This window comes from Isoptericola sp. NPDC056578 (assembly GCF_042793275.1).
In the GTDB taxonomy this organism is placed as follows: Bacteria; Actinomycetota; Actinomycetes; order Actinomycetales; family Cellulomonadaceae; genus Isoptericola.
Genome location: NZ_JBHTVC010000034.1, coordinates 1 through 51,127 on the forward strand (window position 1 = coordinate 1; position 51,127 = coordinate 51,127).

At 73.4% G+C, this 51,127-nt stretch carries 41 protein-coding genes and 2 riboswitches; of the genes, 18 read left to right on the forward strand and 23 right to left on the reverse strand.

The features are described from left to right. Nucleotides 1–24: 24 nt before the first annotated feature. The 4 genes from ACFQ80_RS13975 to ACFQ80_RS13990 form a co-directional block, all read right to left on the reverse strand. Nucleotides 25–993, reverse strand: coding sequence for a universal stress protein (locus ACFQ80_RS13975; RefSeq protein ID WP_430548662.1), 969 nt, complete (start codon nt 991–993; stop codon nt 25–27). Between the two features lie 174 nt (nt 994–1,167). Further along, the gene (locus ACFQ80_RS13980) at nt 1,168–1,980 is read right to left on the reverse strand and encodes a C40 family peptidase (protein WP_430548661.1); all 813 of its coding nucleotides are present in this window, start codon (nt 1,978–1,980) and stop codon (nt 1,168–1,170) included. Beyond that, nucleotides 1,981–2,167: riboswitch (cyclic di-AMP (ydaO/yuaA leader) on the reverse strand. 190 nt (nt 2,168–2,357) lie between these two features. Further along, nucleotides 2,358–3,146, reverse strand: coding sequence for a C40 family peptidase (locus ACFQ80_RS13985; RefSeq protein WP_430548660.1), 789 nt, complete (start codon nt 3,144–3,146; stop codon nt 2,358–2,360). 3 nt (nt 3,147–3,149) lie between these two features. Beyond that, nucleotides 3,150–3,327, reverse strand: a riboswitch (cyclic di-AMP (ydaO/yuaA leader). A gap of 131 nt (nt 3,328–3,458) precedes the next feature. Beyond that, nucleotides 3,459–4,178 carry a metal-dependent transcriptional regulator gene (locus ACFQ80_RS13990; RefSeq protein ID WP_430564076.1) on the reverse strand — a complete coding sequence of 240 codons (720 nt, stop codon included), beginning with the start codon at nt 4,176–4,178 and terminating at the stop codon, nt 3,459–3,461. Between the two features lie 148 nt (nt 4,179–4,326). On the opposite strand from ACFQ80_RS13990, the gene serC reads away from it, so the two are divergent. Then, a complete protein-coding gene (gene serC / locus ACFQ80_RS13995) occupies nt 4,327–5,511 on the forward strand; it encodes a phosphoserine transaminase (protein WP_430564077.1) in 1,185 nt (394 codons plus the stop codon). 132 nt (nt 5,512–5,643) lie between these two features. Continuing rightward, a complete protein-coding gene (locus ACFQ80_RS14000; protein ID WP_430548657.1) occupies nt 5,644–6,477 on the forward strand; it encodes an MHYT domain-containing protein in 834 nt (277 codons plus the stop codon). A gap of 27 nt (nt 6,478–6,504) precedes the next feature. Here the strand turns inward: ACFQ80_RS14000 and ACFQ80_RS14005 are convergent, their stop codons facing one another. Beyond that, the gene (locus ACFQ80_RS14005) at nt 6,505–7,851 is read right to left on the reverse strand and encodes an MFS transporter (protein WP_430564078.1); all 1,347 of its coding nucleotides are present in this window, start codon (nt 7,849–7,851) and stop codon (nt 6,505–6,507) included. 159 nt (nt 7,852–8,010) lie between these two features. On the opposite strand from ACFQ80_RS14005, the gene ACFQ80_RS14010 reads away from it, so the two are divergent. Beyond that, nucleotides 8,011–8,478: a hypothetical protein gene (locus ACFQ80_RS14010; RefSeq protein ID WP_430564079.1), complete on the forward strand. Its 468-nt coding sequence runs from the start codon at nt 8,011–8,013 to the stop codon at nt 8,476–8,478. Between the two features lie 30 nt (nt 8,479–8,508). On the opposite strand, the gene ACFQ80_RS14015 is transcribed toward ACFQ80_RS14010, so the two are convergent. Continuing rightward, entirely contained in the window at nt 8,509–9,555 is a 1,047-nt protein-coding gene (locus ACFQ80_RS14015) for an LCP family protein (protein ID WP_430564080.1), read from the reverse strand. A 76-nt stretch (nt 9,556–9,631) separates the two neighbouring features. Between ACFQ80_RS14015 and ACFQ80_RS14020 the strand changes: the two genes are divergently transcribed. From ACFQ80_RS14020 to rfbA, 3 genes are read left to right on the forward strand one after another with little or no spacing between them, the layout of a single operon-like run. Next, nucleotides 9,632–11,002, forward strand: a complete 1,371-nt coding sequence (locus ACFQ80_RS14020) for a glycosyltransferase family 4 protein (protein ID WP_430564081.1) — start codon at nt 9,632–9,634, stop codon at nt 11,000–11,002. Next, complete coding sequence (locus ACFQ80_RS14025; protein WP_430564082.1) at nt 10,999–12,660, forward strand: glycosyltransferase; 1,662 nt, start codon at nt 10,999–11,001, stop codon at nt 12,658–12,660. Before ACFQ80_RS14020 ends, ACFQ80_RS14025 begins: the two co-directional genes overlap by 4 nt. A 29-nt stretch (nt 12,661–12,689) precedes the next feature. Next, the gene (rfbA, locus tag ACFQ80_RS14030; protein ID WP_430564083.1) at nt 12,690–13,553 is read left to right on the forward strand and encodes a glucose-1-phosphate thymidylyltransferase RfbA; all 864 of its coding nucleotides are present in this window, start codon (nt 12,690–12,692) and stop codon (nt 13,551–13,553) included. A 24-nt stretch (nt 13,554–13,577) separates the two neighbouring features. On the opposite strand, the gene rfbD is transcribed toward rfbA, so the two are convergent. Then, entirely contained in the window at nt 13,578–14,462 is an 885-nt protein-coding gene (gene rfbD / locus ACFQ80_RS14035; RefSeq protein ID WP_430564084.1) for a dTDP-4-dehydrorhamnose reductase, read from the reverse strand. A 62-nt stretch (nt 14,463–14,524) separates the two neighbouring features. Between rfbD and ACFQ80_RS14040 the strand changes: the two genes are divergently transcribed. After that, nucleotides 14,525–15,142: a dTDP-4-dehydrorhamnose 3,5-epimerase family protein gene (locus tag ACFQ80_RS14040; RefSeq protein WP_430564085.1), complete on the forward strand. Its 618-nt coding sequence runs from the start codon at nt 14,525–14,527 to the stop codon at nt 15,140–15,142. A 22-nt stretch (nt 15,143–15,164) separates the two neighbouring features. Here ACFQ80_RS14040 and rfbB read toward each other — a convergent pair whose 3' ends face one another. Beyond that, the gene (gene rfbB / locus ACFQ80_RS14045; RefSeq protein WP_430564086.1) at nt 15,165–16,160 is read right to left on the reverse strand and encodes a dTDP-glucose 4,6-dehydratase; all 996 of its coding nucleotides are present in this window, start codon (nt 16,158–16,160) and stop codon (nt 15,165–15,167) included. A gap of 36 nt (nt 16,161–16,196) precedes the next feature. After that, nucleotides 16,197–17,510, reverse strand: a complete 1,314-nt coding sequence (locus tag ACFQ80_RS14050; protein WP_430564087.1) for a UDP-glucose dehydrogenase family protein — start codon at nt 17,508–17,510, stop codon at nt 16,197–16,199. 80 nt (nt 17,511–17,590) lie between these two features. Between ACFQ80_RS14050 and ACFQ80_RS14055 the strand changes: the two genes are divergently transcribed. From ACFQ80_RS14055 to ACFQ80_RS14070, 4 genes are read left to right on the forward strand one after another with little or no spacing between them, the layout of a single operon-like run. Continuing rightward, nucleotides 17,591–18,520: an ABC transporter permease gene (locus ACFQ80_RS14055; protein WP_430564088.1), complete on the forward strand. Its 930-nt coding sequence runs from the start codon at nt 17,591–17,593 to the stop codon at nt 18,518–18,520. Continuing rightward, nucleotides 18,507–19,457 carry an ABC transporter ATP-binding protein gene (locus ACFQ80_RS14060; RefSeq protein ID WP_430564089.1) on the forward strand — a complete coding sequence of 317 codons (951 nt, stop codon included), beginning with the start codon at nt 18,507–18,509 and terminating at the stop codon, nt 19,455–19,457. The genes ACFQ80_RS14055 and ACFQ80_RS14060 overlap by 14 nt, the downstream gene beginning before the upstream one ends. A gap of 23 nt (nt 19,458–19,480) precedes the next feature. After that, complete coding sequence (gene wecB / locus ACFQ80_RS14065; RefSeq protein ID WP_430564090.1) at nt 19,481–20,623, forward strand: non-hydrolyzing UDP-N-acetylglucosamine 2-epimerase; 1,143 nt, start codon at nt 19,481–19,483, stop codon at nt 20,621–20,623. Continuing rightward, on the forward strand, nt 20,620–22,236 hold the full coding sequence (locus ACFQ80_RS14070; RefSeq protein ID WP_430564091.1) for a DUF6270 domain-containing protein: 1,617 nt from the start codon (nt 20,620–20,622) through the stop codon (nt 22,234–22,236). Before wecB (ACFQ80_RS14065) ends, ACFQ80_RS14070 begins: the two co-directional genes overlap by 4 nt. A gap of 88 nt (nt 22,237–22,324) precedes the next feature. Here the strand turns inward: ACFQ80_RS14070 and ACFQ80_RS14075 are convergent, their stop codons facing one another. The 9 genes from ACFQ80_RS14075 to ACFQ80_RS14115 all read right to left on the reverse strand — a co-directional run bounded on the left by ACFQ80_RS14075 (nt 22,325) and on the right by ACFQ80_RS14115 (nt 34,877). After that, complete coding sequence (locus ACFQ80_RS14075) at nt 22,325–23,644, reverse strand: DUF6395 domain-containing protein (RefSeq protein WP_430564092.1); 1,320 nt, start codon at nt 23,642–23,644, stop codon at nt 22,325–22,327. 64 nt (nt 23,645–23,708) lie between these two features. After that, complete coding sequence (gene wecB, locus ACFQ80_RS14080) at nt 23,709–24,806, reverse strand: non-hydrolyzing UDP-N-acetylglucosamine 2-epimerase (protein WP_430564093.1); 1,098 nt, start codon at nt 24,804–24,806, stop codon at nt 23,709–23,711. Nucleotides 24,807–24,810: 4 nt separating this feature from the next. Beyond that, the gene (locus ACFQ80_RS14085; protein WP_430564094.1) at nt 24,811–25,857 is read right to left on the reverse strand and encodes a hypothetical protein; all 1,047 of its coding nucleotides are present in this window, start codon (nt 25,855–25,857) and stop codon (nt 24,811–24,813) included. After that, nucleotides 25,854–27,884, reverse strand: coding sequence for a hypothetical protein (locus ACFQ80_RS14090; protein ID WP_430564095.1), 2,031 nt, complete (start codon nt 27,882–27,884; stop codon nt 25,854–25,856). Before ACFQ80_RS14090 ends, ACFQ80_RS14085 begins: the two co-directional genes overlap by 4 nt. Further along, nucleotides 27,881–28,396 (reverse strand): hypothetical protein, encoded by a 516-nt coding sequence (locus ACFQ80_RS14095; RefSeq protein WP_430564096.1) that lies wholly within the window; start codon nt 28,394–28,396, stop codon nt 27,881–27,883. The genes ACFQ80_RS14090 and ACFQ80_RS14095 overlap by 4 nt, the downstream gene beginning before the upstream one ends. Next, nucleotides 28,393–29,637: a UDP-N-acetyl-D-mannosamine dehydrogenase gene (gene wecC / locus ACFQ80_RS14100; protein WP_430564097.1), complete on the reverse strand. Its 1,245-nt coding sequence runs from the start codon at nt 29,635–29,637 to the stop codon at nt 28,393–28,395. The genes ACFQ80_RS14095 and wecC overlap by 4 nt, the downstream gene beginning before the upstream one ends. Nucleotides 29,638–29,649: 12 nt before the next feature. Further along, the gene (locus ACFQ80_RS14105; RefSeq protein ID WP_430564098.1) at nt 29,650–31,467 is read right to left on the reverse strand and encodes a glycosyltransferase; all 1,818 of its coding nucleotides are present in this window, start codon (nt 31,465–31,467) and stop codon (nt 29,650–29,652) included. 340 nt (nt 31,468–31,807) lie between these two features. Next, on the reverse strand, nt 31,808–33,271 hold the full coding sequence (locus tag ACFQ80_RS14110) for an NCS2 family permease (RefSeq protein ID WP_430548650.1): 1,464 nt from the start codon (nt 33,269–33,271) through the stop codon (nt 31,808–31,810). Nucleotides 33,272–33,368: 97 nt separating this feature from the next. Then, on the reverse strand, nt 33,369–34,877 hold the full coding sequence (locus ACFQ80_RS14115) for a sugar transferase (protein WP_430564099.1): 1,509 nt from the start codon (nt 34,875–34,877) through the stop codon (nt 33,369–33,371). A gap of 246 nt (nt 34,878–35,123) precedes the next feature. Here ACFQ80_RS14115 and ACFQ80_RS14120 point away from each other — a divergent pair, with 246 nt between their 5' ends. After that, a complete protein-coding gene (locus tag ACFQ80_RS14120) occupies nt 35,124–35,381 on the forward strand; it encodes a DUF2530 domain-containing protein (protein ID WP_430548648.1) in 258 nt (85 codons plus the stop codon). A 12-nt stretch (nt 35,382–35,393) separates the two neighbouring features. Here ACFQ80_RS14120 and ACFQ80_RS14125 read toward each other — a convergent pair whose 3' ends face one another. The 5 genes from ACFQ80_RS14125 to ACFQ80_RS14145 form a co-directional block, all read right to left on the reverse strand. Further along, nucleotides 35,394–36,002 (reverse strand): TIGR00730 family Rossman fold protein, encoded by a 609-nt coding sequence (locus ACFQ80_RS14125; protein ID WP_430564100.1) that lies wholly within the window; start codon nt 36,000–36,002, stop codon nt 35,394–35,396. Between the two features lie 33 nt (nt 36,003–36,035). After that, nucleotides 36,036–39,305, reverse strand: coding sequence for a sacsin N-terminal ATP-binding-like domain-containing protein (locus tag ACFQ80_RS14130; RefSeq protein WP_430564101.1), 3,270 nt, complete (start codon nt 39,303–39,305; stop codon nt 36,036–36,038). Then, nucleotides 39,302–40,207, reverse strand: coding sequence for a DUF3027 domain-containing protein (locus tag ACFQ80_RS14135; protein ID WP_430564102.1), 906 nt, complete (start codon nt 40,205–40,207; stop codon nt 39,302–39,304). The genes ACFQ80_RS14130 and ACFQ80_RS14135 overlap by 4 nt, the downstream gene beginning before the upstream one ends. A 73-nt stretch (nt 40,208–40,280) precedes the next feature. After that, the gene (locus tag ACFQ80_RS14140; RefSeq protein WP_430548644.1) at nt 40,281–40,664 is read right to left on the reverse strand and encodes a cold-shock protein; all 384 of its coding nucleotides are present in this window, start codon (nt 40,662–40,664) and stop codon (nt 40,281–40,283) included. A gap of 166 nt (nt 40,665–40,830) precedes the next feature. Then, entirely contained in the window at nt 40,831–41,544 is a 714-nt protein-coding gene (locus tag ACFQ80_RS14145) for a TetR/AcrR family transcriptional regulator (RefSeq protein WP_430564103.1), read from the reverse strand. Between the two features lie 122 nt (nt 41,545–41,666). Between ACFQ80_RS14145 and ACFQ80_RS14150 the strand changes: the two genes are divergently transcribed. From ACFQ80_RS14150 to ACFQ80_RS14175, 6 genes are all read left to right on the forward strand, one after another. Beyond that, entirely contained in the window at nt 41,667–42,590 is a 924-nt protein-coding gene (locus ACFQ80_RS14150) for an NAD-dependent epimerase/dehydratase family protein (RefSeq protein WP_430564104.1), read from the forward strand. A 106-nt stretch (nt 42,591–42,696) separates the two neighbouring features. Next, nucleotides 42,697–45,219: a helicase-associated domain-containing protein gene (locus ACFQ80_RS14155; protein WP_430564105.1), complete on the forward strand. Its 2,523-nt coding sequence runs from the start codon at nt 42,697–42,699 to the stop codon at nt 45,217–45,219. Nucleotides 45,220–45,313: 94 nt separating this feature from the next. Further along, nucleotides 45,314–47,002: a DNA repair helicase XPB gene (locus tag ACFQ80_RS14160; RefSeq protein ID WP_430548640.1), complete on the forward strand. Its 1,689-nt coding sequence runs from the start codon at nt 45,314–45,316 to the stop codon at nt 47,000–47,002. Between the two features lie 52 nt (nt 47,003–47,054). Then, nucleotides 47,055–48,077 (forward strand): TIGR03557 family F420-dependent LLM class oxidoreductase, encoded by a 1,023-nt coding sequence (locus tag ACFQ80_RS14165; RefSeq protein WP_430564106.1) that lies wholly within the window; start codon nt 47,055–47,057, stop codon nt 48,075–48,077. Nucleotides 48,078–48,150: 73 nt separating this feature from the next. Further along, complete coding sequence (locus tag ACFQ80_RS14170) at nt 48,151–50,217, forward strand: TPM domain-containing protein (RefSeq protein WP_430564107.1); 2,067 nt, start codon at nt 48,151–48,153, stop codon at nt 50,215–50,217. 101 nt (nt 50,218–50,318) lie between these two features. After that, a complete protein-coding gene (locus ACFQ80_RS14175; RefSeq protein ID WP_430548637.1) occupies nt 50,319–51,071 on the forward strand; it encodes a PspA/IM30 family protein in 753 nt (250 codons plus the stop codon). The last annotated feature ends 56 nt before the right edge of the window (nt 51,072–51,127 follow it).

Sequence of the window (51,127 nt, forward strand, 5' to 3'; positions counted from 1 at the left end):
GGGCCAGAACCATGCTCACGACACTCAGGCGGCGGAGGCGGAGTCGGCGCCGTCCTCGCTGAGCTCCTCGTCGCACTTGCGCGTCACGACCAGCACCGGGCAGGCGGAGTGGTGCAGCACCGCCTGGCTGGTGGACCCGAGCAGCAGGCCGCGGAACCCGCCGCGGCCGCGAGAGCCGACCACGACGAGGTCGGCCCCGGTGGAGAACTCGGTGAGGAGCTCGGCACCCGTCCCGTCGAGCACGTGCCGCTTGATCGTCATGCCCGGGTTCGCCGCCTGGGCCCGGTCCACGGTGACGTCGAGGCCGGCCTTGACGTCGGCCAGGACCGTCTCGTGGTCGATCTGCGACGGCAGCCACGCCAGGATCCCCGCCCCGCCGCCGAGCGGCACCCCGGCGACCGCGACAAGCTCCGCGTCCCACGCCTTCGCCTGCGAGACGGCGTGCTTCAGCGCGACCTCGGCCGACGGCGACCCGTCGACGCCCACCACGATGCGGCGTACCTCGTGCACCACGTCGCCGTCGCGGCGATCCGCGGCGTCGGTGCTGCCGCCCCCGTCGCCGCGGTACGGCACCACCACCGTGGGGCAGTGCGCGTGCGCCGGCAGGGCCGAGGAGACGGTGCCGAGCAGCCGCTCGGTGAACCCGCCCTTGCCCCGCGTGCCCACGACGGCGAGCGCGTGCTCCCGCGACATCTCGACGAGCACGCCTGCCGCGTCCCCCGTCGCGACGGTGCCGGTCACGGGGACCCCGCTCGCGGCGACCCGTTCCTCCGCCTCGGCGAGGACCGCCTTGGCGCCCTCCTGGATCGCGGTGTCGTCCAGGGCGGCGTACCCGCCGTCGAGCGAAGCGGCCGTGAACGACGGCAACGAGTAGGAACAGACGACGTGCAGCCCCCACCCCACACGCCGCGCGTACGCGGCAGCCCAGTCGAGGGCGTGCAGGCTGGCTGCAGACCCGTCGACACCTACCAGGACGACCTCAGGCCGTGTCATCTCGCGCCTCCTGTCCGCTGGCGAGGAGCTCGCCCTCGTCGTCGAGGGCGCCTGGTTCAAGCGTAGCGAAAGGATCGCGCAAGTCACAGCAAAGCGACGCCAGACACGTCGACCCCCCTGCCGGTGGGCACGGGGGTCGACGGCGTCCAGGTGCGGCCAGTCGGCCGGGCGGCGTCAGAACACGCGCAGCGCGACGGCCTCCGACTCGGACTGCCACATCTTGTGGTAGCCGGTCTCCCAGTTGATCGGGCGGGAGGCCTCGACGACCATCCCGTCGCCCGCGTAGATGCCGATGTGGCCGGGGCTCCAGATGAGGTCACCCGGCTGCAGCTCGGAGAACGGGATCTGCTTGCCCGCGTAGCGCTGGTCCGACGAGGTACGGGGCAGGTCGATGCCGAGCTGGCCGTAGACGTAGGACGTGAGGCCCGAGCAGTCGAAGCCGGACGGGCTGGCGCCGCCGACGACGTAGGGCGTGCCGATGTAGCGCATCGCGATCGACACGGCCTGCTGGCCGAGCGACGAGTTGGACGAGGTCTCGGCTGCCGCCGGCGCCTCCTCGCGCTCCGCGGAGCGCGAGGCGGTCTCGGTGGAGCGCTCGGTGCTCTGCTCCTCGACGACGGGCTCCGGCTCCGGCTCGGGCTCAGGCGCCGGGGTGATCTCGGCCTTGGCCGCGATCTTCTTGTTGATGGTCTCCATGTCGACCTTGGCCTTGGACTCGACCGTGACGACCGGAGCCGCCTCGAGCGCCTCGCGGGCCTGGTCGCTCAGGGCGCCCAGATCGACGGTGCTGAGCTTCTTCGCCGAGTCGGTGTCGACCGGGGCCGCCTGGGCGGCGCTCGCGCTGGCGAAGGTCGAGACGAGCAGTCCGCCGGCGGCTGCGGCGACGACGGCCCGACGGCCGGTCACCGAGGAGCCGACGCTCTGGACCAGCCCGCCGAGCGGACGGCGCGCGGCACGGTGCCGGGCGCGCGTGGTACGTGCGTTCACGTGTTCCCTCTCCTGTCGCCTACGAGGTCAGCTGTCGGGTTCGGGTGGGAGAAACACCCGGCCTCACGGACCAGGTCCGTGCGACTTCACCCCAAGGACGCCGTGGAACAGCGCCCGAAATTGGGTCCCCCGCCCCTGCGTGCGGTCAAGGTCCCCGACCGGCTGCAGGGCTCGGCGTTCCGGTCGAGACCCGGCGGATCACCCGCCGAGTGGTTGACACCGTAGCGGACGCGCGAGGCGATGTCACGTTTCGGTCACAGCGTCTGTGGACGACGCTCCCGGACGCGCGTCCGCCCAGGTCGAACCGGTTACCCGCGCACGACGAAGCCCCACCGCGCAAGGGCGCGGCGGGGCTCCGTGTGACGTGTCGGACAGACTCAGCCGACGCGGATGAACGTGGGGTTCGACTGCCAGATGGCGCGGTACTTCACGACGTCGCCCGGCTTCGGGGCGTCGATCTGCATGCCGTCACCGGCGTAGATCGCGACGTGACCCGGGGTCCAGACCAGGTCGCCCGGCTTCGCCTCGGAGGCGGAGACGACGGTGCCGGCGTTGCGCTGCGCGGACGAGGTGCGCGGGAGGTTGATGCCGACCTGCGCGTAGACGTACTGCGTCAGGCCGGAGCAGTCGAAGCCGGACGGGCTGGAGCCGCCGGAGACGTACGGGACGCCCACGTAGCGCATCGCGATGGAGACGATGGCCGAGCCGTTGGCGGACGCCGGGACGGCGGTCTCGACCTCGGCGCGCTCCTCGGAGCGGGAGACGGTGCTGGTGGAGCGGTCCGCGTCGACCGACGACTCCTCGACGACGGGCTCCGGCTCCGGCTCGGGCTCCGGGGCCGGGGTGATCTCGGCGCCGGCCGCGATCTTCGCGGTGACCTTCTCGACGTCGACCTTGGCCTTGGCGTCGACGGTGACGACCGGGGCCGCCTCGAGGGCCTCGCGGGCCTGGTCGGTCAGGGCACCGAGGTCGACGGTGCTGAGCTTCTTGGCGGCGTCGGTGTCGACCGGGGCGGCCTGCGCGGCGCCGGCGCTGGCGAAGGTCGAGACCAGGAGGCCACCGGCGGCGGCGGCCACGGCCACACGGCGGCCGGCGACGCCGGACGGGGCGAGGGCGATCGGACGACGGGCGGCGCGGTGCCGGCCGTGGTTCGTGCGTGCGCTCACGTGTCTACCTCTCCTGTCGCCTGCGAGGTCAGCTGTCGGGTTCGGGTGGGAGAAACACCCGGCCGTCCGTGCCCGTGACCGGGCCCGTCCGGCTTCACCCCAAGGACGTCGTCACCGACGCCCGAAGTGGGTCCCCCGCTCCTGCCGTGCGGATGTCCGTGGAGCTCGGCCGGTGGCAGGGTTCGGCGGTCCGGTCGAGCGCTCGCAGGATGAACTCCGACGAGCGCCCCGACCGTACCGGACAACCCCGGGCGATGTCACGCTGCGGTCACGATGTGGCGTGCCGCCCCGGCTCAGGAGCCGGACCGCAGGTCAGCGGCTCGCGACGAACAGGTGCTTCGCCAGCTCCTCGGGCAGGTCGAGCACGATGCCGGACCCCTCGACCTCGACCGCGATGTCGTCGCCGGCGGTGCGCGCGACGATCTGCGCGCCCGGCACGAGACCGGACTCGGCGAGACGCGCCAGCAGCTCGATGTCCACCTGGAGCGGCTCGGCGATCCGCTGGAGCACCAGCTCGACGCCGTCGCCGTCCGCCAGGCCCTTCGCCCTGCGCGCCTCGAGCACGCCGGGCAGGGACTGCACGCCCTCGAGGAACGGCACGTCCTTGTACTGCTCCCCCAGCTCGGACAGACCCGGGATCGGGTTGCCGTACGGGTCGGCGTGGGGGTGGTCGAGCAGGGTGACGAGCCGCTTCTCGACGAGGTCGCTCATCACGTGCTCCCAGCGGCACGCCTCGGTGTGCACGTGCTCCCAGTCGAGCTTGATGACGTCCGTGAGGAGCCGCTCGGCGAGCCGGTGCTTGCGCATCACGCGGGTCGCCTTGGTCTGCCCCGCCTCGGTGAGCTCCAGGTGGCGGTCCCCCGTCACGACGACGAGACCGTCGCGCTCCATGCGCGCCACCGTCTGCGACACCGTCGGCCCGGAGTGCCCCAGTCGCTCGGCGATGCGGGCGCGGAGCGGCGGGATGCCCTCCTCACCGAGCTCGTAGATCGTCTTGAGGTACATCTCGGTGGTGTCGATCAGGTCGGTCACGTCCACTCCCGTCATTCGGCGCGGCCTAGTCTATTCGCACGCGTGGGCGCAGGCCGGGTCGCGCGGCGCCGTCGTGCGCACTCCTGACGAGACATCCTGCCCTGCCCCACCGACGACCCGCTCCCACTCGCCCGGAACCGGAGACACCATGCCCGCTGCGTCGAGCCACCCGAGCCCTTCGAGCCACCCGAGCGTCGTCATCCCGGCGTCGCTCCTTCCGGCCGACGGCCGCTTCGGCTCCGGCCCGTCCAAGGTGCGCCCCGCCCAGGTCGCCGCGCTGGCCGCCTCGGGCGACCCGGCGGCCCCGGTGCTGGGGACGTCGCACCGGCAGCCGGCCGTGAAGGACCTCGTGCGGCGCGTCCGCACGGGCCTCGGCGAGCTGTTCGCCCTGCCCGACGGGTACGAGGTGGCCCTCGGCAACGGCGGCGCGTCGGCGTTCTGGGAGGTCGCCGCGGCCTGCCTCGTCGAGCGCCGTGCACAGCACGCGGTGTTCGGGGAGTTCGGCGGGAAGTTCGCCGCGGCGACGACGCGCGCACCCTTCCTCGCCGACCCGGACGTGGTGTCGGCCGAGCCGGGCACCGTGGCGCACCTCACGCCGGTCGACGGCGTGGACGTGTACGCGACGCCGCACAACGAGACCTCGACCGGCGCGATGGCGCCGGTGCGGCAGGTGCCCGGCGCCCGCGCCGACGGGGCCCTGCTCCTCGTGGACGCGACGTCGGGCGCGGGCGCGCTGCCGGTGGACGTCGCCGACACCGACGTCTACTACTTCGGCCCGCAGAAGGTCTTCGCGGCCGACGGCGGCCTGTGGCTCGCGGTCTGCTCGCCGGCCGCGGTCGAGCGCGCCGAGCGCGTGGAGGCGTCCGCCGGGACCGCTACCGGGCGGTGGGTGCCGGAGTTCCTGTCCCTGACGACCGCGCTCGCCAACTCGCGCCTCGACCAGACGCTGAACACGCCCGCGGTCGCGACGCTGGTGCTGCTCGCCGAGCAGGTCGAGTGGCTCCTGGGGACGGGCGGCCTCGCGTGGTCGAGCGCCCGTACCGCGGAGTCCGCGGGCGTGCTCTACGACTGGGCCGACGCGCGCGACTGGGCGACGCCGTTCGTCGCCGACCCGGCCGAGCGGTCCACGGTCGTCGCGACGATCGACCTGGACGACGCGATCGACGCCGCCGCCGTCGTCCGCGTCCTGCGCGAGAACGGCGTCATCGACGTGTTCCCGTACCGCAAGCTCGGCCGCAACCAGCTGCGCGTGGGGGTGTTCCCCGCCGTCGAGCCCGACGACGTCCGGGCCCTCACCGCCTGCGTCGACCACGTGGTGGCACACCTCGGCTGACGCCCTCGCCGGCGGGGCCTCCCGAGCACGCCTCACATCGTCCCAGTTCAGCGAGCATTTTTCACCCGTTAGGTCACGGGCTGATAACGTGCCGCCTCGTCACAGACGGGCGATGTTGCCGGGAGGCCCCGCATGCCGGAGATGCACCATTTCACCTACGGGCTGATCACCCCGCTGCTCGCGTACGCCGCGTCGTGCCTCGGGGCGGCCACCGGCCTGTCCGCGACGGCGCGAGCCCGCGCCGCGACGGACACGAAGACCCGCGCGGCCTGGCTGCTGGTGGCCTCCGTCGCCATCGGCGGCACGGGCGTCTGGGTCATGCACTTCATCGCCATGCTCGGCTTCACGGTCACCGACATGACGATCAACTACGACGTCCCGCAGACGGTCCTCAGCGCCCTCGTGGCCGTGGTCGTCGTCGCGCTGGGGCTGTTCCTGGTCGGCTTCGCGGGCGACCGCCCCCTGTGGCTGGTCTCCGGCGGCATCGTCGCCGGGCTCGGCGTCGCGGCGATGCACTACATGGGCATCGCGGCCATGCGCATGACGGGCCACATGGAGTTCTCCCTGCCCGTGGTGGGGCTCTCCGTGCTCATCGCGATCGTCGCGGCGACGGCGGCCCTCTGGCTCAGCGTGAACGTGCGCGGCCGCGCCGCGACGTTCGGTGCGGCCCTCATCATGGGCGTCGCCGTCAGCGGCATGCACTACACCGGCATGGCCGCCCTGACGATCACGGGGGCCTCGGGCGTGCCGACGACCGGCACGACCGCCATCGACCTGCTCGGCCCGCTCATCCTCGGGATCGCGGCGCTCACGGTCGCGCTCATCTTCGTCGTGCTGATGTGGCCGAACGAGGAGGAGATGCGGGACCAGCAGGAGTTCGAGGCACGGATGCAGCGGCGCGCGAACGGGATCACCCCGCCGGCGCGGCGCGCCTCGCGGCGGGAGCCAGCCACGCACCGGCACTGAGCGCGCCGCCGCGGCGGCCCGACGCCGTCAGGCCGTCGTCGGCACCCGCTCGGCGTCGGCGCGGCTCAGCTCGCGCCGCACGCCGCCGCGCGTGGTGACGCCCTCGAGCACCTCGCGGTCGAGGTAGACGACCTCGAGGTGCGGGCGCGACAGCACCCGGTAGCGCACCCGCAGGTGCCAGCGCCGTACCGCCCAGGCGGTCGCGCCCGCGGCGACGAGGAACGTGGCGATCGAGCCCACGAGGATCGACCAGCGCGGGCCCCACGCCTCGCCGATCCAGCCGACGATGGGCGAGCCGATCGGCGTCGCGCCCTGGAAGACCATCACGTACAGGGCGATGACCCGGCCCCGCATCGCCGGGTCCGTGGACACCTGGAGCGCACTGTTGGCCGCCGTCATCATCGTGAGCGACGACAGCCCCACCGGGATGCACGCGACGACGAACGCCGGGTAGGTCGGCATGAGGCCGAGCACCGCCGTCGAGAGCGCGAAGGCGAACGCCGAGCCGATGACCAGGCGCACCCGCGGGCGGTCCCGGCGCGCGGCGAGCAGGGCTCCCGCGAGGGAGCCGATCGCGAGGACCGAGCCGAGGATGCCGTACTCGCTGGCCCCGCGCCCGAACTCGACCCTCGCCATGAGTGCGGAGGTGAGCTGGAAGTTCAGCCCGAACGTCGAGACGACGAACATCACGACCATGATCACGACGATGTCGGACCGCCGGCGCACGTACTGCACGCCCTCGCGGATCTGGCCCTTGGCGCGCGGCGCGGCCGGCTGGGGCCGCAGCTCGCGCACGCGCATGAGTGCCAGGGCCGCGATCGTCGCCCCGAAGGTCACGCCGTTGATCATGAAGACCCAGCCGGCGCCGACGGCGGCGATGAGCAGCCCGGCCACGCCGGGGCCGATGAGGCGCGCGGCGTTGAACGACGCGCTGTTCAGGCCGACGGCGTTCGGCAGCTTGTCGGCCGGCACCATGTCGGCGACGAAGGTCTGGCGCGCGGGGTTGTCCAGCGCGGACACGACGCCGAGCAGGAGCGCGAAGACGTAGACGTGCCACAGCTCCGCCCGGCCGGACAGCACGAGGGCACCGAGAGCGAGGGCCAGCACGCCCATCCCGCCCTGGGTGGCCATGAGGAGACGACGGCGCGGCAGCCGGTCGGCGAGCACGCCCGCCCACGGGGAGAGCAGCAGGAACGGCACGAACTGGAGGGCCGTGGTGAGGCCGACGGCGATGCCCGAGTCGTCGCTGAGGTCGGTGAGGACGATCCAGTCCTGGGCGATGCGCTGCATCCACGTCCCGACGTTGGCGACGAGTGCTGCCGCGAACCAGATGCGGTAGTTCGTGTACTTCAGGGAGGAGAAGGTGGCGCTCATCGATCGAGCTCCCCGGCTGGTTCGTCGCTCGCGGGGGCCACGGATCTCCTTCTCCTCGGGGTGTCGTCGACCGTGGCAACAGACTATCGAATCGTTCTATTCCCCGCCTGGTGAGTGACCCGGCCCACGCGTCCCACCGAGTCCAGTACGGTATGCGCCGTGCGCACCGAGATGTCCCTCGCGGAGACCCTGAACGAGCTCGGCCTCCTGGGAGGCCGGACCCTGCCCCGCTTCGTCACGTCCGTCGGCGGGGCCGGCGACGAGCTCGAGGTCGTCGCCGACGCCCGGGCGGTGAAGAACCTGCCCGGCGCGCTCAAGCTCGCCACCCGTCTGGTGCCCGCCGTCCGGTCGCGGCTGCGCGTCGAGGGCTTCGACGGTGGTGTCGCCGTGCTGTCCGTCGACGCCAGCGCCGGCGGCCTGCCCGCGCACAAGCTGCTGGGGCTCGCCAAGAACCGCATCGAGTCCGTCCTGTCCGCGAAGGGCCTGCCCGCCGGGTCGGTCCAGATCCGCCCCGACGCCCGCATCGCGCTGGACGTGCAGCGGCTGCTCGCCGCCCGCTACCCGGGCACCGTCGTGCAGGGCATGACGTTCGCCGACGGCCGCGTCGCCGTCGACACCGCCGCCTGACCCTGCGCGTCGTGGGCGTGCGCCGCCCGCCTACTTCACCGTCGCCGGGAGCACCTCGAGGTCGTCGGTGTGCTCCTTGACGTAGCTGCCCGCCTCGTCCTTGGCGATCGCCTTCATCAGCGGGTCGAACCGCTCGCGGTCGAGGACGACGATCGACTGCCCGTCGTCGCTGCGCCCCGTGCCCGAGTACGGCGCGGTCATGAAGTCGACGTCGTTGGTGCTCAGCCCGCGCGCGCTCATGTAGAGGTTGCGCATCCGGTCGATGGTGAACCCGTCGTCGGCGGCGACCGACCTGCTCACCGTGGTGAAGAACTCGGTCATCATGCCGACGTCGTTCCGGTTGTTGTTGACCTTGGCGAGGATGGCGCGCATCCAGTTCTGCTGCCGCTGGACGCGGCCGAAGTCGCCGTTGGCCAGACCGTGGCGCTGGCGCGTGTACTTCAGCGCCTCCTCGCCGGACATCATGTGGACGCCCTTCGAGAAGAAGACCTGCTTGCCGTCGCCGATGTCCTCCGGCACGCGGATGCGCACGCCGTCGAGCGCGTCCGTCATCGACGTGAACGACTCGAAGTCGGTGACCACGAAGTGGTCGATCTTCACGCCGGTGAGCTCCTGGACAGTCTGGATCATCAGCGCCGGGCCGCCGTAGGAGAAGGCCGCGTTGATCTTGGCCTCGCCGTGCCCGGGGACGTCGACCCACGAGTCGCGCGGGATCGAGACCACCTGGGCGCTCTTCCGGTTCGCCGGGAGGTGGACCAGCATGATCGCGTCGGTGCGCTGCGCGCCGGCCTTCCACTGCGACGGGTCTCCGGCGGAGATCCGGCTGTCCGAGCCCAGGACGAGCAGGTTGACCGCCTCGGTCTCCGCCTCGACCTCGGGGCTGCTGCCGGCCGGGATCTCGGCGAACGGGTCGCCGATCCGCTCGATGTTGCCGTCCAGGCTGCGCTGGAACCACCAGGCCGCTCCGAGACCTCCGGCGGCGACCAGCAGCACGACCACCAGGACGACGGCAAGCGCACGACGGCTGCGGCGCGCCTCGGTACGGGCGTGGCGGTGCGGGGCGGTGGCTCGGCTCACAGGGCGGGATCCTACGGGCCTGGTCGCGACGACGGCGTGTTCCGCTCGTGAGGCTTCCCGCCGTACCATTCGCCGGGTGCGCCGCCGCAGGGCCCGCGGGCACGCGAGCGAGACGAGAGGCACGACCATGCACGGCACCCGGGCGACGCCGCCGTCGTCGTCGGAGCGCTCCCGCGTGCTGCTGGTCACGCACCACTACCCGCCCGAGCACGGCGCCCCGCAACGTCGGTGGGACTCGCTGACGCCGCGCCTCATGGACGCGGGCGTCGACGTCGCCGTCCTCACCCCACCCCCGCACTACCCGAGCGGACGGCTGCAGGGCGCGGCCGCCGACCACCGGCCAGGGTCGGTCTCCCGGGGCCGGCACGGCGAGCGCGTGGTCCGCACCAGGTTCCGTCCGCACGCCGCCGACCTGCTCTCGCGCACGATGGACCAGTCTGTGGCCGCGGCGAGCGCCGTCGTGCTGGGCGTCCGGCACTTCCGGCAGCGGGCCGAGCGGCCCGACGTCGTGGTCGGCACCGTGCCCGGCATCCCGTCGATGTTCGCCGCGTGGCTGCTGGCGCGGCTGCTGCGCGCCCGGCTCGTGATCGAGATGCGCGACGCCTGGCCGGACCTCATCGAGCCGAGCGGCGTGCTCGACGCGCGACGGTCCGCCACCTCCCGTGCCCTCGCGGGCGCGCGCGCCGTCGTGCACCGGGCGGTGACGCGGCTCCAGTCGCGCGCGGACGTCGTCGTCACGACGACCGAGACGTTCGCCCAGGTGCTGCTCGAGCGGGGCGTGCGACGCGTCGCCGTCGTGCGCAACGGCACGTCGTTCCAGCCGCTCACCCCGGACGACCAGGTCGGCGGCCGGCCCGACGACGCCCCGCCGGCCCGGGCGCTGCGCGTCGTGTACGCGGGCACGGTGGGGCGCGCCCAGGACCTGCAGTCGGTGGTGCGCGCCGCGGCCCAGGTGTCCCGTCGCGGGCTGCGGCTCGACGTCCGCATCGTGGGGGCGGGCGCGCGCGTGCCGTTCCTCGAGGGGCTGGTGGCCGAGCTCGACGCTCCGGTGACGTTCGTGGGGGCCGTGCCGCACGACGAGATCCGCCGCTACTACGCGTGGGCGGACACCGTGGTGGTGTCGCTGCGCGACTGGAAGCCCCTGGAGTGGACCGTGCCGTCGAAGCTGTACGAGGTGATGGCGTCGGGGGCGTACGCCACCGCGTGCGTGGCCGGCGAGGCCGCGGCGCTCGTGCAGCGCTCCGGCGCCGGGTCGGTGGTGCCGCCCGGCGACGTCGACGCGCTCACCGAGCTGTGGTCGAGCTGGGCCTCGTCCGGCGACGTGCCGGTCGCCGACCCGCGCGCCGCGGAGTGGGTGGCCCGCAACGCCGACGACGACACGCTCGCCGCGCGGTACGTCGACCTGCTGCGCGAGCTCACCGACCCGGCGGCCACGGAGGCGCGATGACGCGCGTGCGCGAGCTGGCCCGCGACGCGCGGTTCGCCGCGTCCTTCGTGGGCCGGGCCCTGCGTACCGACCCGGCGTGGCTGGTGCTCCAGGCGGCGCGACGCACCCCGGCCCGGGTGAGCGCCGTCGTCGTGCCGTGGGTGGAACGGGCGCTGGGCGACGGCACCTCCGGCGAGGCCGGGCGGCTGCGTGCCGCGTGGCAGGACGGAGACGTCGCGACCCTGCGCGCGGCCGCCCCGACGACCCGCGCCGGCCGCCGGGTCCGGGCGTCGCTGCTGGGTCAGGTGGCCGTGCTCGAGGCCGTCCCCGGCCCCGGACCGTCTCGGGATGCGGACGATCTCCCGGGGCGAGCGGGTGAAAAGAGGTCCCCCACCGGACCGGGTGAAGATCCGGCCCGCCCCGCCGACCCGGTGGCAGTCCACCACCACCTCACCAACTCGCTGCCGCACACGCAGAGCGGGTACACGCTGCGCACCCACGCCGTCCTCGCCGCGCAGCGCGCCGCAGGGCACGAGGTCACCGCGACCACGCGGGCCGGCTATCCCCTGATGATCGGGGCGCTCGGCGCCCGCGGCGCGGACATCGTCGACGGCGTGACCTACCGGCGCCTCGTGCCGCGGTCCCTGCCCGCGGACCACCGGCGCCGCGCCGCGGACGGCGTCGACCTGCTGGCCCGCGCGCTCGACGACGCGCGCCCCGCCGTCGTGCACGCCACCACCCCGTGGACCACCGGCGACGCCGCCCGCGCCGCCGCCGCCCGGGCGGGCCTGCCCTGGGTCTACGAGGTGCGCGGGCTGCCGGAGGAGACGTGGGCCGCATCGCACCCGACGCCCGAGGGGCGCGAGCGTGCCGCCGCCTCGGAGCGGTTCGCGCTGGTGCGCGCCCGCGAGACCGACCTCGCCCTGACGGCGGACCACGTCGTCACCCTCAGCGGGACGATGCGCGACGAGCTCGTCGGGCGCGGCGTGCCCGACGAGCGCATCACCGTGGTGCCGAACGCCGTCGATGCCGCCCTGCTGCGCCCCGCGCCGTCGGCCGTCGAGGCACGCGCCGCGCTGGGCCTGCGCACCGCGCCGTTCGTCGTCGGCACGGTGAGCAGCGTGGTCGGGTACGAGGGCCTGGACACCGTGCTGCGCACGGTCGCCCTGCTGCGGTCGCGCGGCGTCGACGTGTCCGCCCTGGTCGTGGGCGACGGCGTCGACCGGCCGCGCCTGCTGCGACTCGCCGACGAGCTCGGGCTGGGCCAGCACGCCCACCTGCCCGGGCGCGTGCCGCGGGACGTGGCGCGCACCTACCTCGCCGCGCTCGACGTGGTGCTCGTGCCGCGCCGCCCCGACCGCGTCACGCGCCTCGTCACGCCACTCAAGCCCGTCGAGGCGATGGCCCTCGGGCGGCCGGTCGTCGCCAGCGACCTGCCCGCGCTCGCCGAGGTGCTCTCGCCGCTCGATGCCGGACCAGGTGGCGGCGCGGCCGCCGGCGTCCTGGTGGAGCCCGACGACACCGCCGCGTGGGCCGACGCCGTCGCGCGCGTGCTCGACGACGACGCCCACCGCGCCGCGCTCGTCGATGCCGGCCGCCACGTCGCCGCCGAGCGCACGTGGGAGCGGCTCGTGGGCCGGTACGCCGACGTGTACGCGCGGGTCACGGCACACTCTTAAGGACTGAACCGGCGGAGGGACTGGCAACGATGCGCGGAATCATCCTGGCGGGCGGCAGCGGCACCCGGCTACACCCGATCACCCTCGGGGTGAGCAAGCAGCTGGTGCCGGTCTTCGACAAGCCGATGATCTACTACCCGCTGTCGACGCTGCTGCTCGCGGGCATCCGCGACGTGCTGGTGATCACGACACCACACGACGCGGAGCAGTTCCGGCGGTTGCTCGGGGACGGGTCGCAGTTCGGCATCTCGATCACCTACGCCGTGCAGCAGGTGCCGAACGGCCTGGCGCAGGCGTTCGTGCTCGGCGAGGACTTCCTCGGGGCCGACGCCGCGGCGCTGGTGCTCGGCGACAACATCTTCTACGGGCAGGGGCTGGGCGACCAGCTGCAGAAGTACACGTCCGTCGACGGCGGCGCCGTGTTCGCCTACCGGGTCGCGGACCCGAGGGCGTACGGCGTGGTCGAGTTCGACGCCGACGGGCGCGCCGTGTCGTTGGAGGAGAAGCCGGCCCGGCCGAAGTCGAGCTACGCCGTGCCGGGGCTGTACTTCTACGACAACGACGTGGTCGAGATCGCCAAGGACCTCCAGCCGTCGGCACGCGGCGAATACGAGATCACGGACGTCAACCGCACCTACCTCGACCGCGGGGACCTGCACGTGGAGGTGCTGCCCCGCGGCACGGCGTGGCTCGACACGGGCACGTTCGACTCGCTGCTGGAGGCGTCCGACTTCGTCCGCACGATCGAGCGCCGCCAGGGCCTCAAGGTGGGCGCCCCCGAGGAGGTCGCGTGGCGGCGCGGCTTCCTGTCCGACGACGAGCTGCGCGTCCGCGCCGAGGCCCTCGTGAAGTCCGGCTACGGCACCTACCTGCTCGGCCTGCTCGAGCAGTAGCCCGGCAGGCTCAGGCGAGCGGGCTCAGGCGAGCACCTCGGCCGCGGCGGCGTCCCAGCGCTCCGCCCAGTCGCCGATGGGCGCGACACCGGCGGCCCGCAGGGCGTCGTGGCCGAGCACGGAGAACGCCGGCCGCGGCGCGGGGCGCACGAACGCGTCGGACGTCGTGGGCTCCAGCGGGGTCGTCTGGCCCGCGGACGCAAGGATGCGGCGGGCGAACCCGAACCACGACGTCCGCCCCGAGGCCGTGCCGTGGTACGTGCCCGCCGGGACCCCCGCCTCGACGAGGCGGGCGATCAGGTCGGCCAGGTCGCGCGTCCAGGTGGGCTGGCCGACCTGGTCGTCCACGACCGCGAGACGGTCCCTCTCGGCGCCGAGTCGCGCCATCGTCCTCGGGAAGCAGCCGCCGTGCGCCCCGTACAGCCAGGCGGTCCGCACGATCAGGTGGTCCGGCGCCTCCGCGCGCACGGCCCACTCCCCCGCGGCCTTGGTGCGCCCGTACGCGGACACGGGCGCGAGCGGCGCGTCCTCGTCGTAGGGCGCGGTGGCGGCGCCGTCGAACACGTAGTCCGTGGACACCTGCACCAGGCGGGCGCCCGCCGCGTGCGCGGCCCGCGCGAGATTCGCGGCTCCGGTCGCATTGACGCGGAACGCCTCGGCCTCGTGGGCCTCGGCGTCGTCGACCGCCGTCCACGCGGCGGCGTTGACCACGACGTCGAACCCGCGGGCCGCGGCCAGGACGGCGTCGGCGTCCGTGACGTCGAGGTCCGCCCGACGCAGCCCGACGACGTCCGCCCCGGCGTCCCCGAGACGGGCCAGCAGGTCGGTCCCCAGCATTCCCGTGGCGCCGACGACCAGCCAGCGTCGCGACGCGGAGGTGGCGGGCGGTGCCGTCGTGGTCTCGGTCACCGTAGGATCCTACGGGCCCGACCCGTCGTCGAAACCTGGCCGACCCCGCGAAGGAGCGCCCCGTGCAGATCCGCGAGCTGGCCGTCCCCGGCGCCTACGAGATCACCCCGCAGCAGCACGGCGACCCGCGCGGTGTCTTCCTCGAGTGGTTCCGGTCCGGACCGTTCGCCGAGGCCGTCGGCCACCGGCTCGACCTGCAGCAGGCCAACGCCTCGGTGTCCGCCGCCGGCGTGCTGCGCGGCATCCACTTCGCCGACGTGCCGCCCGGCCAGGCCAAGTACGTCACCTGCGCGAAGGGTGCCGTCCTCGACGTCGTCGTCGACCTCCGCGTCGGCTCGCCCACCTTCGGGCGGTGGGACTCCGTCCTGCTCGACGACGTCGACCGGCGCGCCATCTACCTCGGCGAGGGCCTGGGCCACGCGTTCATGTCCCTGGAGGACGGCTCGACCGTGCTCTACCTGTGCTCCGCGGGCTACAACCCCGGCCACGAGCACGGCATCCACCCCCTGGACCCGGAGGTCGGCATCGAGTGGCCCACGACGGCCCGCGACGGCTCGCCGCTGGTCGCGCAGTTGTCCGACAAGGACACCGCCGCCCCCGGCCTGGCCGAGGCGAAGGCCCAGGGCCTGCTGCCCACCCACGACGCCGTGCAGGACTTCGTCGCGTCGTTGCGCGGCTGACGCCGCGCGGCTCCTCCCGGTCCTACTGGCCGGTGCTGGCGTACCTGGCCTCGACGGCGGCCTTGGCGGGGCGCCACCAGTCCTCGTGCGCGCGGTACCAGTCGACGGTCGCGGCGAGTCCGGTGCGGAAGTCGGTGAACTGCGGGGTCCAACCGAGCTCGGTGCGCAGCCTCGTGGCGTCGATCGCGTAGCGCAGGTCGTGCCCCGGGCGGTCGGCGACGTGGTCGAAGTCGTCCGCGTCGCGCCCGAACAGCTCGTTCAGGGTGCGCACCACCTCGAGGTTGTTCGTCTCGCCGTCGGCGCCGATGAGGTACGTCTCGCCGACGCGGCCGCGGTCGATGATCGCCCACACGGCGGTGTTGTGGTCGTGGACGTGGATCCAGTCGCGCACGTTCAGCCCTGCCCCGTACAGGCGGGGACGGGTCCCGTCGATGAGGTTGGTGACCTGCCGCGGGATGAACTTCTCCACGTGCTGGTACGGGCCGTAGTTGTTCGAGCAGTTCGAGATCGTGGCCTCGACGCCGAACGAGCGTACCCACGCGCGCACCAGCAGGTCGGAGCCGGCCTTCGTCGACGAGTACGGGCTCGAGGGGTTGTACGGCGTCGCCGGGGTGAACCTCTCGTCGCCCTCCAGCGGCAGGTCGCCGTAGACCTCGTCCGTCGAGATGTGGTGGTACCGCACCCCGTGGCGGCGCACCGCCTCGAGCAGGGTGAACGTGCCCACCACGTTGGTCTGCACGAACGGCGACGGGTCCGCCAGCGAGTTGTCGTTGTGCGACTCCGCGGCGAAGTGCACGACGAGGTCCGCGTCGCCCACGAGGCCGTCCACCGCCTCCGCGTCGGTGACGGACGCCTGGACGAAGTTCACCCGGTCCGCGACCGGGGCCAACGACGACCGGTCCCCGGCGTACGTCAACGCGTCCAGCACCGTCACCACGGCGTCCGGGCGCTCCGCGACCGTCTGCTGGACGAAGTTCGCCCCGATGAAACCGGCGCCACCGGTGACCAGAACCCGCATGAGGACCTGAACCCATCTGTGGAGGGAACGACCGGCTCAGCGCCGGCCGAGAGCACGATACTGCCAGCCGCCCCCGGTCCACGCGGCGCGGTCCAGGGCGTTGCGGCCGTCGAGGATCGTGCGCTGCGCGACCAGCGTGCCCACGTGCTCCGGGTCGAGGTCGCGGTACTGCTTCCACTCCGTGAGGAGGAGGACGGCGTCCGCGCCGGCGAGCGCGGCCTCCAGGTCCCGCTCGTAGTGGAGGTGCGGCTGCTTCGCGCGGGCGTTGTCGATGGCCTGCGGGTCGTGCACCGTCACGACGGCGCCCAGCTCCGCCAGGCGGGCCGCGACGTCGAGGGCCGGCGAGTCGCGGACGTCGTCGCTGTCGGGCTTGAACGCGGCGCCGAGCACCGTGACCTCGGCGCCCTCCACCATCCCGCCCAGCACCTCGGACGCGAGGTCCACCATGCGGGTACGACGGCGCGTGTTGATGGCGTCCACCTCGCCGAGGAAGGCGACGGCGTCGCCCGCCCCGAGCTCGTCGGCGCGGGCGCGGAAGGCGCGGATGTCCTTGGGGAGGCAGCCTCCCCCGAAGCCGAGGCCGGCGTTGAGGAAGCGGCGCCCGATGCGCGCGTCGTGGCCGATCGCGTCCGCGAGGCGGGCGACGTCGCCCCCCGCCACCTCGCACAGCTCGGCCATGGCGTTGATGAAGGAGATCTTGGTGGCGAGGAACGAGTTGGCGGCCACCTTCACCAGCTCGGCCGTCGGGTAGTCCGTGACGATCCGCGGCACGCCCTCGGCGAGCGGCCGGGCGTAGACGGCGTCGAGCGTCGCCGTGGCCCGCTCCCCCGCCGCGCCGTCCGGCACGCCGTAGACGAGGCGGTCGGGGTGCAGCGTGTCCTGCACGGCGAAGCCCTCGCGCAGGAACTCCGGGTTCCAGGCGAGCACCGCCCCGGGCCGCGCCGCCGCGACGACGCCCGCGAGTCGTCGCGCCGTGCCCACCGGGACGGTGGACTTGCCGACGACGATTTCACCCGCCGCGAGGAACTCGACCAGCTCGTCCACCGCGGCGTCGACGAAGGCGAGGTCGGCCGCGGGACCGTCCTTCCGCTGGGGCGTCCCGACGCACACGAAGTGCACCTGTGACCCGGCGACCGCAGCCATGTCGGTCGAGACGGTCAGCCGGCCTGTGCCCATGACCTGCGACAACAGCTCGTCCAGCCCTGGCTCGAAGAACGGCGCCTTGCCCGCGGCCAGCGCGTCCACCCGCTCCGCGTCGACATCGACCCCCACCACGTCGTGGCCGAGGTGGGCCAGGCTCGCGGCGTGCACCGCGCCCAGATAGCCCAGACCGATCACCGAGATGCGCATATGACTGCTGCCCTTCGCCAGGCGTCCACAGGGACTGGGGCGCGTCACACGGCGCCGGGCTCACTCTAGGATGCGGGGCGATGACGTACGAGGCCGGAGTTCACCAGGGCGCAGAGCCGCGCCCGGCTGACCTGTACTCCGACCTCTTCGGCACACAGGCCTCCACCCTCGAGGTCGTCTCCACCGGTCGGCTCACCCAGGTGGGCGCGCGGCCCCCGATCCGCACCTACCTCGCGCAGCTGTGGAAGCGGCGGCACTTCCTCTGGGCCGAGGCGCGGGCGAAAGTCACCAGCGGCACGCGCGAGACGCTGCTCGGGCAGACGTGGCTGGTCATCAACCCCATGCTCAACGGGCTGGCGTACTACCTGATCTTCGGGAAGGTGCTGAACTCCAGCAAGGGGATCGACAACTTTCTCGGTTACCTCATCATCGGCGTCTTCCTCTTCCAGTTCACGACCCAGTCCGTGACCGGCGGTGCGAAGTCCATCGCGAGCGGGCGCAACCTCATTCGGGCCTTCACGTTTCCGCGGGCGTCGCTGCCGATCTCCGTGGTGTTGCGCGGCATCCTCAATCTGGCTCCGACGCTCGGGGCGATGTTCGTGCTGCTCCTGGTGCTGCCGGAGCAGGAGCACTGGACTGCGGCCGCCGCCCTGTTCCCCGCGGTCCTCGTCCTGCAGGTGCTCTTCACGACCGGGCTGGCGCTGCTGCTCGCCCGGGCCGCGGCCGCGCTGCCCGACCTCAACCAGCTCATCAGCGTGCTCATGCGGTTCTGGCTGTACGGGTCGGCGGTGTTCTTCTCGATCGACCGGTTCAAGGACTACCCGTGGATCGTCGGGGTCATGGAGGCCAACCCGATGTACATGGTCCTCGACGCCGCTCGCGACACCCTGCTCTACGGGGCCGTGCCGAGCCTGTCGACCTGGCTCGGGCTGGGCGGCTGGGCGATCGGGACGCTCGTCGTCGGCTTCGTCGTCTTCTGGTGGGCGGAGGAGTCGTATGGCCGTGCCTGACGTCGCCGACCCCTTCGCCCAGGCGACCGTGGCGGTGCAGGACGTCAGCGTTCGCTACCGCGTGCCGTCCACCGACGCGGCCGAGCGCAAGCGCCGCGTCAACCCGGTGGTGCGCGCAGCGCGCACCGTGCTGGGCAACGACCCCAAGGTGCTGGTGCGCGCGCTGTCGGGCATCTCGTTCGTGGCGAAGTCGGGCGAGCAGATCGGCCTCGTGGGGCAGAACGGCTCCGGCAAGAGCACCCTGCTGCGCATCATCGCCGGGCTCGAGAACCCCGCCAAAGGACGCGTGCTGGCCGAGAGCACGCCCGTGCTCATCGGCGTCAACGCCGCCCTCGTGCCCGACCTGTCGGGCGAGGAGAACATCCGGCTCGGCTGCCTCGCGATGGGGCTCACGCCCGCGCAGGCCGAGGCCGCCGTCCCGGAGGTCAAGGAGCTCGCCGGCCTCGGCAAGTCGATCTACCTGCCGATGAAGACGTACTCGTCCGGCATGGGAGCTCGCCTGCGCTTCGCCATCGCCACCGCGTCCAACCCGCACATCCTGCTCATCGACGAGGCCCTCGCCACCGGCGACGCCGCCTTCAAGGAACGGAGCGAGGCCCGCATGCAGGGCCTGCGCCAGAGCGCCGGCACCGTGTTCCTCGTGTCCCACGCCGCGCAGACCATCGAGGAGAGCTGCACCCGGGCCATCTGGCTCAACCACGGCCGGCTCGTCCTCGACGGCCCCGCCGAGGACGTCGCGCTGCGCTACCGCAAGTGGGCCTGGGCCGTGGCGAAGGACAAGCCGGACGAGGCGAAGCGGATCATCGAGACCGCCTTCGCCGAGCGGGAGCAGACCACCGTCCGCGTGGACGAGGCCCGGCCGTCCCGTCTGTACACTTCCCGACACGTGCGGCCCCGGTCGACGTCACGGCCTCGCAACCGAGGAGACAGGGCATAGTGGCAAGCAGGCGCCCACGCATCATGACGGTGTACGGCACCCGACCCGAGGCCATCAAGGCGGCCCCGGTCATCAAGGCCCTCGAGGCCAGCGACACGCTCGACTCGGTGACCGTGGTCACCGGCCAGCACCGCGAGATGCTCGACCAGGTCAACAGGACCTTCGAGATCGACCCCGACCACGACCTCGACATCTTCGAGCACGGCGCGTCCCTGTCGCTGATCGTGGCGCGAGTGCTCGAGAGGCTCGACCCCGTGCTGGTCGCGGAACAGCCCGCCGCCGTCGTCGTGCAGGGCGACACCTCGACCTCGACCGCCGCGGCCCTGGCCGCGTTCCACCGCGGCATCCCGGTGGTCCACGTGGAGGCCGGCCTCCGTTCGGGGAACATCCTGTCGCCGTTCCCCGAGGAGGCGAACCGCAGGCTCACCTCGCAGATCGCCGCCCTGCACCTGGCGCCGACCATGACCAGCAGGGACAACCTCCTCCGTGAGGGTGTCGACCCCGAGACCATCTGCGTCACCGGCAACACCGTCATCGACGCTCTCCTGACGACGGTCGAGAAGAAGACCTCCTTCACCGACCCCGGTCTCGAGCATCTCGCGGACTCCGGGCGTCAGATCGTCCTCGTGACCACCCACCGTCGCGAGAACTGGGGCGGCGCCATGGAGGGCGTCGGGCGGGCCCTCGCGCGCCTGGCGAAGGCCTTCCCGCACGTCCAGGTGGTCCTGCCCGTGCACCGCAACCCCGCCGTCCGCGAGGCTGTGCTGCCGCACCTCCAGGGCCTGAGCAACGTCACCGTGACCGAGCCCCTCGCCTACGGCGAGTTCACCCGCCTGCTCTCGCTCGCAAGCGTGGTGCTGACGGACTCGGGAGGTGTCCAGGAAGAGGCGCCGAGTCTCGGCAAGCCCGTCCTCGTCCTGCGGGAGAACACCGAACGACCGGAGGCCGTCGACGCGGGGACGGTGAAGCTCGTCGGTACGGACGAGGAGCGCATCGTCAACGAGGTGACGACGCTCCTCACCCACCAGGCCACGTACGACGCGATGGCCCGAGCAACCAATCCTTACGGGGACGGCCGCAGTGCCGTCCGCTCCGTCTCGGCCGTCCTCCACCTGCTCAGCGGTGGTCCTCGGCCGGCTGACTGGCAGGCAGGGAGCCCACGATGACCAAGAACCGAGTCTTCATCTACGGCTCGTGCGTCTCGAGAGACGCGTTCGAGCACTTCGACCCCGACCGGTTCGAGCTGATGCAATACGTCGCACGCCAGTCAGCGCTCAGCGCCTACACCCGTCCGGTCACCCTCATCGACCCGCCGAAGCTCGAGTCCGCGTTCCAGCAGCGCATGCTCTCCGGGGACTTCGAGTCGAGCCTGCAGGCCATCGTGCCGCAGCTGTCGGGCCAGACCGACCTCGTCCTGGTCGACCTCGTCGACGAGCGGCTGGGTGCGTACGTCCTGCCCGACGGCTCCGTGATCACGCGGTCCGTCGAGCTCGTGTCCACGGGAGCGGAGAACGACCTCCCCGCGGGCTCCCAGCACCTGCCCTTCGGCAGCGACCTCCACTTCCAGTACTGGTCGCAAGGGATCGCCTCCGTCGGGAACCTCGTCCGTCAGCACATGCCGCAGGCCGCGGTCGTCCTCCTGGACATTCCGTGGGCGTCGCTCGACGACACCGGCACACCGGCCCCCGACAGCTTCGGGCTCTCCGCCGCCGACGCGAACTCGCTGTACCCCCACTACGTCAAGGCCGCACAGACGTCCCTCGACGCGCACGTCGTGTCGCTGGGCGAGCACGAGGTCCGCGCCGGGAGCTCGCACCGGTGGGGCCCCGCGCCGTTCCACTACTCCGACAACGTCTACGGATACATCAGCGAGACCGTCGAACGGCACATCGCCTCGCGGACACCCGCTGCGGAGCGCACACCCGCCGCTCGCCGCGACCCGGGCGCCGGGCGTCCCGCTCCCGCACGCGGCAATGACTCACCCCCGATGCCCAACCTCATCATCGCGGGCGCGCACCGCGCGGGAACACTGTGGCTCTACAAGCAGCTTGCACGCCATCAGGACATCGAGATGGCCCCGGGCAAGGCGTCGAACTTCTTCAGTCGCGCTGATGTGCTGAGCGACAAGGACGCCGTCGAAGGCTACAGCGCCCACTTCCGTGACATCCGGACGTCACCGTGGCGCGGGGAGCGGACACCCACGTACTTCTGGCAGACGACGGAGAGCGGATTTGGCGTCCCCCGGCCCAGCACGCCTCACGCCATCAAGCAGGGCCTCGGTCGCGACGTGCGCATCCTCCTCTCGCTACGCGACCCCGTGACTCGCGCGGTCTCCGCATTCTGGCACTACGTCGCGAACGGCCGCGCGAAGGTCGAGGAGGGAATCTTCAGGGCCAATCCCGCCCTCGGCATCGTCGACATCGGATTCTACGAGCGTCACTATCGGCACTGGCGCGACGCTCTCGGCGAAGAGGCTCTTTGCACGCTGCTCTTCGACGACCTGGAGGATTCGCCGCGCAAGTACCTGGGCTCGGCACTGGACGCCATCGGCGCCGACGACTACCCCGAGTTCTGGGAGTCGCCGATACTGGCACGGCGATACAACCATCACCCCGGTATCGACGCGATCCGCCGGGCGCGCCCCGTCTCCACGCAGGAAATCGTGGCTCTCGCCCACCTCTACGAGCGCGACATCCAGTTCGTCCAGGAACTGACGGGCCGGGACCTGACGGAATGGCACGACATCGACACCCTCATCGAGCGCAACCAGGCGAAATAGGACGTGGGTCCGGGCCTCCGGCGTGCCGCTCGCCGCACCGGAGGCCCTTCGCGTTGTGGACAGGGCGCCAGGCCGACGGCGACCGGCGTCACCGCACCGGCAGGGCCGCCCCCTTGGCTTCCAGGAGAAGGCCGTTCAGGTAGTCGGAGAACGCTGTCGTGGCGCGCTTGCGTCGATCGGTAGCCAGCACGGGCCGCATGTCCCAGGACCGGAAGTCCTCCATCTCGACCACCGACATCGGCTCGAGGTACTCGTTGATGCGGGCCGTCGAGAACTCCCGGAGGTCGGACGGGACGCTGTCCATCGACGGCACGTACCAATGGTTGAGCCACTCCACCGAGTAGCCCGACACACGATCGTCCAGCAGGCGCATGAACTCGCTGCCGCCATCCGCCGGATAGCGCCTCGCGAAGAACGCGACGACGCCCTCGTGCTTGAGGGGCTCCTTGAGGAAGAGCTTCGGCGTGTCCGCGCCCACCGCCATGGCATTGATCTCCTGCGCGTCCGGCCAGTCCCCCGAGAGCGCCGACTCGAGCAGGATCTTGCGGGCACACTTCCAGCAGCGACGGCAGGGCTCGCCGACGAACCCCCGCATGCACGACTGGGCGTACGCCCCATACTCCGACCTGCCCGCGATGATCGCGGTCCCCACTTCGCTCACACCGGCGACGGGGTTGTAGACCGGAAGACCGACCGCCTCGAAAAGGGGACCGATACCCACGAACCACGGGCTCTTGACATAGTCCCGGAATCGAAGGGAGCCCACGCGGTAGGTGGACTCGAGAATGGCCCCCCAGGCGATTGACCCCAGGGCGTCACGGTCTGCACTCAGCACGGCCGGCACCGCGTTGGAGAAATCGTGCGGAAAGCCGACCGGTGATCGGACGAACTCCAGATCCGTCTCGACCATGTTCACCGCACGCCCTGCCTTCGTCAGCTGTGCGCAGGCGTGATGCGCGGCTTCCTTGCGATAGAGACCCCGCCACTTCTCGTCCGGCCGGGAGATCCGATCAAGAAAATACGACACCGTGGACTCGGGCATGACCGTCAGCGCCGCCGTGCAGTCGGCTCCGCCGCTGTAGCACAGCCCGGGCACCGAGTCCGCGGGACGGGCCCGGGGTGCGAGGCCGGAGTCAACAGGCCCGACGTCGAACCCGGCCGCGTCTCGAGCCACGTCCGCGAAGTCCGCGCTGATCCCGAACTCGAACGTGAATCGTCGAGACCACGGGGCGAACACCAGGATCGCCGCGAGCGCCAGGAGGTCCGGGTGGACCTGGACCTCGGACGACAGCCGCACCCGCGCGTCGTGGGCGGCAAGCGAGCCCGGTGACACGACGGGCGTGTCCCCGTCCTCGATCTCGCACGAGAACCTGACCCACGACTCGTCCCGGACGACAGAGACCTTCATCGACGTTCTCCCAAGTTGTCAGTAGCTCGAATGGCAACGCTCAACATTTCTGAGGACAGCCGGGCTAGAGGGACCGAAAACGCCGGTTCAAGGAATCAGCGATCCTCTCCCCAGCCGCTCCGTCCCACAAGGGCGGTCGCGCGGTCGCGCGGCGCTCCTCGGTCAGCACCTTCTCTGCCGCGCGGACCACGTTCTCACGGCTGACGAGCTGATTGCTTCCATGAGTGATGGTCACCGGCCGTTCGGTGTTCGGCCGGAGGGTCAGGCACGGGACGCCGAAGACGGTCGTCTCCTCCTGGACGCCACCGGAGTCCGTGACGACGAGTCGGGATCCTCGTACCAGCCCCATGAACTCGAGATATCCCAGAGGTGGCACGACGTGCACCCGATCGTGCTTCTCCAGACCCTGACCCCGCAGCCGCTCGCCGCCCCGAGGATGCAGGGGGAGGACGACATCGACCAGGTCGGCGACGCCGTGGACCGCAGCGACGACCTCGCGGGCGTCCTCCTGCGTGTCGACGTTCCTGGGCCGGTGGACGGTGACGGTCGCGTACTCGTCGGGCAGGTGGAGGTCACGGCGCACGGTCCCCGCGTCGAACCTGTCCATCGAGCGGAGCAACGTGTCGATCATCGGGTTGCCGACGAGCTCGACGCCCTCGCCCGTGATGCCTTCGGCGGCAAGGTTCTCCACGGCGTCCGGGCTGGTCGCGAAGTGGACCGAGGCCAGGTGGTCGGTCACGATGCGGTTGATCTCTTCGGGCATCGACCGGTCGCGGCTCCGCAGACCTGCCTCGACATGAGCGACAGGGATCCCGAGCTTCACGGCAACCGTTGCCGCCGCGATCGTCGAGTTCACGTCTCCGTACACGATCACGCACACGGGGGCGACCGACCGTGCGACCGCCTCGAACTCCAGCATGATCCGTGCAATGACCTCGGAGTCCGACCCGCCGGAGACCCCGAGGTTCCGATCCGGGGTCGGGAGTCCCAGCTGCCGGAAGAACACGCCGGAGAGCGCGTCGTCGAAGTGCTGACCCGTGTGCACGACGAACTGACGGGCGCCGCGGCGGCGGAGCGCATCGTGCACCGGCGCGAGCTTCGGGAAATTCGGACGCGCACCCGCCACGTGGAGGAACGGGGCCGACCACGCCGGCTGTTCCATGGCGTCAGACCGCCGCGAAGGACAGGCGGCTGTTCTGGCTGCTGCGGCACCATCTGACGTAGTCGTCCACCGCGTCGACGAACGCCCCGGCCTCGATCGGTTGCCAGTCGCCCAGCCGGGCCTCATGGTCGGCATCCCGCTCGAGGCACGGAGCGACGAAGTACTGGTCCCCGTCGGCCCGGACGATGAAGTCGTTCAGCTCGACGAGGTAGTCGACGTCGACCACGCTCGACCCCACCACGGCGACGCGCACGTACCCCGGAGGGGTCAGGCTCAGGCACATCCTGGCCCCGAGCTCTGATGCGGCCTCGTCTTCCGTGGCCGAGAGGACCACCGTGGACCAGTCGCTGTGGCGAGCCGCCGCCAGCAACGACGAGTCGGCGTCGCCGTCGCAGGCACCCAAGAACACCACATGGGAGTGGGCGTCGCCACGGACCGCCTGGACCTCCGTGATCTGATCGTGGGTCTTGACCTGCGACGTCCCCCACCGCAGCGCGCCGCCGCCATCGCTCCACTCACGCCACGACGAGTACGGCTCCCCGGGGCCATCGGCTCCGTTCAGGTGCTCCTCGGAGACGGGCAGCCGCGCGAGCAATAGCTCTCCGGTGAGGTCGCCGTTCGCGTCAGGGACGAGGATTCCCTGAGCTCCGTACTCGCCGACCGCCCAGCGGAACGAGGCCACGGCGTACGACTCCCACTCCGCGGAAGTCCGGCGCCGTCCGATCCAGCTGGCCTCGTCCATGACGTGCTCGACGGCCCAGCCGTACGCACGCGCACGCCTGAACAGGTCGCCCGACGTGAACAGCACGACCCTGAAGCCGTCCGAGGCCACCTGCGCACCGTAGAGCTGTCGGAACAGTCGATCGAGCGAGCTCTCCCGGAGGTCGAACACGGGGACGACGTAGAGCGGGAGCGTCGTCGCCTCGTGCGCCCGCACGCCTTTGGTGCTCCCCACGTCGAGCCGCGGTCGTGACCTCAGCGGCAGCTCGGATCTGATGCCCCTGATCAGGTCGGCGACAAGAGCAGGTCGTGTGGCGCCGTGGCTCGTCATCCGGCATGCACTCCCAGCAGCTCGGCGATCGCGGCGGCAGCGCGCGTCGCTCCATTGATTCTCGGCAGGTCCTCGGCACGCCGACGGATCTTCCGCCGCACCTCCGCGGCACCCATCGTCCGGACCGCCTCGTCCACCGAGGCCGCGGTCGGTTCGGGCACGTTCAGCCCCAGGCTCTCCCGCTCGGCGAACTCGGCGCGCGCGTCCTGATCGTCGGTGATCGTGTTGCGGTTGGGGACCCAGATCGCCGGCAACCCTGCGACGAGCCACTCGTGGTACGAGTTGTACCCGGTCGCCGAGACAGCGAAGTCGAAGGCCATCGCGTAGCGGGCCAGCGGGAACGCTGACACCTCGATCGCCTCGTCGACCCCCGAGCTGTCGGCGATCGGGGGCGTGGTCACCACCGCACGCCACTCCGGGCCGAGCCCTTGGACGGCCCCCACGAACAGCCCTTGCGTGTCGACGATGTTGTTGATGTTGCCCGCGCCCAACGTCACCAGCGCGAGCTTGTTCGCGAGGGGCAGGTTCAGCGCCTGCCGAGCCGCGTCCCGCGGGAGGATCTCTTCGGAGGAGACGACCGTGATGGGTTCGACCTTCAGCGCGTCCGACACCGTCGTGGTCGCCCCACGGTCCATCGCCGCCGCGAAATCGCCGGGCTCGATGACGAGGTCGAACCGGCTCGCGGTCCGCAGCTGGTCCGGTGAGATGTGGGGCTTCCACATCCCTCGTCGGACCCAGACCGAGCGGACTCCCGTGGCCTTGACCGCCTGGACCAGCCCTCCGTAGGGCCAGACCCCGTCGAAGACCACGCAGGCGGCGTCATAGGTCTCGATCGCTCGCTTGAGACGCTCGCGGAAGTACCTGTTCCACTGGTCGGCGGGTGCGTGCAACGCACTCGTGAACGGCACGTACTCGTAGGGGAACCCGAAACTGCGAACCACCGGCACGCCCTGCGACAACGAGACGAACACGGGGTCCGCGAACGGCGCGAGCGCCCTCGCGATACCCAGCTCCCTGGTGAGGTGTCCCATGCCTGCGCCGTTGCTGGTCACGAAGAGGACGACAGGCTTCATGCGCGTTCCGTCGGGCGCGGTCTGGAGGCGTGGGCGTTCCGGTCGAGTCCCGTATCCGTAGAGAAGGTGGACCAGGTCCCGGGCGTAGACATCGTGCAGGGCACGGCCGACGACCGGCGACGGGACGTTCGCAGACGCCGCCACCTCGGCCACCGCCTCGGCGATGCCGCGGTACGAGTACGTGGGGCCGGTCCAGCCGATGTCGTCGACGGATTGCGCCGGAAGGATCACCCGGAACCCCGCGTGGGCCGCCCCGAGCGCCGCACGACGGGCCGAGTTCGGGTCCGCGGACCCGTCTCCGACCCACAGGCGTACGTCGCCGCCCGCGACCTGGACGGGGCCGTGCGCATCCATCGAGGCCCGCACCTGCTCGGCCAACGTCTGGGGACTGTGGACGATCAGCCCGTCCGCCTCGTACGCGAGGACCGCCTCGGGCTCCTCCCGCCACGGCAGCTGGATCCAGTCCGTGTCCGAGATCTCTCGACGGTCGATCCCCGACAGCAGCAGCTCGTCACGGACGACCTCGTCGATGGGCATCCACGTCGGGGGAATGCCCAGCCAGGCCTCCAACGCCTCGTGCACCTTCGAGGCGTCGTAGTCGATGCCGTCGGTCGCCCGGCTCTGGTTCGCGACCACGAGCGCTCGGTCGGTCCGGATGCGCCGGCTCTCGGGCAGCGCCTCCGCCAGGAGCGCGGGGTGTCTGAGAACGGTCAGGTCCGCGACGACGGTCGCCCCGGGCTCGACGACCGATACGGTCGGGCGTTTCAGCACCTCGAGGATCCGCCGGTGCCAGGGCGTCCCGCGCTTGAACCTCGAGGTGTTGAGGGGCAACAGGCCGACCCGTAGTCCAAGGTCGCTGAGGGCCTCGATCTCCTCCGCCAGGCGACGGCCGGAGCCGCCCGAGAACCGGAACTCGCCGATCTGCAGGACATCAAGCTCGGTCACCGGTGTCATCCCCTCGTCCTCCCGTGGGAGCGCTGGCTCTCGGCGAGCAGACGGGCCCTCGCCCCGTTGCGTGCCTGTGCCTCTCGCAGGCGCTCCAGCTCGTGGACCGCGCCCAGCTTGTCGACCAGCTCCGCGACGTGATCGACGTCCGCGGCCACGTGCGCGACGGCATCGACCTGCTTCGCGGCGGCATCGGCCTGCTCACGACGCATCTCGTCGATCGCCGCGACGATCCTCGCGTCGGCAGCGCGCGTCGTCTCCGTCAGGTGGCGGATCGCACTCGTGTTGTCCCGCATCAGGGTGCGCACGCGCGCGTCGCGCACCGCGGCGCGCTTCTCGTCCCGGGCCCCCAGGAACAGGATCGCGACGACCCCCGCGGCCGCCGACACCTGGAGCAGGCTGTTGCCGACTCCGGCGACGTCGAGGACGAGCGCGACGAGCACCCCCAGAGCGACGACCCCGGCGACGACGAGCCGGAGGCGCGACGCCCCGCCCGGTGGACGCGTGTCGGGCGCGGTCATGCGAGCACCCCGCGCGTGTCGATCACCGAGATGCGACCGGTCGCGTCCTCGGTGAGAGCCGTCCGGAAGTCGGAGTGGTCGACGAGGACCATCACCACGTCCGCTCCGAGGGCCTGATCGAGGTCCCCCAGGTCGACGTTCTCTCGGCGAGCAAGCTCGGCCGGGAGCTGCTGGACGTGCGGATCGACGGCCAGGACCTGTGCCCGGGGCAGCCGGTCCGCGAGCTCGGCGACGATACGTCGCGCCGGCGACTCGCGCAGGTCGTCGATGTCGGCCTTGAACGTGAGGCCTAGTGCGGCGATGGTAGGTGCCTCGATTCCCTCGACGGCGGCGACAGCCTTGTCGACGACCCACCGCGGCTTGCTGTCGTTCACCTCGCGTGCGGTACGGATGAGGCGCGCCTGCTCGGGCGCGGCATCCACGAGGAACCACGGGTCGACGGCGATGCAGTGCCCGCCGACGCCCGGGCCTGGCTGCAGGACGTTGACGCGCGGGTGATGGTTGGCCAGGCGGATGAGCTCCCACACGTCGACGCCGACCCGATCCGCAATGAGGGAGATCTCGTTCGCGAAGGCGATGTTGACGTCGCGGAACGAGTTCTCGACCAGCTTCGCCATCTCGGCGGTCACGGCATCGGTGAGCAGGATCTCGCCCTGGCAGAAGATGGCGTACAGATCCTTCGCCATCTGGGCTGCCTCGGGAGTGAGACCGCCGACGATGCGGTCGTTGGTGACCAGCTCGATCATGACGCGGCCTGGCAGCACGCGCTCCGGGCAGTGCGCTACATGGATCTGCGGGTGACCGTCCGCGCCGTCCAGGGAAAGGTCGGGCCGCGCCTCGAGCACCCACTCGGCCATCTTGCGGGTCGCGCCGGGAGGCGAGGTCGACTCGAGGATGAGGAGCTCCCCGCCGCGCAGCTGCGGGGCCAGGGTCTTCGCCGCCGACTCGACGTACGAGAGGTCCGGCTCGTGATCCCCCCGGAAAGGCGTAGGCACGGCGACGATGAACGCGTCGGCCGGCTCGGGGGTGGCGGTCGCGCGGAGGGTGCCCTGCTGTACCGCTCCGGCGACGTACATCGCGAGGTCGGGCTCGACGAAGGGGACATCACCTCGGTTGATCGCTTCGACGGTGGACAAGTTCACGTCCACGCCGACCACCGTGACGTCCTTCGACGCGAGGATGGCGGCGGTCGGGAGGCCGATGTATCCCAGCCCGATCACAGCGACGGTGTTGATCCCCATCACCTGTCCTTGTCAGACCAGGACGTGCCGGTCGGCACGTCCGTAAAAGGCGACCGAGCCGCTGGCGAGCAGCTCGGCATCGGTGACGGTCCAGGTGTGCCGGTCCTCACCGGAGCGCATCTGGACGAAGTTGAACCGGTCCGCGGAGTAGATCCGCGCACCGGCATCCACTGCCCCGCGCAGGAACGCCGTGTCTTCCCCTCGCGGCATGTCGCCGAAACGTACGCCCGTGGCAACCGACCGACGCGCGACGATCGTAGGGCCCATGACGAAGTCTGTGAACCGGTGCTCCCGCTCCGCGAAGCGCAGCACGGTGGCGTCGTGGCCCTCGAGGTACATGTAGTGCGCCTGCTTGCCGACCACCTCGGCGCCGCTGTAGTCCAGCGCGTACAGCTGGTCGGAGAGGTACTGCGCGCCGTACAGGTCGTCGTCGTCCAGCTTGGCGACGACGTCGCCGTCCGCGACGTCGACGAGCCGGTTGAGGCACGTCCCCAGGGGGACGTCGCTCCCCGCCTGCAGCAGCACGATGTCCTCGACGCCGACCTCTTTTGCGCGCTCGCGCAGGTCCGCCTCGTCCACCTCGAAGCCGTGCGTCAGCAGCGCGAGCTGCACCGGCACACCTGTCTGCGCACCGACGGTGCGCAGCACGTCGTCGAACCGGTGCGGACGGTTCGTGGACACCAGCGCGGTGACGCTCTGCCGCGGCACGTCCGCCGACGGCGCCAGGCCGGCGTCGTGCAGCACGCGCTGCACGCGCGACCCGTAGGTGTGCTCCCGCCAGATGCGCCGCTGCCCGAGGTGGACGGCGCGGTCGCGCAGCTCTGGCGAGCGCACCAGCGCGCGCACCGTGTCGGCGGCCTCGGCGCGCGACGTGACGGCGAAGACCTCGTCGGCCGGGAAGAACTCCCCCGTCGCGGCGCTGGGCGCGGTCACGACGGGGGTGCCGCAGGCGGTGATCTCGAAGATCCGTCGTGCGCACATGCTCGGCGAGTCGACCACCGAGTTCACGTTGAGGAACGCCTTGTAGTCGCGGTACGCCGTGAGCATCTGCGCGTAGTCGAGGGATCCCACGACGCGCGAAGCGAACGGCTCCGGGAACTCGTACCGGTCCCCCTGCCCGCGGAACCGCGAGAAGATCTCCAGCCCGGTGGCCATGCGCGGCGAGACGTCGAGGGCGCCGCCCAGCAGCATCTCGGCCTGCTCCCGACGCTCCGGGTACTTGTGCGCGAACCACGTGCCGGCGAACGCGACGTCCCGCCCCGGGCCGTCGCCGTGGGTGCGCACGGGGTTGTGGATCGCGGGCTGCGCTCCGAACTCGAGCACGCCCACGCGGTCGTGGGCCAGCCGCTCGCGGTAGGCGTCGAGGCGCCCGACGTCGGTCGTGTACACGCGGTCGAACAGGGCCGCCGTGTCGACGAAGTCCTCGAAGTGGACCGGGTCCTCCTTGTTCCAGAAGACCGTCGGGACACCCCGCTCGCGGGCCGCGTCGAGCATCTCCACCAGCGCGGGACGCGGGGCCGACGCGCCGGTGAGGTGGTACTGCCAAGCCCCGCCGTTGCCGCGCCACGCGGACTCCACGAAGACGAGGTCCAGCCCGTCCAGCTGCTCGCGCCACGACGACGGCTTGAGGAGCACCTGCTCCCACTCGTAGCCGAACGCGAGTCGCGAGAAGTCGTCCAGGATCACGCCGACCCGAAGGTCGCGGCCGGGGGCGCGGCGCGGCATGTCCCAGGGGTCGAAGGTGAGGCCCTCGCTCGTCATCCGGCCGGCGCCCGACCGCTGCTCCCCCGTCGCACGGCGCCGCCGCAGGAACGCCCTCAGCTGGGTCACACCGCCGTGACGCAGGTGCCACAGAGCCTTGCGGGCAGTGGTCGACGACCACCGGCGTTCGGCTCCTACGGGCATGCTTTCCAGTCCTTGGTCGGGGCGGGTGCGCTTCGTCGGACAAGGCTTCCCGGGTGCCGTCGAGACCCTGCCCGACGGCCGGGGCAATCGTAGCGGCGGCCTCCCCCTACACCACACCGTATGACCACGGATCGGTCACGCTCAGCCGCGGAGATCCGCCACAACCGGGCAGAAGCCGCGGAACATTTCACCCTGGCACGACGACGGCCCCGGCCGGTCGCGAGGACCGTCCGGGGCCGTCGGGGCGCGACGTCGTCGCGCGAGGTCAGAGACCCAGTGCCGCCTGGATGGGCTCGAGCGTGAAGTAGACGAGGAACATGGCCGCGGCCACCCACATGAGCGCGTGGATCTGGCGCACCTTGCCGAGCGCGAGCTTGATGATCACGAAGGCGATGAAGCCGGCGCCGATGCCGTCGGCGATGGAGTACGTGAACGGCATGATGATGATCGTGAGGAACGCCGGGATGGCGATCTCCACGTTGCGCCACGAGATGCCCGCGACCTGCGCCATCATCAGGTAGCCCACGAAGACGAGGGCGGGCGCGGCGGCCTCGTAGGGCACCAGCGCGACGACGGGCGACAGGAACGTCGCGAGCAGGAACAGGACGCCGGTGACGACGGCGGCGAAGCCGGTACGCGCGCCGGCACCGACGCCCGTCGTCGACTCCACGTACGCGGTGTTGGACGACGTGCTGCCGACGCCGCCCAGGACCGCGGCGAGCGAGTCGGCCACGAGGATGGCGCGCGTGCGAGGCGGGTTGCCGTCCTTGTCGAGGAGCTTCCCCTCGGAGCCGACGGCGACCATCGTGCCCATCGTGTCGAAGAAGTCCGCGATGAGCAGCGAGAAGACGATGAGGACCACGGACACCGCCGCGATGTTCTGGAACGAGCCGAGCAGGGAGAACTGGCCGATCAGGCCGAGGTCCGGCGTCGTGACCACGCCCGAGAAGGTGGGCGCGTTGAGGTTGAAGCCGTCAGGGTTCTCCGCGCTCTTGGCGCCGATGTGCAGCGTGTTCTCGAGCACGACGGCGAGCGCCGTCGCCGTGATGATCGCGACGAGCATGGCGCCGCGCACCTTGCGCACGAACAGGACGATGGTGAGGACGAGGCCGACGACGAACACGAGCATCGGCCACGTGCCGAGGTTGCCGAGCGCGACGACGGTGCCCTCGCCGGGCACGACGAAGCCGGCGTTGACGAGGCCGACCAGCGCGATGAACATGCCGATGCCGACGCTGATCGCCGTCTTGAGCTCCACGGGCACCGCGTTGAACACGGCCTCCCGGAACCCGGTGAGCACGAGGATCAGGATGATGACGCCCTCGATCACCACGAGCCCCATGGCGTCGGCCCAGGTGACGTTCGGCAGGCCGGCGATGGAGTACGCGACGACGGCGTTGAGCCCGAGGCCGGCGGCCAGGCCGAGGGGGTAGTTCGCGAAGACGCCCATGAGGAGCGTCGCGACGCCGGCGATCAGCGCGGTCGCGGCGGCGACCATGCCGAGCGTCTCCGGCGTGGCCTCGGTGCCGCCGCCGAGCACCTGGCCCGTGCCGTCGGGCACGGTGCCGATGATCAGCGGGTTGAGCACGATGATGTAGCTCATCGCGAAGAAGGTCACCAGACCGCCGCGGATCTCCGCGCCGATGGTGGAGCCTCGTTCGGTGATCTTGAAGAAGCGGTCGATCGCGCTCAGCTCGCCCTGCGGCGGCGCGGTGGTCTGGTTCGCCATGAGCAGAATCGTGCCAGATCCTGTGAAGGGTTCTTGCACGGAAACCGCGTGGTGACGCGGATTTCACATCGGCGACGCCGGGAGAGGCGACGACCTGTCAGTACGCCCCGCGCCCTGTGACCACGGCTTTCGCGGTGCGGGCGAGGATGAGGAGGTCGCCGAACACGGTCCAGTTCTCCGCGTAGAAGACGTCGAGACGCACGCCTTCCTCCCACGACAGGTCGGACCGGCCGCCCACCTGCCACAGCCCGGTGAGGCCGGGCTTGACGCGCAGCCGCCGCCGCACGCGCGCCTCGTACCTCGACACCTCGGCGGGCAGCGGCGGCCGCGGCCCGACGAGCGACATCTGGCCGGCGAGCACGTTGAACAGCTGCGGCAGCTCGTCGAGGGACAGCCGGCGCAGCACGCGCCCGACCGGGGTGATGCGCGGGTCGTCGTGCAGCTTGAACAGGACGCCGTCGCCGTCGCTGGGCCCGGTCAGCACGGTGTGCTCGCGGTCCGCACCCTGGCGCATGCTGCGGAACTTCAGCATCTCGAACGTGTGGCCGTCGCGCCCGACCCGGTCCTGGCGGAACAGCACGGGCCCGCGGCTGGTGACCCGCACGGCGAGGGCGACGACCGCCATCACGGGCAGCAGGAGCAGCGTGATGAGCGCGGCGCCCGTCCAGTCCACGACCGACTTGAGCACGTACCGCGGCCCCGTGAAGCGCGGGGCGTCGACGTGCAGCAGGGACACCGACTGCTCGGGGGTGACGGTGATGCGCGGCCCCGCGACGTCGGCCAGCTCGGCGGTGAGCATGAGGTCCACGCCGGCGGGCTCGAGCTCCCACCCGAGCTTGCGCACGACGTCCGCGGTGATCGCGTCGGACCCGCTGACCGCGACGCAGTCCGCACCCACCTGGGCCGCCATCGTGCCGGCGGTGCGCAGGTCCCCGAGCACGGGGACCCCGAGGATCTCCTCGCCCGGCCGCACGTCGTCGGACGTCGGCACGCACACCCCGACCACGCGGTACCCGGAGGTGCGGTCGTTGAGCTCGTGCACGAGCCGCTCCACCTGGTCGCGCAGCCCCACCGCGAGGACGAGCGTGACGCACGCGCCCTGCCGGCGCTGCCGGTGCAGCCAGCCGCGGCACAGCCACCGACCGAGCAGCAGCGCGACGATGCCGGTGGGCACCGCGACGAGCAGGAACGTCGAGATCCCGGGCCGCGCGACGAGCAGGGCGAGCAGCGCGAGCGGGGCCACGAGCCGCCACGACGCGTCGAACACCCGCTGGTACTCGGCCGGCCCGGACGCGAACACCCGCACGTCGTAGGCGCGGGCGACCCACAGGCTGCCGAGCCACGTCGTCACCAGGACGACGACGGACAGCAGCTGGTCCCCCAGCACCCAGGGCGTGACGTGGTCGTGCACGGCGACGCCCCGCACGACGGCGGCGGCCACCGCCGCTGCCACCACCACGACGACGTCCGTGCGCACCAGGCGGCGGCGGTAGGAGGTCTGCCACGACTCCGCGCGGAACGAGTCCCGCACCTCCTTGAGGCGCGCGGCCCGCAGCGCGGCGGTGCGCGACCGGAGGGGCTGGCCGATGTCCGAGACGGTGATCACGGCGGCCTCCTCTCCCGGGTCGGGCACCGTGCCCGTGCACGGTGGCGTCACCAAGGTAGGAGCGTCACGGGGCTTGCGGAGAGCCTTCCGGGGCCCTTTCACCCCGGCTTTCACCCGACCAGGTTTTCACCCGCTGACCTGCGGTTTCACCCGCATTTCAACCACACCCCCGCGTCATGGGCGACGTGCCTCGGACGACTGCCGCCGCGGGCCACGGTCCCGGGACCCGCGGCATAGGATGAGCGGGTGCCCTCGCTCGTCCGCCTGCTCACCCATCCCGAGGAGCGCCGCCCCGGTCCGCCGCCGCTGCGCGTCGACCTGCGGCGCGTGCTGCTCGGCGGCATCGGCCTGTGGGCGGTCGCGCTCGTCGCGACGCTCGTCGTGTACCTGATGGGCCGCGGGACCCAGGAGGCGGTCGTCACCTGCGTGGCGGGCGTCCTCCTCGGCGGTGCCGGCATGCTGTGGGAGCGCAAGCACCGCGACGAGTACCGCGGCGAGGACTGAGCCTCCCGGGCCTCAGCGCCCCCACTTGGCAGCGGGCGCGCGCCAGGCCTCCAGCGCGTCGAGGAGAGCCGCCGGCGTGTCGGCGACGACCAGCGCGTCGCGGTAGGCCGACGCGAGGAACCCCTCGGCGACCATGTGGTCGACCATCGCGAGCAGGGGCTGCCAGAACCCGCCGACGTCGTACAGCGCCACGGGCTTGGCGTGGATGCCGAGCTGCTGCCAGGTCCACACCTCGAACAGCTCCTCCAGGGTGCCCGCGCCGCCCGGCAGCGCGACGAACCCGTCGCCGAGCTCACCCATCCGCAGCTTGCGCTCGTGCATGTCGGCGACGACCTCCAGCCGCGTGAGGCCGGGGTGCGCGATCTCGCCGTCGACCAGCGCCTGCGGCATGACGCCGAGCACCTCGCCGCCGCCGGCGAGAGCGGCGTCCGCGACCTCGCCCATCAGCCCGACGCGGCCGCCGCCGTAGACGACGCCGACGCCGCGGCCGGCCAGCTCCGCTGCCAGGTCGCGCACGGCCGCGGCGTACCGCGGGTCGCGGCCCGGCGACGAGCCGGTGAAGAGGGTGAGGCGGCGCAGCGCGCCCGCGGTCGACGGCGTCAGGTTCTGCGGTTCGAGCACCCGGACATCGTACGGACGCCCGGCGGCGACCCGTCAGCCCCAGGCCGTCGTGACCCAGAGCTCGGCGGCGCGCTCCGGCGCGGCGAGCACCGTCGCCAGCAGCGCGCACCGGTCCGGCCTGCCCAGCACGTCGGCGAGCGCGGCGGCGAGCCCGGCCCGGTCGGTGGCGTGCGCGCGCCCGTCGGCGTCCACCCACCACGGCACGGGGCTGCCGGCCACGGACAGCCGGCCGTGCTCGAACCACACCTCGGGCAGCCGCGGGTCGAGGGCGGCCACGCGCTCGTCGAGCGCCCGCTCGCGGCCCGGCCCGTCGGGGGCGGGCAGACCGTCCTCCCCCACCACCGGCAGGTCGAGCAGGTCGGCCACCGCCGCGACCTCCGCCTCGGGCACGGGCAGCACCGCACCCAGCACGGCCCAGCGCGCCGTGCCGGCCACCTCGACGTCGTCGGCCCGGCGCACGACGACGTCGCTCGCGTCGAGCGCGGGCAGCCGGTCCGGCAGCGGGTCGAGCGCGGCGGCACGGGCGGCGGGCGCGAGCCGCACCGCGAGCCCCGCGAGGCCCCGCCACACGCCGAGCGCGACGGGCAGCGGCACGGAGGTGCCGACGTCGGGCAGCCGGTCGAGCGCCGCGGGCCAGTCCATCGGGTCGAGCCGGTCGAGGCCGTCGACCACGCCGAGCGCCCGGCGCGCCTCCGCGTCCAGAGCGGCGACGGCGGGCGGCGCGGGCGGCAGCAGCGGCACCCCGTCGTGCGCGGCGAACGGCGCGCCCAGGCGGTCGCGCAGCCACCACGCCGTGTACGACGGCGCCCCGGCCACGGGGGTGACGAGCGCGCGGCGCGCGTCCGGGTCCGCGACGAGCGCGGCGAGCACCGGCCCCCACGGGTCGGCGTCCGCCTCGTCGGTGCCGTCGGTGTCGTCGGCGTCGTCGGTGTCGTCGGCGTCGTCGGTGTCGTCGGTGTCGTCGGCGTCGTCGGTGTCGGTGTCGCCCACCGCGTCGAGGTCCGCGACCGCCTCCACGTCCCCGACGTCGACGCCGGGTCCGAGCCGGCCGGCGAGGAACTCCAGGTAGTCCTCCCACCCGGACAGCCAGCCCGCCGGGTCGTCCGGCCCGTGCTCGGCCTCGGGGTCCGCGGGGTCGGGCGTGAGCACGTCGCTGACGCGGTACGTGTCGACGTCCGCCCGCACGCCCAGCGCCACGAGCAGCGGCGCGGGGTAGTACGCGACGGCCGCGCGCGTGACGGGTGCGAGCCCCGGCATCGCCCCGGCCGCCCACGACCCGGGCAGCACGGCCTCGCGCGCGGGGCGCCAGCCGTCCTCGGTCGGCACCGGCAGCTCGCCGAGCCAGAACGGGAAGTCCTGCCCGCCGCCCGCGTGCGCCAGGCGCGCCAGCGCGAGCACGTTCTGCACCACCTCGCGCGGGCCCTCGTCCACCGGCCCCACCAGGGTGGGCGCCGCGACCGCGCCGGTCTCCGGCACCTCGGGCGCGCCGTCGAGCAGCGCCTCCGAGGCCGCCAGCGCGAGCGCGCGCACCCCCGCGTCGTCGAGCAGCGCGCGCGGGCTGGTGGACGACGCCCCCGCCCGCACCAGCAGCGGGTGCGCCGCGTCCGGGTGCACCACGCGCACGCCCAGCGTCCGGGCGACCGCGGCGAGCGCGGGATCGTCGTCGTCCTCCGGCAGCACGACCGTGCCCCGCACCCCGGACGCCGTGCGCCCGCCCGCGAGCGGCACGCGCGCGCCGGCCAGCGCCTCCAGCACCCCCGGGTCGACGGCGTACGGCTCGAGCGCGTCGCACAGCGCGTGCCAGCGCGACGGGGGCAGGCCGCCGGGCAGTTCGGCGACGACGTCGGCGAGCGTCGTGGGCGTCGCGCCCAGCCGGCGTGCCACGCCCTGCTGAACCGTCGTGAGCGCCACCAGCCCCGGCACGACGCCGGCCAGCACGCCGACGAGCCGCGGGTCGTCCCCCGCCGCGCCCACCAGCACCGTCGCGTCGGCGGGGGCGACCCTGGCCGCGACGGGCGCGTCGTCGCCCGCGGACGTGTCGGGCGGCGCGGGCAGCAGGGGCACCGAGCGCAGCGCGTCGAGGGCGGACTCGCGGACGGCGGCGTCGAGGTCCCCGGCGGGCATCCCGCCGGGCACGAGGTCGAGCACGTCCGCGCCCCGCTCGTGCGCCAGCCCGGCCAGCAGGTCGGCGTACGCGCGGCCGGCCTCGGCCGTGAGGCGGTCGGTCAGCGGCCCCGGCAGCACGCGCCGGCGGCCCGGGTCCACGGGGAACGACGCCACCAGCAGCGCCGGGAACGTCAGCGGCACGTCCGTCGGCGTGGGCGCGTGCAGCACGGCGCCGTGGTCGGCCGCCGCGCCGTCGCCCGGCGTGCCCGCGTGCCGGCGCACCGCCCACGCGAGGGTCCAGCGCGGGCGGCGCTGCTCGAGGGGAAGGTCCGCCGTCTCGTCGTCGGCCACCGCGCCCGACCGGCGCAGCACCGCCCACCGGTCGTCGACGTCGGAGAGCACCCGCGTCCGCCCGTCGTCGCCGTGCACGGTGACCGAGGCGAGGGCGGGCAGCGCGAGCAGCAGCGCGTCGTCGACGGCGTCGAGCTGCGCGCGCACGGACGCCGCCGCGTCGGCGTCGCGCAGCAGCAGCTCGACGACGGTGGCGAAGCCGTCCCCCACGTCGTCGGCCCCGTCGGCCCCGTCGGCCCCGTCGGCCGCCTCGCCCAGCGCGGGCGCCGGGAACGGCAGGCGCAGCACCGGCAGGTCGTCGCCGCGCCCGGCGACGGCGTCCCGCAGCGGCGAGCCCTCCGGGGCGACGTCGTCGAGCAGGTCGCGCGTCGCCGGGAGGGAGAACCGCACGCCGCCGGTGGTGGAGCGCACCGTGGCCTCGTCGGCGACCGCCCGCACCGCGGCGAAGCCGACGCCGAAGCGGCCCACCTCGGCGGAGGTCCCCGCGGGGGTCTCGGCGGACTCGGCCGCCGAGGAGCCCGTCTTCGCCGACGCGCGCAGGGACGCGAGGGACGCGACGCCCTCCGCGGTCAGCGGGGCGCCGGTGTTGGCGGCGACGAGGACCGCGACGCCGCGCGGGTCGTCGGTGAGCTCGGTGAGGCGCAGCAGCAGCCGCCCGCGGACACCGGCCCGCGCGGCCGCGTCGGCGGCGTTCTGCGCGAGCTCGGTCACCACGCGGTCGCGGTAGTAGCCGCGCGCATGGTCCTCCTCCGCGTTCGCGTCCTCCCGGAAGCGCGTGCCCGACCCGAGCCACGCCTCCGTGACCGCGTGCCGCAGCGCGGCGGTCCCGAAGACGTCGCCCGTCACTCGGCGACGGGGCGCTCGGGAGCGGCGTCCGCCTCCGCGACGTCGGTCGTGCCGTCGCGGGCCGCGTCGGCGGTGTCGGCAGGCGCGTCGCTCTGCGGCGCGCGCCGCTCGACCGTCACGGCCTCCACCCGGAGCTCGTCGATGAGCGGCGCGTCGGCCGGCCAGTCGCTCGGCGGGTGCGGGGCGTCGGTCTCGGAGTGCGCGCCGCAGCCGTGGTCCAGCGACACGACCTTGCCGTCGTCGGGCGACCACCCGTTGGCGCAGACGCCGAAGAGCTGGCCGAGCGGACCCTGGAGCGGCACGAGGAAGCCGCACGTCGTGCACTCCGCGGGCGAGGCGACCGCGCCCGGCGCCGTCGGGCCGCGCGAGCCGCGGTACCAGCGCTCGGCGGCCTCGTCACGGCCCTGCGGGGACAGCACGCGCTCGCGCGCGAGGGCGAGCTCGTCGATCGCGACGGAGTCGAGCTCCTCGTCGCCCGTGGCCTTCCAGCCGGGCTCGAGGCGCGGGTCGTCGGCCTTGAACGGCAGCGTGTCGCCGGGACCGACGTCGCCCGGGCGCAGGCGCTCCGACCACGGCAGCCAGGCCGGCGCGAGCAGGGCGTCGTCGCCGGGCAGCAGCTCGACCTCGCACACCGTCGCGACCTTCCCGCGCGGCACGCGCGCCAGCGTCACGGTCCAGTGCCAGCCGCGGTAGCCCGGCATCGTCGCGGCGAACCGGTGGGACATGAGGCGCTCGCCCTCGGCGACCGCGCCCAGGTGCTCGCCGACGTCCGACGGCGACGACGCGCCCTCCTGCGCGGCCTCGCGTGCCAGGTCGACCGCGCCGAGCAGCACGGCGTCCTTGCGCGCGCGGGAGCTGACCCGCGTCGTGCGTGCGGGGGCGTCAGCGGCAGCGGTCACCATGTCCTCGTCCTCTTCGTGCTCGTCATGTCCTCGTCTCGGGCCCTCGTCTCGGGCGTGGTCGTCGGCCGGAGCGTCAGGAGTCGAGGTCGTCGGCGACGGCGCGCAGCAGCGTGGCCACGCGCTTGCCCCCCGCGGCGTCCGGGTACTTGCCCCGCTTCAGCTGGTCGCCCACGCGGTCGAGCACCTTGATGAGGTCCTCGACGATGCCGGCCATCTCGGACGGCGCCTTGCGCTTGGCCTTGGCCACCGACGGCGCCGGGTCCAGGAGCTTCACGGACAGCGCGGACGGGCCGCGACGGCCGTCGGCCACACCGAACTCGACCCGGGCACCGGGCTTGACGCCCTCGACGTCCGAGGGCAGCGCGGACGCGTGCAGGAAGATCTCCCCACCGTCCTCGCTGGCGATGAAGCCGAACCCGCGCTCCGCGTCGTACCACTTGACCTTGCCGGTGGGCACCTGAACCTCTTCGTGCTCGTCGTCGACTACGGCCCCGCGCCGGTGCGCGGAGCCGGATCCGGCCGGTGCACGGGCGCGCGCCCGGCACACGGCCAGAGGCTCAGGCTACCGGCCGGTGCGGCAGGGTGCCGCATCGGTCCGGGTCCGCACCCCGGGCCCGGCGTCGTCAGCGGATGCCGAGGTCGGCGGCCAGGCGGAGGGCGACGGCGTCGAACCACGCCTCCGGGTCGGCGACGGAGCCGACGAGGTGCCCGAAGATCTCGAACGACACGGTGCCGAACAGGGTAGTCCAGGCCATGAGCGTGCGGGCGACCAGCTCCGTGGGCGCGTCCTGCACGATCCCTCGCTCGGCGACGAACCGCCGTGCCGGGTCGACGACGGCGGTGGCGTCGGGGGCACCGTCCGGCGCGGGCCGCGGGGTCGCGCCGGCCGCGTGGGCGCGCGCCACGACGGTCACCAGCACGCGGACGACGCGGGTGGCCGGGTCGACGGTGTCGCGCGGCGCGGCGTACCCGGGCACCGGCGTGCCGTACAGCAGGCCGAGCTCCGCGGGGTGCGTGACGGCCCATGCCCGCAGCGCGCGGCAGGCGGCGAGCCAGCGGACGGCGACGTCGTCGCGGTCGGCCACCGCGGCGTCCGCGTCCTCGACGGCGGTGCCGAGCTCGTCGTAGCACTCGACGATCAGCGCGGTGAGCAGCGCGTCGCGGCTGGGGAAGTAGCGGTAGACGGCGGAGGAGACCATCCCGACGTCGCGCGCGACGGCGCGCAGCGACAGGGCGACCGGGCCGTCGGTCGCGAGGCGGGCGCGGGCTGCGGCGCGGATCTCGCGGGTGAGCGTCTCGCGGGCGAGGGCGCGGGCGGTGCGGGGAGCGTCGACCATGGGCCTCAGCCTGTCACGCGAGAGCAGTCGTCACCAACGAGAGCATCGCTCTTGTCAGGCGGTCGGCGGCGTGCCACGATCGACCAGACAGAGAGCACCGCTCTCGGATTGGAGCACCAGTCATGACCGACCGTCACCTGATCGTCGGCGCCGGGCCCGTGGGCCGGCACGTCGCCGCCCTGCTCGCCGAGCGCGGCTCCGACGTCACCGTCGTCACCCGCAGCGGGCGCGACACCGGGATCGCCGGGGTCGGGCACGCCGCGCTCGACGCCTCCGACGCCGACGCCCTGAGCCGCGCGGCCGACGGTGCCGACATCCTGTACAACTGCGCCAACCCCGGCGACTACACGCAGTGGGAGCGCGCCTGGCCGCCGCTCGCGGCCGCGTTCCTCGCCGCCGCCGAGCGCACGGGCGCCGTCTACGCGATCACCGGCAACCTCTACCCGTACGGCCCGGTCGACGGGCCGATGACCGAGGACCTGCCCGACGCGGCCACCGACCACAAGGGCCGCCTGCGCGCCCGGCTGTGGTCCGACGCCCGGCACGCGTTCGAGGCGGGCCGGCTGCGCGGCGCCGTCGAGGTCCGCGCGTCCGACTACATGGGCCCCGGCGTCGGCGGCAACGGGCACGTGTCGCGCGTGCTGCCCGCCGCCCTGGAGGGCCGGGCCGTGACGATGATGGGCCGCACCGACCTGCCGCACACGTTCACCGACGTCGGCGACGTCGCGCGCACCCTGGTCGCCGCGGCGGAGGACGCGGGTGCGCACGGCCGCACCTGGCACGTCCCGAGCAACGCCCCGCGCACCCAGGCGCAGGCGCTGACCGACGTGCTCGCCACCGCCGGGCACCCGCCCGTCCGCGTCCGCTCGCTGCGGGGCCCTGCGCTCGCCGCCGTCTCCGCCTTCTCCCCGCTCCTGCGCGAGCTGCGCCAGCTCGGCTACCAGTGGGAGCGGCCGTACGTCCTCGACGACTCCGCCGCACGCGACCGGTGGGGCGTCGAGCCCACCCCGTGGGACGAGGTCTGCCGCCGCACGGCCCGGGGCTGACGACCGTCGGGCTGTCGCCGAACAGGCAGTTGCGCACGTTCTGAGTCCGTATTCGGTGCACAACGACCTGTTCGGCGACGAGGGGGCGGCGCGTAGCATCGATCAGATGGCCAGCACGTCGCCCAAGCGCACGGCGGAGGCCGACGTCGCGGACGGCGCCGGCGCCACGGGCGCGCCCCGGACCTTCACCGAGGCGATCCGCGGCCGCGACGACGCCGAGCTGCTCGCCCTGCTGCGCGCCCGGCCCGACCTGGCCACCCCGTCACCGTCGACGCTGCGGTCGCTGGCCGCCCGCGCGTCGAGCCGCACGGCCCTCGAGCGGGCGCTGGCGCACGCGGACGCCCGCACCCTGCAGGCGCTGGAGGCCGTCGTCGCGCTCGCCGGGGACGGCCCGGTGTCCCCTGACGACGTGCGGCACGCGGTCGGCGCGGACGGCACCGACGACACCGACGACACCGACGACACCGGCGACACGGACGACGGCGGGAGCACGCTCGACGGCGGGTCCGCCGTCGAGCGATCGCTCGCCGACGCGCTGACCGCGGCGCTGCTGTGGGACGCGGGCGAGCCCGGCCGCCCGGACCTGCGCCCCGCGCCCGGGCTGGACGACGTCCTCGGCCCGCACCCGGCGGGCCTCGGACCCGTCCGCCCCGACTCCCGTCCCTCCCTGTCGCCGACCGGGCCCGGAAGCGCCGCAGGCAGCGCCACGAGCGGCCCGCACCTGCCCGACCTGCCGCGCGGCGGGCAGGAGGTGCTGGACGCGCTGACGTGGGGCCCGCCGATCGGCCTGGTCCCGGCGCCGGGGACACCGGCGCGCGCGGCCGTCGACGCCCTGGTCGACGCGCGGCTGCTGCTGCGCACGGACGCCCGGCACGTGACGCTGCCGCGCGACGTCGGGCTCGCGCTGCGCGGCGGTCGCACGCACCGCTCCCCCGAGCTCGCGCCGCCCCGGCCGGACGGCCGCGCGGTGCCGCAGGTGGTCGTCGACGCGGAGGCCGCGAGCGCCGCGCTCGAGCTCGTGCGCCGCGTCGACCTCCTGGTCGCCGCCTGGGACGACACGGCGCCGGCGGTGCTGCGCAGCGGGGGCCTCGGCGTGCGCGACCTGCGCCGCACGGCCCAGGCGCTCGGTGCCGACGAGGCGGACACGGCGTTCGTCGTCGAGCTGGCGGCCGCCGCGGGCGTGGTGGCCGACGACGGCGAGGCGCCGCCGTCGTACCGGCCCACGACCGTCGCCGACCGCTGGGAGGTGATGGACGACGCCGAGCGCTGGGCGCTGCTCGCGGCGGCGTGGTCGGGCTCGCGACGCACGCCGTGGCTGGTGGGCTCGCGCGACGAGAAGGGGAACCTGCGGGCGCCGCTGTCCGGCGACCTGCACCGCGGCTGGGTGCCGCGGCTGCGTCGTCAGGTGCTGCAGGTCCTGGCGGCGCAGCCGGGCACGGCGCTCGACGTCGACGCCGTCATGACCGTGCTGCGCTGGCACGCTCCGCGCACGGTGCCCCCGGAGCAGGCGGTCGCCGGCCTGCTGACGGAGGCCGCGCTGCTCGGCGCGACGGGCGCGGGGGCGCTGTCCGGCCCCGGCACCGCCGTCCTCGCCCACCTGACCCCGCAGGGGTCGGACACCCCGCACGACCTGGAGGCGGCGCTGCGCGCGGCGCTGCCGCCGGAGGTGGACGAGGTGCTGCTGCAGGGCGACCTCACCGGCATCGTGCCGGGCCGGCCGTCGCAGGCCCTCGCCCTCCTGCTGGAGCGGTCGGCCGACGTGGAGTCGCGCGGGGCGGCGACGACGGTGCGCTTCTCGCCGTCGTCGGTGACGCGCGCGCTGGACCACGGCACGACGGCGGACGAGCTGCTGGACGCGTTCGCCCGCCGCTCCCGCGTGCCCGTGCCGCAGCCGCTGGAGTACCTGGTGCGCGACACGGCGCGCCGGCACGAGTCGCTGCGGGTGGGGTCGGCCGGCTCGTACGTGCGCGCGGCGGACCCGGCGGTGCTCGCCGGGCTGGTGGCGGACCCTCGGCTCGCCCACCTGGGCCTGGTGCGGCTGGCGCCCACGGTGCTCGCCGCGACGGTCCCCGCCGTCGAGCTGCACGACGCGCTGCGTGCCCGCGGCCTGCTGTCCGCCGTCGAGGGCCCCGACGGCCGCGTGCTCAGCGCGCGCCTGCGCCGGCCGCCGCGTCCGGACCGCTCCCCGCGCGACCCGCGCCGCGGCCCGGTCGCCGAGCCGGAGGCGACGTCGGACGACGCCCGCGCCCACCTGGTGGCCCGCCTGCGCGCCGCGGACGCCGGCGACGAGACGGCCGTGGACCGGCTGGCCGGCGCGCACCGCGCCGCACCGTCGGGCGCCGTCGGGACGACCCCGCGGGGGCCCGCGAACGGCGGCCGGGCCACCGCGACGGGCGGCCGCCCTCGCACCGCCGAGCCCGGCGACGCGCTGGCCACCCTGCACGACGCGCTGCGCGACGGCCGCGTCGTGTGGATCGAGATGGTCGGCGCGTCGGGCACGCTGGAGCGGCGCGCGCTCAAGCCGCTGCGCCTCGACGGCGGCCGGCTGCGCGCGCTGGACCCGGCGCGCGAGGCGGAGCTCACCGTCGCCGTGCACCGCATCGCCGGCGTGGAGCCGGTGGACGGCTGACCTCGCCGGACGCCGCCACGGAACAAGCGCGCCCGCCCACGACGTTGACGCCTCGGGTCCAGACCCTGGATCGCCACCCCTCGGAAGGAGCCGCATGACCGACGGCCCGCTCATCGTGCAGAGCGACAAGTCCATCCTGCTGGAGGTGGACCACCCTCGCGCGGACGACGCGCGCCGCGCCATCGCGCCGTTCGCGGAGCTGGAGCGCGCGCCGGAGCACGTGCACACCTACCGGCTCACCAGCCTGGGGCTGTGGAACGCCCGCGCCGCGGGCCACGACGCGGAGCAGGTCGTCAACACGCTCATCGAGTACTCCCGGTACCCGGTGCCGCACGCGCTGCTCATCGACGTCGCGGAGACGATGGGGAGGTACGGACGGCTGACGCTCGCGACGCATCCCACGCACGGTCTCGTGCTCGAGTCGACGGACCGGGCCGTGCTCGCCGAGGTGCTCAAGTCGAAGCGCACCGCCGGCCTGGTGGGCGACCACGTCGACGAGCAGACCGTCGTCGTGCACCCGTCCGAGCGCGGCCATCTGAAGCAGGTCCTGGTGAAGCTCGGCTGGCCCGCCGAGGACCTCGCCGGGTACGTCGACGGCGAGAAGCACGAGATCGCGCTGGCCTCCCCCACGCACCCCCGCACCCCGCACGAGCAGCCGAAGACGTGGGAGATGCGCCCCTACCAGGCGCAGGCCGTGGACGGCTTCTGGCACGGCGGCTCCGGCGTCGTCGTGCTGCCCTGCGGCGCCGGCAAGACGATCGTCGGCGCGGGCGCGATGGCGAAGTCCGGCACCACCACGCTCATCCTCGTGACCAACACCGTCAGCGCCCGCCAGTGGCGCGACGAGCTGGTGCGCCGCACCACGCTGACCGAGGACGAGATCGGCGAGTACTCGGGCTCCCGCAAGGAGATCAAGCCCGTCACGATCGCCACGTACCAGGTGCTCACCACCAAGCGGAAGGGCGTGTACAGCCACCTCGAGCTGCTCGACGCCCGCGACTGGGGCCTCATCCTCTACGACGAGGTGCACCTGCTGCCCGCGCCGATCTTCCGCATGACGGCGGACCTGCAGGCGCGCCGGCGCCTCGGCCTCACCGCCACGCTGGTGCGCGAGGACGGGCGCGAGGACGAGGTGTTCAGCCTCATCGGCCCCAAGCGCTACGACGCCCCGTGGAAGGACATCGAGGCGCAGGGCTACATCGCGCCCGCCGACTGCGTCGAGGTGCGCCTCACGCTGCCCGAGCACGAGCGGATGGTGTACGCGACGGCCGAGCCGGAGGACAAGTACCGCCTGGCCGCGTGCGCGCCGGGCAAGAACCGCGTCGTCGAGCGGATCGTCGCGCAGCACCCGGACGACCAGGTGCTCGTCATCGGCCAGTACCTCGACCAGCTGGAGGAGCTCAGCCAGCACCTCGACGCGCCGCTCATCACGGGCGCGACGACGGTCCGCGAGCGCCAGAAGCTGTTCGCCGCCTTCCGGGAGGGCGAGATCAGCCGCCTCGTGGTGTCGAAGGTCGCGAACTTCTCCATCGACCTGCCCGAGGCGTCCGTGGCGATCCAGGTGTCCGGGTCGTTCGGGTCACGGCAGGAGGAGGCGCAGCGGCTGGGGCGCGTCATGCGGCCCAAGGCCGACGGCCGGACGGCGCACTTCTACGCCGTCGTGGCCCGCGACACCGTGGACCAGGACTTCGCCGCCCACCGGCAGCGGTTCCTCGCCGAGCAGGGCTACGCGTACCGCATCGTCGACGCAGAGGACCTCGAGGCCCCCGACGCCGCGCGGTAGTCCGGGACGACGACGGCGTGCGGGCATCCACCCGCCGTCGCACGGTGGCCGCATGACCCGTTTCGGCTACACCCTGATGACCGAGCAGGCCGGCCCGAAGCGCCTCGTCGAGTACGCGGTGCGCGGCGAGCGGGCCGGCTTCGACTTCGAGGTCATGAGCGACCACTACTTCCCGTGGTTGGACGCGCAGGGCCACTCCCCGTACGCGTGGAGCGTGCTCGGGGCCGTGGCGCACGCGACCGAGCGCGTGGGGCTCATGACGTACGTGACCTGCCCGACGCTGCGCTACCACCCGGCCGTCGTGGCGCAGAAGGCGGCGACGGTCGGGCTGCTCTCCGACGGCCGGTTCACCCTCGGCCTCGGCGCCGGCGAGAACCTCAACGAGCACGTCGTCGGCGCCGGCTGGCCCGCCGTCGACGAGCGGCACGAGCTGCTGGCGGAGGCCGTCGAGATCATCTCCGTGCTCTTCAGCGGCGACCTCGTCAGCTACCGCGGTGACCACTTCCAGGTGGACTCGGCGCGACTGTGGGACCTGCCGGACGAGCCGGTCGACATCGGCGTGGCCGTCTCGGGCCGGCAGTCGGTCGAGCACTTCGCGCCGCTCGCCGACCACCTCGTGGCGACCGAGCCGAAGGCTGGCCTGGTCGAGCGGTGGGACGCCGTCCGCGAGGACGCGGCGCTGCCGCCGTCGCGGAAGATCGGCCAGATGCCGATCTCGTGGGACCCGGACCGGGACGCGGCGATCGCCCGCGCGCACGAGCAGTTCCGCTGGTTCGGCCTCGGCTGGCCGGTGAACGCCAACCTGCCCACCACCGAGGCCTTCGACCGCGCCGCCGCGTTCGTCCGCCCCGAGGACGTCGCGGGCTCGATCCCGTGCGGCCCGGACCTGGACGCGGTCGTCGAGGCCGCCTCCGCCTACTGGGAGGCGGGGTTCACGGACCTGGCGCTCGTGCAGATCGGGGACGAGCGCCAGGGCCAGTTCCTCGACGAGGCGGCCGGCCCGCTCCTGGAGCGGTTGCGGTCCGCCGCCCCGGGCGACGTCGAGGGTGGCGTCGAGGGTGGCGTCGAGCCCTGATGCCCGGCCCGGACGGCGGGCCGGCGTCGGTGCCGCAATTGCGTCGGATGCCCGCGCGCGACACGATCGGGTCGTGAATCCCCGTGTCGCCCCCGCTGCGCCGCGCCGCGCCGCAGCGGCCGTCGGTGCGTGCGTGCTGGCCCTGGTGCTGGCGCTCGCCGGCGCCGCCGTCCTCGCGCTCAGCGCCTCCGCCGTCCCTCCCCTGACCCAGCTCGACAGCGAGATCACCGACCAGTCGGGGGTGCTCGACGACGGCGACGTGGCGCAGGTGCAGGCCTCGCTCGACCAGCTCGCGGACGACACGCCGTACCAGCTGTTCGTCGTCTACGTGGACTCGTTCGACGGCACCGACGGACGCGACTGGGCGAACCGCACCGCGACGGACGCGGGCCTCGGGGTGAACGACCTGCTGCTGGCCGTCGCCACCCAGGACCGCGCGTACGGGCTGTCGGTGGACACGAACAACGGCCTCTCGGACGCGCAGCTCGACCAGGTGGAGCAGGTCGCCGAGGACCACCTGCGCGACGACGACTGGGCCGGCGCGGCGATCGCCGCCGCGGACACGATCCGCACCGGCGGCACGACGTCGTCCGGCGGCGGCTGGGGCGTGGCGGCCGCGGTGGGCGGCGTCGCCGTGGCGGGCGGGGTCGGTGGCTGGCTCTGGGTCCGGTCGCGCCGCAGGAAGCAGGGCACCGCCGCCCCGGCCGGTCCGGGCGACCTGTCCGCCGTGCCGACCGAGGAGCTCGAGCGCCGCGTGGGCACCGCGCTCGTCGAGATCGACGACGCCCTGCGCACGTCGGAGCAGGAGCTGGGCTTCGCCCAGGCGGAGTTCGGGCTGGAGGCCACCCAGGACTTCTCCGCGGCTCTGGAGGTCGCGAAGGCCGACGTCGGGCAAGCCTTCCATCTGCGCCAGGAGCTCGACGACGACGTTCCGGACAGCGAGCCGCGCCGCCGCCAGCTGCTCGCCGGCATCCTCGAGCTGACCGAGCACGCCGGGGCGTCGCTCGATGCGCAGACCGACGCGTTCGACGAGCTGCGCGCCCTCCAGCAGCGGGCCCCCGAGCTGCTGGACGAGACGGAGCAGCGCGCCGGCGAGATCGAGGCCCGCGTCCCGGTGGCGCGCGAGACGCTCGACGGGCTCGCGGCGTCGTACCCGGCCTCCGCGCTCGCCTCCGTCCGCGGCAACCCCGACCAGGCGACCGCCCTCGTGGCGCACGCCCGCGAGGCCGTCGCCTCGGGCCGCACCGCCCTCACCGGCCGCACCCGCGCCGCCTCGGTCGCCCACCTCCGGGCGGCGCAGAACGCGCTCGGGCAGGCCGCGACGCTGCTCGACGCCGTCGACCAGGCGGGCGCGCAGCTCGCCACCGCCGGCGCCGACCTGGACAAGGGCCTCGCGTCGATCGGCCAGGACGTGGCCGACGCCGCCCGCCTCGTGCCCGCCGGCGGTGCGGGCGACGGTCAGGCGGACCGGGCGGCCGTGGCCGCCGCGCTCGCCGAGGCCGAGTCCGCGATGACCCAGGCGCGCGACGCCCGGTCCGGGGGCGACCCGCTCGCCGCGCTGCACCGGCTCACCGCGGCCGAGGCCGCCCTGGACACCGCGCTCGCCCCGGCGCGCGAGAAGGCGGAGGCGGACGCCCGCGCCCGCGCCCTGCTGCGCGACACGCTCGGCCGCGTGGACTCGCAGGTGCGCGCCACGCAGGACTACGTCGCGACGCGGCGCGGTGCCGTCGGCCCCGAGGCCCGGACCCGCCTGGCCGAGGCGGCGCGGCTCGTCGCCGAGGCCCAGGCGCTCCAGTCGCAGGACCCGACGGCGGCCCTCGAGCGCGCCCAGCAGGCCGAGCGGTACGCCCAGCAGGCGACGCAGCTCGCGGAGCAGGACACCTCGTCGTGGGGCGCGAACCAGGGCGGGCAGGGCGGGCCGAACGTCGGCGGCATGGTGCTGGGCGGGATCCTGCTCGACTCCGTGCTGCGCGGGTCCGGCGGCGGCATCAGCGGCGGGTTCGGCGGCGGCTACGGGGGCGGCCGACGCCGGGGCGGCTATAGCGGTGGTTTCGGCGGTGGCCGCGGTGGCGGCGGGTTCGGCGGCGGCCGGAGCAGCGGCGGCGGCCGCGGCGGGAGGTCGCGCGGCGGCCGCTTCTGACCCCGTCGTACGGGCCGGAACCGGTCCGGGGCGGCGCACGTTCTGGCAGGCACACGACGACGGCACACCATCTCAGCAGGGCGACGGAAGGAAGCACGACCATGACGCAGAAGCAGAGCATCCTCGGGCGCATCAGCCAGCTCGCGAAGGCGAACATCAACGCGCTGCTCGACCGCGCCGAGGACCCGCAGAAGATGCTGGACCAGCTGGTCCGCGACTACACGAACAACATCGCGGAGGCCGAGCAGGCCATCGCCCAGACCATCGGCAACCTGCGCCTCGCCGAGCAGGACTACAACGAGGACGTCCAGGCGGCGAGCGAGTGGGGCACCAAGGCCCTCGCCGCGTCGCGCAAGGCCGACGAGTACCGGTCCGCCGGCAACACGGCCGACGCCGACAAGTTCGACAGCCTCGCCAAGGTGGCGCTGCGCAAGCAGCTCGACGCCGAGTCCGAGGTCAAGACGGCGCAGCCGATGATCGAGCAGCAGCGCGTCACGGTCGAGAAGCTCAAGACCGGCCTGGCCGCGATGAAGGACAAGCTGGGCGAGCTCAAGTCCCGGCGCGACCAGCTCGTCGCCCGCCAGAAGGCGGCGCAGGCGCAGCAGACCGTGCAGGGCGCGATCAGCTCCATCAACGTGCTCGACCCGACCAGCGAGCTGGCCCGCTACGAGGAGACCGTGCGCCGCGAGGAGGCCATGGCGATGGGCCAGGCCGAGGTCGCGGCGGCGTCCCTCGACTCCCAGTTCGCCGAGCTGGAGGCGTCCGACAAGGACATCGAGCTCGAGGCCCGGCTCGCCGCCCTCAAGGCGGGCAACGCGCCGGCGCCGCAGATCTCCCCGTCCGACCCGGCCTGACCCGCGAGGTAGCACGAGCCCCCGCGAGGTAGTGCGCGGCCCGGCGAGGTAGTTCC

Excerpts from the sequence above, each read along its gene's own strand:
- serC (WP_430564077.1), top strand. The coding sequence starts at position 4,327 with ATGCCCGCTGCGTCGAGCCACCCGAGCCCTTCGAGCCACCCGAGCGTC.
- ACFQ80_RS14150 (WP_430564104.1), top strand. The coding sequence starts at position 41,667 with ATGACCGACCGTCACCTGATCGTCGGCGCCGGGCCCGTGGGCCGGCAC.
- ACFQ80_RS14085 (WP_430564094.1), bottom strand. The coding sequence starts at position 25,857 with ATGACGAGCCACGGCGCCACACGACCTGCTCTTGTCGCCGACCTGATC.
- ACFQ80_RS14000 (WP_430548657.1), top strand. The coding sequence starts at position 5,644 with ATGCCGGAGATGCACCATTTCACCTACGGGCTGATCACCCCGCTGCTC.
- ACFQ80_RS14060 (WP_430564089.1), top strand. The coding sequence starts at position 18,507 with ATGGCCGTGCCTGACGTCGCCGACCCCTTCGCCCAGGCGACCGTGGCG.
- ACFQ80_RS14160 (WP_430548640.1), top strand. The coding sequence starts at position 45,314 with ATGACCGACGGCCCGCTCATCGTGCAGAGCGACAAGTCCATCCTGCTG.
- rfbA (WP_430564083.1), top strand. The coding sequence starts at position 12,690 with ATGCGCGGAATCATCCTGGCGGGCGGCAGCGGCACCCGGCTACACCCG.
- rfbB (WP_430564086.1), bottom strand. The coding sequence starts at position 16,160 with ATGCGGGTTCTGGTCACCGGTGGCGCCGGTTTCATCGGGGCGAACTTC.
- ACFQ80_RS14165 (WP_430564106.1), top strand. The coding sequence starts at position 47,055 with ATGACCCGTTTCGGCTACACCCTGATGACCGAGCAGGCCGGCCCGAAG.
- ACFQ80_RS14145 (WP_430564103.1), bottom strand. The coding sequence starts at position 41,544 with ATGGTCGACGCTCCCCGCACCGCCCGCGCCCTCGCCCGCGAGACGCTC.
- ACFQ80_RS14055 (WP_430564088.1), top strand. The coding sequence starts at position 17,591 with ATGACGTACGAGGCCGGAGTTCACCAGGGCGCAGAGCCGCGCCCGGCT.
- ACFQ80_RS13975 (WP_430548662.1), bottom strand. The coding sequence starts at position 993 with ATGACACGGCCTGAGGTCGTCCTGGTAGGTGTCGACGGGTCTGCAGCC.
- ACFQ80_RS14050 (WP_430564087.1), bottom strand. The coding sequence starts at position 17,510 with ATGCGCATCTCGGTGATCGGTCTGGGCTATCTGGGCGCGGTGCACGCC.
- wecC (WP_430564097.1), bottom strand. The coding sequence starts at position 29,637 with ATGGGGATCAACACCGTCGCTGTGATCGGGCTGGGATACATCGGCCTC.
- ACFQ80_RS14135 (WP_430564102.1), bottom strand. The coding sequence starts at position 40,207 with ATGGTGACCGCTGCCGCTGACGCCCCCGCACGCACGACGCGGGTCAGC.
- ACFQ80_RS14095 (WP_430564096.1), bottom strand. The coding sequence starts at position 28,396 with ATGACCGCGCCCGACACGCGTCCACCGGGCGGGGCGTCGCGCCTCCGG.
- ACFQ80_RS14090 (WP_430564095.1), bottom strand. The coding sequence starts at position 27,884 with ATGACACCGGTGACCGAGCTTGATGTCCTGCAGATCGGCGAGTTCCGG.
- ACFQ80_RS14110 (WP_430548650.1), bottom strand. The coding sequence starts at position 33,271 with ATGGCGAACCAGACCACCGCGCCGCCGCAGGGCGAGCTGAGCGCGATC.
- ACFQ80_RS14175 (WP_430548637.1), top strand. The coding sequence starts at position 50,319 with ATGACGCAGAAGCAGAGCATCCTCGGGCGCATCAGCCAGCTCGCGAAG.
- ACFQ80_RS14025 (WP_430564082.1), top strand. The coding sequence starts at position 10,999 with ATGACGCGCGTGCGCGAGCTGGCCCGCGACGCGCGGTTCGCCGCGTCC.
- ACFQ80_RS14075 (WP_430564092.1), bottom strand. The coding sequence starts at position 23,644 with ATGAAGGTCTCTGTCGTCCGGGACGAGTCGTGGGTCAGGTTCTCGTGC.
- wecB (WP_430564093.1), bottom strand. The coding sequence starts at position 24,806 with ATGGAACAGCCGGCGTGGTCGGCCCCGTTCCTCCACGTGGCGGGTGCG.
- ACFQ80_RS14155 (WP_430564105.1), top strand. The coding sequence starts at position 42,697 with ATGGCCAGCACGTCGCCCAAGCGCACGGCGGAGGCCGACGTCGCGGAC.
- ACFQ80_RS14005 (WP_430564078.1), bottom strand. The coding sequence starts at position 7,851 with ATGAGCGCCACCTTCTCCTCCCTGAAGTACACGAACTACCGCATCTGG.
- wecB (WP_430564090.1), top strand. The coding sequence starts at position 19,481 with ATGACGGTGTACGGCACCCGACCCGAGGCCATCAAGGCGGCCCCGGTC.
- ACFQ80_RS14070 (WP_430564091.1), top strand. The coding sequence starts at position 20,620 with ATGACCAAGAACCGAGTCTTCATCTACGGCTCGTGCGTCTCGAGAGAC.